This is a genomic window from Streptomyces sp. NPDC002133, assembly GCF_040296405.1.
GTDB lineage: Bacteria > Actinomycetota > Actinomycetes > Streptomycetales > Streptomycetaceae > Streptomyces.
In genome coordinates this window covers 1-57548 of the sequence record NZ_JBEOXF010000015.1, presented here as the reverse complement: position 1 = coordinate 57548, position 57548 = coordinate 1, and the positions used below count along the sequence as shown (strand labels likewise).

50 protein-coding genes and 10 pseudogenes (1 of these 60 running past the window's edge) are annotated in these 57548 nt (G+C 68.5%); 39 read left to right on the top strand and 21 right to left on the bottom strand.

The features are described 5' to 3' along the window. The 5 genes from ABT078_RS17625 to ABT078_RS17605 form a co-directional block, all read right to left on the bottom strand. A protein-coding gene (locus ABT078_RS17625; protein ID WP_351228590.1) for a hypothetical protein crosses the window boundary here: on the bottom strand, window positions 1-13 show its 5' portion. 584 nt of this gene lie to the left of the window's left edge; only the first 13 of its 597 coding nucleotides appear in the window; the start codon lies at window positions 11-13; its stop codon lies beyond the left edge, outside the window. Between the two features lie 645 nt (window positions 14-658). Then, window positions 659-1036: a toxin Doc gene (locus ABT078_RS17620; RefSeq protein WP_351228588.1), complete on the bottom strand. Its 378-nt coding sequence runs from the start codon at window positions 1034-1036 to the stop codon at window positions 659-661. Between the two features lie 2 nt (window positions 1037-1038). Beyond that, window positions 1039-1287: a YlcI/YnfO family protein gene (locus tag ABT078_RS17615; RefSeq protein WP_351228586.1), complete on the bottom strand. Its 249-nt coding sequence runs from the start codon at window positions 1285-1287 to the stop codon at window positions 1039-1041. A 265-nt stretch (window positions 1288-1552) separates the two neighbouring features. Continuing rightward, window positions 1553-3337: a S8 family serine peptidase gene (locus ABT078_RS17610; RefSeq protein WP_351228584.1), complete on the bottom strand. Its 1785-nt coding sequence runs from the start codon at window positions 3335-3337 to the stop codon at window positions 1553-1555. Between the two features lie 194 nt (window positions 3338-3531). Continuing rightward, window positions 3532-4080, bottom strand: coding sequence for a hypothetical protein (locus ABT078_RS17605; RefSeq protein WP_351228582.1), 549 nt, complete (start codon window positions 4078-4080; stop codon window positions 3532-3534). A 579-nt stretch (window positions 4081-4659) separates the two neighbouring features. Here ABT078_RS17605 and ABT078_RS17600 point away from each other — a divergent pair. The 3 genes from ABT078_RS17600 to ABT078_RS17590 all read left to right on the top strand — a co-directional run bounded on the left by ABT078_RS17600 (window position 4660) and on the right by ABT078_RS17590 (window position 5854). Then, window positions 4660-4953, top strand: a complete 294-nt coding sequence (locus ABT078_RS17600) for a winged helix DNA-binding protein (RefSeq protein ID WP_351228580.1) — start codon at window positions 4660-4662, stop codon at window positions 4951-4953. Window positions 4954-5217: 264 nt separating this feature from the next. Further along, window positions 5218-5643 carry a hypothetical protein gene (locus tag ABT078_RS17595; protein ID WP_351228578.1) on the top strand — a complete coding sequence of 142 codons (426 nt, stop codon included), beginning with the start codon at window positions 5218-5220 and terminating at the stop codon, window positions 5641-5643. Between the two features lie 37 nt (window positions 5644-5680). Beyond that, window positions 5681-5854: a hypothetical protein gene (locus ABT078_RS17590; protein WP_351228576.1), complete on the top strand. Its 174-nt coding sequence runs from the start codon at window positions 5681-5683 to the stop codon at window positions 5852-5854. A 331-nt stretch (window positions 5855-6185) separates the two neighbouring features. On the opposite strand, the pseudogene ABT078_RS17585 reads toward ABT078_RS17590, so the two are convergent. Then, window positions 6186-6589: pseudogene (locus tag ABT078_RS17585) on the bottom strand (MFS transporter); the annotation flags it as partial. A 188-nt stretch (window positions 6590-6777) separates the two neighbouring features. Between ABT078_RS17585 and ABT078_RS17575 the strand changes: the two are divergent. Then, window positions 6778-7008: pseudogene (locus ABT078_RS17575) on the top strand (ATP-binding protein); the annotation flags it as partial. A gap of 28 nt (window positions 7009-7036) precedes the next feature. Here the strand turns inward: ABT078_RS17575 and ABT078_RS17570 are convergent. After that, window positions 7037-7675 carry a dihydrofolate reductase family protein gene (locus ABT078_RS17570; protein WP_351228574.1) on the bottom strand — a complete coding sequence of 213 codons (639 nt, stop codon included), beginning with the start codon at window positions 7673-7675 and terminating at the stop codon, window positions 7037-7039. A 942-nt stretch (window positions 7676-8617) separates the two neighbouring features. On the opposite strand from ABT078_RS17570, the gene ltrA reads away from it, so the two are divergent. Further along, a complete protein-coding gene (gene ltrA, locus ABT078_RS17565) occupies window positions 8618-9985 on the top strand; it encodes a group II intron reverse transcriptase/maturase (protein ID WP_502981240.1) in 1368 nt (455 codons plus the stop codon). A 364-nt stretch (window positions 9986-10349) separates the two neighbouring features. Here ltrA and ABT078_RS17560 read toward each other — a convergent pair whose 3' ends face one another. The 6 genes and pseudogenes from ABT078_RS17560 to ABT078_RS42705 form a co-directional block, all read right to left on the bottom strand. Further along, the gene (locus tag ABT078_RS17560; RefSeq protein WP_351228570.1) at window positions 10350-10748 is read right to left on the bottom strand and encodes a 3-oxoacyl-[acyl-carrier-protein] synthase III C-terminal domain-containing protein; all 399 of its coding nucleotides are present in this window, start codon (window positions 10746-10748) and stop codon (window positions 10350-10352) included. Window positions 10749-10777: 29 nt separating this feature from the next. Further along, window positions 10778-10954 (bottom strand): annotated as a pseudogene (locus ABT078_RS17555) (ABC transporter permease); the annotation flags it as partial. Between the two features lie 38 nt (window positions 10955-10992). Continuing rightward, window positions 10993-12084, bottom strand: a complete 1092-nt coding sequence (locus ABT078_RS17550) for a pyridoxal-phosphate dependent enzyme (protein WP_351228568.1) — start codon at window positions 12082-12084, stop codon at window positions 10993-10995. Between the two features lie 64 nt (window positions 12085-12148). Beyond that, complete coding sequence (locus ABT078_RS17545; protein ID WP_351228566.1) at window positions 12149-14665, bottom strand: non-ribosomal peptide synthetase; 2517 nt, start codon at window positions 14663-14665, stop codon at window positions 12149-12151. A 22-nt stretch (window positions 14666-14687) separates the two neighbouring features. Continuing rightward, on the bottom strand, window positions 14688-17273 hold the full coding sequence (locus ABT078_RS17540) for a Pls/PosA family non-ribosomal peptide synthetase (protein WP_351228564.1): 2586 nt from the start codon (window positions 17271-17273) through the stop codon (window positions 14688-14690). 403 nt (window positions 17274-17676) lie between these two features. Beyond that, window positions 17677-18017: pseudogene (locus ABT078_RS42705) on the bottom strand (ISAzo13 family transposase); the annotation flags it as partial. Window positions 18018-18117: 100 nt separating this feature from the next. Here ABT078_RS42705 and ABT078_RS17535 point away from each other — a divergent pair. From ABT078_RS17535 to ABT078_RS17500, 7 genes and pseudogenes are all read left to right on the top strand, one after another. Continuing rightward, window positions 18118-18243 carry a hypothetical protein gene (locus tag ABT078_RS17535; RefSeq protein ID WP_351228733.1) on the top strand — a complete coding sequence of 42 codons (126 nt, stop codon included), beginning with the start codon at window positions 18118-18120 and terminating at the stop codon, window positions 18241-18243. After that, a pseudogene (locus tag ABT078_RS17530) lies at window positions 18243-18568 on the top strand (toxin Doc). Before ABT078_RS17535 ends, ABT078_RS17530 begins: the two are co-directional and overlap by 1 nt. 690 nt (window positions 18569-19258) lie before the next feature. After that, window positions 19259-19766, top strand: a pseudogene (locus tag ABT078_RS17520) (HAD hydrolase-like protein); the annotation flags it as partial. Window positions 19767-19830: 64 nt separating this feature from the next. Further along, complete coding sequence (locus ABT078_RS17515; RefSeq protein WP_351228562.1) at window positions 19831-21000, top strand: radical SAM protein; 1170 nt, start codon at window positions 19831-19833, stop codon at window positions 20998-21000. Then, entirely contained in the window at window positions 20937-21614 is a 678-nt protein-coding gene (locus tag ABT078_RS17510) for a class I SAM-dependent methyltransferase (RefSeq protein WP_351228560.1), read from the top strand. Before ABT078_RS17515 ends, ABT078_RS17510 begins: the two co-directional genes overlap by 64 nt. Next, window positions 21611-22198 (top strand): class IV adenylate cyclase, encoded by a 588-nt coding sequence (locus ABT078_RS17505; RefSeq protein WP_351228558.1) that lies wholly within the window; start codon window positions 21611-21613, stop codon window positions 22196-22198. Before ABT078_RS17510 ends, ABT078_RS17505 begins: the two co-directional genes overlap by 4 nt. Before the next feature lie 588 nt (window positions 22199-22786). Then, window positions 22787-23053, top strand: coding sequence for a hypothetical protein (locus tag ABT078_RS17500; RefSeq protein WP_351228556.1), 267 nt, complete (start codon window positions 22787-22789; stop codon window positions 23051-23053). A gap of 72 nt (window positions 23054-23125) precedes the next feature. On the opposite strand, the gene ABT078_RS17495 is transcribed toward ABT078_RS17500, so the two are convergent. Further along, window positions 23126-24958 (bottom strand): PhoX family protein, encoded by a 1833-nt coding sequence (locus ABT078_RS17495; RefSeq protein ID WP_351228554.1) that lies wholly within the window; start codon window positions 24956-24958, stop codon window positions 23126-23128. A gap of 366 nt (window positions 24959-25324) precedes the next feature. On the opposite strand from ABT078_RS17495, the gene ABT078_RS17490 reads away from it, so the two are divergent. Together ABT078_RS17490 and ABT078_RS17485 are read left to right on the top strand one after the other, a co-directional pair. After that, on the top strand, window positions 25325-25555 hold the full coding sequence (locus ABT078_RS17490; protein WP_351228552.1) for a hypothetical protein: 231 nt from the start codon (window positions 25325-25327) through the stop codon (window positions 25553-25555). A 101-nt stretch (window positions 25556-25656) separates the two neighbouring features. After that, window positions 25657-26187: pseudogene (locus tag ABT078_RS17485) on the top strand (IS701 family transposase); the annotation flags it as partial. A 3-nt stretch (window positions 26188-26190) separates the two neighbouring features. Here ABT078_RS17485 and ABT078_RS17480 read toward each other — a convergent pair. Further along, window positions 26191-26619, bottom strand: coding sequence for a hypothetical protein (locus ABT078_RS17480; protein WP_351228550.1), 429 nt, complete (start codon window positions 26617-26619; stop codon window positions 26191-26193). A gap of 340 nt (window positions 26620-26959) precedes the next feature. Between ABT078_RS17480 and ABT078_RS17475 the strand changes: the two genes are divergently transcribed. Next, window positions 26960-29419 (top strand): SpoIIE family protein phosphatase, encoded by a 2460-nt coding sequence (locus tag ABT078_RS17475; protein WP_351228548.1) that lies wholly within the window; start codon window positions 26960-26962, stop codon window positions 29417-29419. A 234-nt stretch (window positions 29420-29653) separates the two neighbouring features. Here ABT078_RS17475 and ABT078_RS17470 read toward each other — a convergent pair whose 3' ends face one another. Continuing rightward, complete coding sequence (locus ABT078_RS17470; protein WP_351228546.1) at window positions 29654-29995, bottom strand: hypothetical protein; 342 nt, start codon at window positions 29993-29995, stop codon at window positions 29654-29656. Between the two features lie 113 nt (window positions 29996-30108). Between ABT078_RS17470 and ABT078_RS17465 the strand changes: the two are divergent. From ABT078_RS17465 to ABT078_RS17450, 5 genes and pseudogenes are all read left to right on the top strand, one after another. After that, window positions 30109-30688: pseudogene (locus ABT078_RS17465) on the top strand (transposase). A 211-nt stretch (window positions 30689-30899) separates the two neighbouring features. After that, a complete protein-coding gene (locus ABT078_RS17460) occupies window positions 30900-31448 on the top strand; it encodes a DUF1062 domain-containing protein (protein ID WP_351228545.1) in 549 nt (182 codons plus the stop codon). A gap of 151 nt (window positions 31449-31599) precedes the next feature. Continuing rightward, window positions 31600-31865, top strand: a pseudogene (locus ABT078_RS42700) (hypothetical protein); the annotation flags it as partial. A gap of 264 nt (window positions 31866-32129) precedes the next feature. Next, window positions 32130-32330 (top strand): hypothetical protein, encoded by a 201-nt coding sequence (locus ABT078_RS17455; RefSeq protein ID WP_351228543.1) that lies wholly within the window; start codon window positions 32130-32132, stop codon window positions 32328-32330. Between the two features lie 283 nt (window positions 32331-32613). Continuing rightward, window positions 32614-33555 (top strand): CbrC family protein, encoded by a 942-nt coding sequence (locus tag ABT078_RS17450; RefSeq protein WP_351228541.1) that lies wholly within the window; start codon window positions 32614-32616, stop codon window positions 33553-33555. 436 nt (window positions 33556-33991) lie between these two features. Here the strand turns inward: ABT078_RS17450 and ABT078_RS17445 are convergent, their stop codons facing one another. The 3 genes from ABT078_RS17445 to ABT078_RS17435 form a co-directional block, all read right to left on the bottom strand. Then, window positions 33992-34963, bottom strand: a complete 972-nt coding sequence (locus tag ABT078_RS17445) for an arsenic resistance protein (protein WP_502981241.1) — start codon at window positions 34961-34963, stop codon at window positions 33992-33994. Window positions 34964-35099: 136 nt separating this feature from the next. Beyond that, window positions 35100-35408 (bottom strand): mercuric ion transporter MerT, encoded by a 309-nt coding sequence (gene merT, locus ABT078_RS17440; protein WP_351228539.1) that lies wholly within the window; start codon window positions 35406-35408, stop codon window positions 35100-35102. Continuing rightward, window positions 35405-36184, bottom strand: coding sequence for a heavy metal-responsive transcriptional regulator (locus ABT078_RS17435; RefSeq protein WP_351228537.1), 780 nt, complete (start codon window positions 36182-36184; stop codon window positions 35405-35407). Before ABT078_RS17435 ends, merT begins: the two co-directional genes overlap by 4 nt. 283 nt (window positions 36185-36467) lie before the next feature. Between ABT078_RS17435 and ABT078_RS17430 the strand changes: the two genes are divergently transcribed. Then, window positions 36468-37211, top strand: a complete 744-nt coding sequence (locus ABT078_RS17430) for a cation:proton antiporter domain-containing protein (RefSeq protein WP_502981239.1) — start codon at window positions 36468-36470, stop codon at window positions 37209-37211. Between the two features lie 815 nt (window positions 37212-38026). Here the strand turns inward: ABT078_RS17430 and ABT078_RS17425 are convergent. Beyond that, window positions 38027-38383 carry a transposase gene (locus ABT078_RS17425; protein WP_351228535.1) on the bottom strand — a complete coding sequence of 119 codons (357 nt, stop codon included), beginning with the start codon at window positions 38381-38383 and terminating at the stop codon, window positions 38027-38029. A 609-nt stretch (window positions 38384-38992) separates the two neighbouring features. On the opposite strand from ABT078_RS17425, the gene ABT078_RS17420 reads away from it, so the two are divergent. From ABT078_RS17420 to ABT078_RS17355, 14 genes are all read left to right on the top strand, one after another. Continuing rightward, window positions 38993-39601, top strand: a complete 609-nt coding sequence (locus ABT078_RS17420; protein WP_351228533.1) for a YybH family protein — start codon at window positions 38993-38995, stop codon at window positions 39599-39601. Between the two features lie 202 nt (window positions 39602-39803). After that, entirely contained in the window at window positions 39804-41027 is a 1224-nt protein-coding gene (locus ABT078_RS17415) for a 3-deoxy-7-phosphoheptulonate synthase (protein WP_502981238.1), read from the top strand. Beyond that, window positions 41015-41638 carry an isochorismatase family protein gene (locus ABT078_RS17410; RefSeq protein ID WP_351228529.1) on the top strand — a complete coding sequence of 208 codons (624 nt, stop codon included), beginning with the start codon at window positions 41015-41017 and terminating at the stop codon, window positions 41636-41638. The genes ABT078_RS17415 and ABT078_RS17410 overlap by 13 nt, the downstream gene beginning before the upstream one ends. Beyond that, window positions 41635-43539, top strand: coding sequence for an anthranilate synthase family protein (locus ABT078_RS17405; protein ID WP_351228527.1), 1905 nt, complete (start codon window positions 41635-41637; stop codon window positions 43537-43539). Before ABT078_RS17410 ends, ABT078_RS17405 begins: the two co-directional genes overlap by 4 nt. Further along, window positions 43536-43883 carry a hypothetical protein gene (locus tag ABT078_RS17400; protein WP_351228525.1) on the top strand — a complete coding sequence of 116 codons (348 nt, stop codon included), beginning with the start codon at window positions 43536-43538 and terminating at the stop codon, window positions 43881-43883. The genes ABT078_RS17405 and ABT078_RS17400 overlap by 4 nt, the downstream gene beginning before the upstream one ends. Next, window positions 43880-44500 carry a phenazine biosynthesis FMN-dependent oxidase PhzG gene (gene phzG / locus ABT078_RS17395; protein WP_351228523.1) on the top strand — a complete coding sequence of 207 codons (621 nt, stop codon included), beginning with the start codon at window positions 43880-43882 and terminating at the stop codon, window positions 44498-44500. Before ABT078_RS17400 ends, phzG begins: the two co-directional genes overlap by 4 nt. 43 nt (window positions 44501-44543) lie before the next feature. Beyond that, window positions 44544-46400: an asparagine synthase (glutamine-hydrolyzing) gene (gene asnB, locus ABT078_RS17390; RefSeq protein ID WP_351228521.1), complete on the top strand. Its 1857-nt coding sequence runs from the start codon at window positions 44544-44546 to the stop codon at window positions 46398-46400. A gap of 143 nt (window positions 46401-46543) precedes the next feature. Further along, on the top strand, window positions 46544-47035 hold the full coding sequence (locus tag ABT078_RS17385; protein ID WP_351228519.1) for a PhzA/PhzB family protein: 492 nt from the start codon (window positions 46544-46546) through the stop codon (window positions 47033-47035). A gap of 157 nt (window positions 47036-47192) precedes the next feature. Continuing rightward, window positions 47193-47603: a VOC family protein gene (locus ABT078_RS17380; protein ID WP_351228518.1), complete on the top strand. Its 411-nt coding sequence runs from the start codon at window positions 47193-47195 to the stop codon at window positions 47601-47603. Window positions 47604-48090: 487 nt separating this feature from the next. Beyond that, window positions 48091-49113, top strand: a complete 1023-nt coding sequence (locus tag ABT078_RS17375; RefSeq protein ID WP_351228516.1) for a methyltransferase — start codon at window positions 48091-48093, stop codon at window positions 49111-49113. Window positions 49114-49215: 102 nt separating this feature from the next. Then, window positions 49216-49692, top strand: a complete 477-nt coding sequence (locus tag ABT078_RS17370; protein WP_351228723.1) for a DUF488 family protein, N3 subclade — start codon at window positions 49216-49218, stop codon at window positions 49690-49692. Further along, window positions 49692-51365, top strand: a complete 1674-nt coding sequence (locus tag ABT078_RS17365) for an asparaginase domain-containing protein (protein WP_351228514.1) — start codon at window positions 49692-49694, stop codon at window positions 51363-51365. Before ABT078_RS17370 ends, ABT078_RS17365 begins: the two co-directional genes overlap by 1 nt. Before the next feature lie 95 nt (window positions 51366-51460). Continuing rightward, window positions 51461-52312: a PhzF family phenazine biosynthesis protein gene (locus ABT078_RS17360; RefSeq protein WP_351228512.1), complete on the top strand. Its 852-nt coding sequence runs from the start codon at window positions 51461-51463 to the stop codon at window positions 52310-52312. A 190-nt stretch (window positions 52313-52502) separates the two neighbouring features. After that, on the top strand, window positions 52503-53855 hold the full coding sequence (locus ABT078_RS17355; RefSeq protein ID WP_351228510.1) for a replication-associated recombination protein A: 1353 nt from the start codon (window positions 52503-52505) through the stop codon (window positions 53853-53855). A 402-nt stretch (window positions 53856-54257) separates the two neighbouring features. Here ABT078_RS17355 and ABT078_RS17350 read toward each other — a convergent pair whose 3' ends face one another. Continuing rightward, the gene (locus tag ABT078_RS17350; protein ID WP_351228508.1) at window positions 54258-54653 is read right to left on the bottom strand and encodes a RidA family protein; all 396 of its coding nucleotides are present in this window, start codon (window positions 54651-54653) and stop codon (window positions 54258-54260) included. Window positions 54654-54791: 138 nt separating this feature from the next. On the opposite strand from ABT078_RS17350, the gene ABT078_RS17345 reads away from it, so the two are divergent. From ABT078_RS17345 to ABT078_RS17325, 4 genes and pseudogenes are all read left to right on the top strand, one after another. Next, window positions 54792-55766, top strand: coding sequence for a helix-turn-helix transcriptional regulator (locus ABT078_RS17345; protein ID WP_351228506.1), 975 nt, complete (start codon window positions 54792-54794; stop codon window positions 55764-55766). A 32-nt stretch (window positions 55767-55798) separates the two neighbouring features. Then, a pseudogene (locus ABT078_RS17340) lies at window positions 55799-55957 on the top strand (IS5/IS1182 family transposase); the annotation flags it as partial. Between the two features lie 226 nt (window positions 55958-56183). After that, complete coding sequence (locus ABT078_RS17335; RefSeq protein ID WP_351228504.1) at window positions 56184-56588, top strand: RidA family protein; 405 nt, start codon at window positions 56184-56186, stop codon at window positions 56586-56588. 323 nt (window positions 56589-56911) lie between these two features. Then, the coding region (locus ABT078_RS17325; protein ID WP_351228502.1) for an FAD-dependent oxidoreductase at window positions 56912-57548 on the top strand (637 nt) is incomplete at its 3' end.

The following is a 57548-nucleotide window of genomic DNA, read 5'->3' as shown; positions in this document are numbered from 1 at the left end:
TCCAGACGGCCACACCGGCGACCACAGCCAAAAGGCACCACAATCCCGTGCCGGCCCGACATGCCCACCGCGCCCCCCTGCTCGTCATGAGCCGCATGATAGCCACCGAAGCTCGCTGTTTGGGACGGGCAGACCTCCCGGGCACGGCAAGCGGACCCCCACAGTCCCCGAAACTTGGAAGCGGCACAGGCAGACGTTCACCTCGCCGCCGCCCACGTTCAGTGGTTCGCCTCCGGGGCCGTGGTCCGTACCCCCGTACCGGTAGCCGGGCGGCAGTCACGGCACCTGCGCAGCGCCTGTAGCCACATCAGCTGTGGAGATCGTGCCGACGGCCCGCCCCGCCGAGGGCGGCACGGTCCGCGGCGAAGGTGGTCTGCTGCAGCTGGCCACCAATGCCATTCGGCTACCGTGTGGCGAAGCAACGACGGGCATCTCAGCAGCGCTGTGGAAGCTCAATTCGCCGCCCGGAGCGGCCGAGCGAGGACTTCGTGTCCCTGGTCACCACCTTCGCCGGGCGGCTGTACGGCCTGCGCTCGGCGGAAGCCTGCAGGCGGCTGCTTGCCGAGACCGGCCAGTACCCGCAGGATGATGCCGCGTGAGCCGGAAGCTGCCGCTTTCTGCCGGGCGGGCCGCCGCGCCACCGCCGATTTTTTCTGGCCTACAGGGTCCGCCAGGACCGCAGCCGGTCGGCGATGTCGTAGGAGGTCAGGCGCAGCGCCTTGATGTCGTCGATCAACTGCATCCACTGCTGCTGGGTCGCGACGACGGTCTCGCCGCAGGCCTTGATGTACGCCACGGCGACCGCGTACCCGTACGCCTCGTTGCGGGCAGGAAGGGGCCGCTGCAGCACGATCGTGTCGAGCAGTGCGGCCGCCCGCCAGTAGGCGTCGGGGTCGGACACGTCCAGGTGCGGCGTGTTCACCCGGTGCCGGGCGACGGCCGCGACCAGTCCCGAGTAGTCGTGGACCTGTAGGTCTTTGCCGAGCACTTGCTCTTGCCGGTCCAGGAGCCACCGGATGTCGATGAACAGGTTCAAGATCAGGCCGCCCGGCTGCTACGAGCCGGTGCCTCGGGCAGGCCGCCGTACTTCTCGTCGAAGGCCTCGAGGAAGCCGGGGCGCTCGAGCGCTTCGTTGAATGCGGCGGTCGCTCGCCCGAGCAGCGCCTGGTGTTCTTCCTGCTGCGAGAGCTCTTCGAGGTAGGCGGCCAGGCTCAGGCCCCGCGCCTTGGCGAGGGCCGCAAGGCGGTCCCTCGTCTCCGTGTTGATCCGTACGCTCGTGTCAGCCATAGAGGGAGTATGCACCCTCGCATGCGCCCGCGTATACGCATCGCGGAGAATACGACCGCCGGCCCAGCCCTACGTCGGCGCGGCGCTGGGCTGGGCTGGGCTGGGCTGGGTATTGATCTCCGGAAAACCGCGCAGCCGCGCCAGCTCGTCACCAGCTAACAGACGACCTGTTCGGCTGACGCGGGCCCGGCCGCCGTCTCCGCCCCCCACCGCCCGATGGCGGCAGGGCGGCAAGGGGGCGGAGGTCTGTGAATGTGTCGTGCCGTCAGCCCCGCTGGTGCGCCGCCGCGTACCCGTCGGCCCGGTAGTCCTGCTGCCAGCTGGCGGGGATGCCGAGCGCGGTGGGGGCGTCCGCGATCCCCGCGCCCAGGCGGGGGTCGGCGCCGGGCAGGGGCTGGCAGGCGGTGCGCAGCAGCAGGTACAGCGGGTCGGTGCGGGCCGCAGTCCGCGGCACCGCCTGGGTGCGCAGATGGTCGTGGTGGGCGAGCAGCAGCGCCGCCAGCCCGGTGACGTGGGCGGCGGCGATCGCCGTGCCGTCCACCGCGGCATAGCCGTCACCGAGGCTGGTGGTGATGACCGCCGCGCCGGGCGCGACAAGGTCCACTCCCGGACCGGTGGGGGTGAACGGGGCCGGGTAGGGGCCGGGCCACGGCGGCTGCACCCAGGTGAGCGGGCTGCTCACGGGATAGCTGCCGGTGTGCCCGATCGCGCCCACCGCCAGCACCCCCGGCAGGGTAGCCAGCTGAGTGAGGGGGCCGGCGGTGTCTCCCGCCGGGGCGATGACCGTGGTGCCGGCGGCGTGCGCATCGGCGAGTTTCCAGGCGGCCAGCTGGGACTGTACGGGATAGGCGAGGCTGATCTGGGCGATGTCGATGTCGTGGGTGATGCAGTAGTCGACCGCCTCGAGCAGGTCGCTGAGGTGCCCGCCGGGGAACAGCTTCAGCGCATGTACCTCGGCCTCCGCCGCGATCCCGGCGATGCCGGCGTTGTTGTCCGCCGCGGCGATGATGCCGGCGCACCACGTGCCGTGCCCGGTCACATCGAGGCCCCAGGTGCCGTTGCCGGCGCCGGTGAAGTCGTGCCCGTGCTGGACGGTGTCCTTCAGATCGGGGTGGGCGGTGTTCACCCCCGAATCGAGCAGCGCGATCTTGATGCCGTGGCCGCGGTAGGTCGGCGGGATCTGGTTGAGCCGCATTGCCTGTGCACCCCAGCCGGTGAGCGCCTTGCCGGGGAAGCCCTCGAAGGTGTCCGACAGGGCCTGCACCGTAACTACCGCCTCGCCGCTGTCGGCGGGTTGGGGGGTGCCGGTGCGGGCCGGCCAGTAGTCGGCCACCGGGCGGACGTAGAGCGCCTGGAGCGTCTCGGGGGTGTCTGCGGCCAGGGTCATGGTGAGGCGTCCGTCCGGGCCGGTGACTCCGTGGACCGGGCCACCGGTGCCGATGGCCCACACGTGCGCGCCGGCCACCGCGTCCCCGTCACTGCCCACCACCCGCAGGGCGAGATGTTCGGGCTCCTCCAGGGTGACCGCCAGCATCGGGTCCAGTACCGGCACCGGGCCGACACCCACCGGCGGGGTGGGTGTGTAGGAAAGCGGCTGGTCGATCTCCACGACCACCTGCGGGTTCCCGGCCAGGGCGCGAGCCCGCTCCTGGGGCATCTTCACGACCGCGACCGGGGGGCAGGCCGGATGCGGCTCCGCGATCGCCCCCAACCCGCGGGAACGGGACGGCCGCACCTGCGCCACGGGTTCCACATCGGGGTCCTCCTCCAGCAGCTTGAACAGCGCCGAGGCCTCAATCGGCGGCACCCCACCGGCAAGCAGCCCCAACGGCCGGGGCGCCACCAGATAGCGGCCCCACCCCGCCCGCACACCCCGGCCCTGGTACCCCAGCGCCTGCGCCTCCCCGCCCATCCGTCCGGCCGGATCACCTGCCTCGCCCGCAGCCGCCGCCGGCTGCTGCGGAGGCTCGCCCGCCGCGCCCTGCGCACGCGGGGTCTTCCCGCCCTTGCCGTTGCCCGGCTTCACACCGTTGCCGCCCTGCTCACTCATTCAGCCAACCGCCATCTCAACGTAAAGCGTCGTCGTACGCCCCGGATCTTCAGTGGCTGGCCGGGAAGCGGGCGTCCATGAGCTCCCCGGCCAGCGAACCCGCCGCGCCATTGCCTCGCCCCGCCGCGGCATGCGGCCAGGCAGGCCCGCCTTCCCACACGGGAGGGAAGGCGAGCGCTACCCGGGCGGGTGTCTCACATGCCCAGAGGCGACAGCTGCCCGTACTGCGGCTGCTGCCCGAACATCCCCTGGCCAGGGAACTGGCCGAACTGGCCCTGCGGCTGCATGCCCGGGAACTGGCCGAACTGCTGCTGGCCCTGCTGGCCCTGCTGGCCCTGCTGGCCCTGCTGGCCCTGCTGGCTCTGCTGGCTCTGCTGCACCAGCGTCAGGATCGCCATAGGCAGCGCCTGCTGCACGGACTGCTCCACAGCGCTCCGCACGCCCTGGATCAGGGTGTGGTGCAACGCGACAGCCAGGTACGGGTGCGCCTGGTGGGCCAAGCCCTGCTGCTGCAGCTGCTGCTGGACCTGCTGCAGCTGCTGCAGCGTCTGCTGCAGGCGCTGCGCCACCTGCTGGCTCGCCTGCTGGCAAGCCTGCTGAATCGACTGCTGGACCACCTGCGCGATCTGCTGCTGCGGCTGGCCGATCTGGCCCCAGGGCTGCTGCTGGCCGAACAGCTGCTGCTGGTTGTACGGCTGCTGGGTCTGCGGCTGGCTGATCTGCTGGGGGGTGTAGACGGACATGCGGAACTCCTCCTTGAGCCTGGCGGATGCACACGATGAACGGCGCGCCGAGAAGCCCGGGCGCCGCCACCGAGCAGCAAACCACCAACCGACCAAGAACACATTCCGGGACATACCGCCAAGCGGGGATCCACATTTCGGACACGTTGACGATCGCCGCAGTCACGGCATCCGTTCTGCTCACAGACGTGTCGACCAGACAGGAGGAGTGGGCGGCCGCAGCAGGCCGCCGGGCGCAGGCTGGAACCATGAGCGTGGCCCCCTCCCGAGGCGCTCATGGTGCACTGCTGCTGCTCGCGCCGATGCTCGCGGTGATCGGCCCGCCGCCCAGGCCGGAGACCGAGGCTGAGTACACCTACGAAACGCGCCTCAACGGTGCCCGGGTCATCACCCATCTGCCCGGGGACGCAAGCCTGCGGCTTCTGTCCCAGGCCGGGATGGACGTCACCGCCCAGTACCCCGAACTCAAGGCGCTGCCCGGCCTGCCGCCCGGACCACAGGCGGTCAACGACGGAGAGACCATCACCCTCGACGGCGTGGGGCGGCACGACGCTGATACTGCTGGGCAAGTCGGGACACATGAGCCAGAAGGGCGTGGCAGGGGCCCTGGAGGTGGACCCCAGCATCCTGTGCGGGATCCTGACCGACCCGGAGGCCACGCACTTCATCGAGCGCCGGCGCGATCCGGCCGACCGGCGCCGTCACATCGTGGCGCTCACCGAAGAAGGCAGCCGCGTCCTGGCGAAGGCCCAGGAAGACATGACCGCCATGGAGCAGGAGCTCTTCGCCGACTTCACCCCCGAGGAGCTGCCGACACTCCGGAAGCTCCTCGTCCGGGTGAGGACATCCAAGAGCGACGTCGCCTGCACCTGACCGACCCGCCACCAGGCAACTTGGGGCCATGGGCATTCCCGTGGCCCCTCGTCGCGCTGCCCCCTTCTGGGAATTCACGACATTTCGGGCAGCTTCGTCCCGATGAGTCGACAGTCACATCCGCTCATTTATTGACCTGCCTCAATGATCTGATAGCGTCAACGCATGACGTTGCTCAGCCGTATCGGCCACGAGCCCCACGGCACAACGCGTCGATCGTTCGTCGCCCCCTCGACAAGTCGGGCGAAGCAAGGAGACAGAACCATGAAGAAGCTGATGACCCGCGTCGCCCTCGCAGCCGCCACCGTGACGATGACCGGCAGCGCACTCGTCGCCGTCGCCGGCCCCGCTTCGGCGTCCGCCCTGCCCGCGGCTCAGCACAGCGGTCACCCCGGCACCGCCGTCGTTACCGTGGCGGAGCGCGCCGACCTCTTCCGCATCGGCGAGGGGTGGTCCATCTCGGACGGGCACCGTGAATGGCACGGCGAGCGGGACCGGTCGGGCCACTCGTACTGGCGCTCCGGCGGCAACGGTCACCAGCTCCGCTACGACGGCCACCGCGTCTACCACTGGAACGAGGGACGCTGGGCCGCCGTCACCCAGGCGGACGAGCACGCCTACGCCTTCGACCGCTGGCACTTCGACCAGCTCTGGACCATCCGCGCCGTCGAGGACCCCCGCGGAATCTGAGCCGGACCCGCTCGGAACACCCCACCTGGAGAACACCATGAAGCAGTCGATCCGCACCATCAGGACCCTCCGCCGCCTTCGTCCGGTCACGGACTTCGGTACCGGCCGGCACCGTGGGCAGCCTGCCGTCGAGCGCCCGACCGCCCTGGACGCGCCCGGGAACGGCCGCCACCGCCGCGCCGAGGCCCTCGCCCTTCCCGCGTCCGCGTGACCCGCCCTCGTACGACCCGCCCCCGCGAGGCCGACGACCCGATGAGCCCCTGCTGCGCACGCACGGTGCCGCGAAGCACCGATGCCCCCGACGCGCCGCGGCGGCGGCCGACCGTGTGAACAACACCGTCAACCGCCGCCTGCGAGCCGAGTGATACGGGCACACCATCGCCTGGCCGGCCGGCGCCCCGCCGAGCGTCACGCCCCCCGAAGGGCACGCGCCTCCGCCTCCGTCTCCACAGCGGGAGCGGACCCGGGCAGCGGCCGCCCCGCCGACCCCGCCATGAACCAGCCCGCGGCGCCGCCGATGATCGCGGCCGCCATCATGTAGTCAGCACCATGACACCGAGCCCGACCAGCAGGCCGTGGGTCTCGTCGTAGTGGAGCTCACTCGTCAGATAGCTCGGCATGTAGGACAGCAGCATGTAGTCCGTGACGTTGAAGATCAGGACGAGGCCCATGCACAGCAGCAGCGCCTTCCACTGCCCCGTGACCATGTCCCGCAGCGGCACCTTCGGCCGCTCGCGCTCCTGACGCGCCGCCTTTCCAGCTCGGCAGCGAACGCCGGGGTCTCCTCCAGCTTCGTCCGCAGATAGAGGCCGATGACGCCCATCGGGCCCGCGATCAGGAACGGAAGGCGCCAGCCCCAGGACAGCAGATCGTCGGACGACAGCAGCGCGGTCATCAGCGTGACGAGACCCGCACCGGCGATGTAGCCGGCGAGCGGGCCGAGTTCGGTCGTGAGCCTGGTGCTGCCGCGGGGGCGGATGGGGGCCTGGGCGAGGACGCTACCTCCCGGCCCCGCCCACCGTGGTGCTCGACGTCGGCCGAGGCCCGGGCGCACACGCCCGCTGGCTTGTGAAGGACGGCTACACCGTCCGCGTTGTCGGCGTACGCATGATGGTCTCAAGTACGCCGACAGGGGGCGCTGAACTGCTGTTCCAGGTGCTGACGGAACGGGAGGAGAAGAACAGCGTCGCCATCGCCTCCAACGAATCGTTCGGCGGGTGGACCAGGACGCTCACCGATCCGCGGCTCTGCGCGGCCATCGTCGACCGCCTCACCTTCGGCGGGAACATCATCGAGACCGGCCCCGAGTCCTACCGGCTCGCGATCACCAAGGCCCGACCCACCGAGCGGAACGCCGCCGGCTGACCTCTCCCGGCCCTTCCTTTGGATGCCCTCAGTTCTGTCGGCTGTTGGCCTCAAGGCCATGGTCCAGCGCTGCCCCGTCCGACATGTTCTGGGCATGAGGGACCTGGAAACGCAGATGCGTGACGAGCGGCGAGGCAAGGATTCTGGTCCGTTCCAGCTCGAGGTGTTCCGTTCCCAGATGCTCGAACAGCCGGCGTCCGTCGCCCATGAGCACCGGTGCGAGCTGGAGATTGATCTCATCGAGGAGTCCCGCGCTAAGCGCCTGCTGAGCGATGTCCGCCCCCATCAGTGTGACGTCTTTCCCGTCCGCCACTGCTTCCGCCTGCTGAAGCGCGCTTTTCAGGCCGTTGGTGATGAAGGTGAAGGTCCCGCTCTTCATGGCGCGCCGGCTTCGAGCGTAGTGTGTGAGCACGAAGCACGGCACCGGGAAGGGAGTGTCCTGCCAGACCTCGACACCCACGTCGAATGTCCTTCTGCCCAGTACGACGGCACCTGTCGAGGCCGAAATCTCCTGTGTCACTGTGGCGTCGACGTCGCTGGTCGGTGTGTTCAAAATCCAGTCATGCAGGCGCAGACCACCCCGGCCCATGGGGTGTTCGATGCTGATGTCCGGACCTGCCATGAAGCCGTCGAGTGACATGGTGACGTGCAAAACCACCTTGCTCATATGACGAGCACCTTTCCGTGCGGTTGTCGTCGGGAGTTCAAGGAGTCAGACCGTGCGGCGACGACAAACTCATCGGCCTACCGGACGTGGGTCTTCGCTTCGGTGGGGTTCGAGCAGAAAACTCGGATCTCTGCTGCCGGAGCTGCGGAGAAGTTCGGGCACCGACGCGGCCCCAAGGCCGGCCACCATCACGGCACGGGGGGAAGGACCCACACGCTCCGGCAGCGTTGCCAGTTCTCGGTTCTGGCACAGATCTTGGTTGCGCCGTGAGGCGCTGTTGGTTCGAGTGGAGGTGGAAGACCTGCGCCAATCCGCTGTCGCAGCAGTGGGGTTGAAGCTGAGGGCAGCCTGATCCGGGTGATGCCGGGGAGGGCGAGAGCGGCCCTGACAAAGCCGGGACGTAACCAGAACTGCCAGATGGGGCGGGTCCGGCAAGCGTGATGGAGAGGAGTACGCGAGGAACCGGCGTTTTACGTCTCTTAAAGTGACACTGGCTCGAACCTGGCGGATCTGGGCCGGAAGCGGTGCGTATGCAGGTCATCCTTTCGGGTGGTCTGCCAACTCCTGGATCGGTATTCAAAAGCTGGCCGGGAGGCCACGAGGAATGTCTGCGGCGTACTCGTGGCGATGCCGCAGGGACACAGTCGGGCTCCTCCTTCATCGAGCGAACCACAGTGAACACGGGAACCGTCTAGAACCTCGCCTTGTCGTCTGCTGCCAGCAGGCTGCCGGGGCTGGGCGCATCGACCGCCGATCGGTCCGGGACGGGGCGGAGCCGCCGTAGTACTCCGAGGCCGGGAGAGCCGGCCGCATGGGGAAGGGCGGCAGCGGTATCGAGAAGGGAAGGATGCTGCAATGCCGGAAGACGCCCCGCCGAATGGCGGAGCTCTGGGCCCTCGGGCCCGGGTACTGGAGATGCAGACCAAGCTTCACCGTTGGACGGTGGCCGACCTCGGCCGCCGGTTCGATGACCTGTTCAACTTCGTGCACGACCCGGCGACGCTGTTGGTGGCGTTCGACCGGGTCGCGGGCAACCGGGGAGCCCGGACTCCAGGCGTTGATGGCCTGACGGCCATGGACGTCGAGGAATCGGTTGGTGTCCCCGGGTTCCTGAACGACCTGCGAACTGCCCTCAAGGACGGCTCGTTCCGTCCTCTGCCGGTGCGGGAACGCACAATCCCCAAGCCGGGAGGCTCGGGAAGGGTCCGCAAGCTCGGGATTCCGACGATCGCGGACCGGGTCGTTCAGGCGGCGCTGAAGCTGGTGTTGGAACCGATCTTCGAGGCCGACTTCAAGCCGGTCTCCTATGGGTTCCGGCCCCGACGGCGGGCCCAGGACGCGATCGCCGAGATCCACTATTTCGGCACCCGGGGATACCGCTGGGTGCTGGATGCGGACATCGAGGCGTGCTTCGACTCGATCGACCACGTGGCCCTGATGGACCGGGTGCGTCACCGGGTGAAGGACAGGCGCGTCTTGTCGCTGGTCAGAGCCTTCCTCAAGGCCGGAGTTCTCACGGAACTCGGCGAGAGCAAGGAGACGTTGACCGGCACTCCGCAAGGCGGCATTCTCTCCCCGCTGTTGGCGAACATCGCCCTGTCGGCGCTCGACGAGCACCTGCACAGGCCATGGGAGCCGGGCGGGACGATGGCCACCGAAGGCAAACGCGCCTACCGGCGCCGCAAAGGTTGTCCGACGTGGCGGGTCGTCCGCTACGCGGACGACTTCGTCGTGCTGGTGCACGGCACCGAGGCCGACACCGCGGCACTGCGCGAGGAAATCGCCGGTGTGCTTGAGCCGATAGGTCTGCGGTTGTCGCAGGCCAAGACGCGGATCGTGCACATGAGCGACGGGTTCGACTTCCTGGGATTCCGCATCCAGTGGAAACGCAAAGGAGGCACGACCAAATGGCACGTCTACACCTTCATCGCCGACCGGCCAATCCGGTCGCTGAAGGCGAAGATTCGTGCCCTGACAGGCAGGACATCGCAGCAGGATCTCGCCACCGTGCTGATCAGACTCACTCAGATCATGCGCGGTTGGGCCAACTACTTCAAGCACGCGGTCGCCAAGCATGTCTTCTCCAAGCTTGACACCTTCGTGTGGTGGCGTCTTATCCGCATGCTGCGGGCACGTCACCGATGGAGTTGGGGCGACGTCCGCCGCCGGTTCACCACCCCCAACGGGCGGTGGCTCCCGATCGCGGCTGACGGGGTCGAGCTGTTCCGCATCGCATCGGTCACGGTCAGCCGTTACCGATACCGGGCCAGCACGATCTCCAACCCATGGCAGCCTGCGAACCCCGTCTGACGGCAGAACCGTGGAGAGCCCGTTGCGTTGAGAGGCGCACGGCGGGTTCGGCGAGAGGTCCGGAGAAACGGACCGGGAGCAATCCCGGCACCGCGCTCCGGGCCTACTCAGCGTCCCGGTCGCGGACGGGAAGTCACCGCGCCGCTGCCGCGCTTCATGTTCTCCACATCGACCGAGGAGAACCGTCGCTCACGCCCCTACCCAGGAGAACGGGATCTTGCCGTCGACAGCCCACTGGCGAAGCGTCATCGGGTGAACACCCAGACGCTTCGTGGCCTTGGACATACGCAGCAACTCCACGCACCCAACGATACAGGCACAACACCACGGAAAACTAATGAAGTTGATGAGCCTGTTCGACGGGTCAGGTCGGGAGGAAATCAATGCGAACGACGGCGCAGGTGATCGAGACACCACCCCCGTGTGCCACGATCAGCACATGGTCGCCTGCGCCGACTTCCCGCGTTTCGACGAGATGGTTGAGGCCTACGATCTGGTCGTTGACCGTCATGTGCCCCAACCCTCGTCCGAATTCGAGCAGCCCCTGCTCGGGGTGGAGGCCCATGGGGTCGAGGATCCCCTTGAGGTAGCTCTCCCGGCCGGTGAAGATGTGCGCCACACGGGTGATGTCGCCGATGTCGAGGTCGGCCTCGGCTATCGTCCGCAGAGCGAGCTCCGTCCGTAGTTCCCCTTGGCGCCCCACGGCTTCTGAGATCGCCTCGTCCAGGGGTGCGTCCGCCGCCGGCCGGTCCTTGGCGTCCACGCCGGTCACGGGAGGGAGACCGGTCCGGGGGGGGCGAGATCGCCCTCGGGGTACTGGTGGATCACCAACTGCCCGGCCCGTTCGGGAAGATACTGGGCCGCACCCCCGGCTGCGTCCCCGACGACGAAGGACACGATCAGGACCAGGGGGATGAGGATGCTGAGTACGGCCACGCCGCTGTGCGGCAGGGCGGCGAGACCGGCGGCGCCTCGACCGGCGCTGACGGGGCGCGGTCCTGGACCCCTCAGCAGCCGCCCGCCAGAGCCCGCTCGATCTCGTCGAGCTTTTCGACGACCGCCACCCGGCCCCGGTCGGCCGGCTCTCCGCTCGCCTTCATCTCCCGGCCGGTGACCAGCAGAACCACACTTTCCGTCCGATCCGCCAGGCCTCGTTCGACGGCGCTCTCCAGCCCGGCCAGGGCCGCCGCCCCGGCGGGTTCGGCACCCACGCCCGCCCTGTCGGCAAGCGTCGACACCGCGCTCAGCAGCGCGTCGTCGGTGACCGCCACCATTCCTCCGCCACTTTGGCGCATCACGGCCAGCGCGGCATCACCGATGGCGGGGCGCACCACCGCGATGCCGTCGGCGACGGTGGCGGTGGGATCCAGCTCCGCCGGCCCGGCGGGCGCACCCTGCCAGGCCCGCACAAGCGGCTGGCAGCGCTCTGCCTGTACGCCGATCAGGCGCGGTTTCCGGGCGGCGAGGCCACAGCTGACGAGTTCTGCGAAGCCCTTGTCGAGCGCCACCAACGTGGGACCATCGCCGACCGGGACCATCACCAGGTCCGGGAGTCGGCGGCCGAGCTGTTCCCACACCTCGAACGCCACTGTCTTCTTCGCCTCGATGGTGAGCGGGTTGGCACCGGTGTTGCGGTCGAGCCATCCGAACGTGCGGGCGGCGGCCCGGGACAGGTCGACCGCGGCCGCGTAGCCTTCGCGCACCTGGAAGACCCATGCACCGCCTTGCGTCATGAGCGCGAGCTTCTCCGGCTGGCAGTCGGCGGACACGAAGATGACGGCCCGCAATCCGGCTGCCGCGGCACCGAAAGCGGTGGCCACAGCCGCGTTTCCGGTGGAGGCTGTCGTGATCGTGTCCATCCCGCGTCGCAGCCCGTCTTCGATCACGAGTGCGGTGGCGCGGTCCTTGTTGGACGCGGTCGGGTTGCGCGTCTCGTCTTTGATCCACAGGCGCGGCGTGCCCAACGTCTCTCTGAGCGCCGGGGCCGGCAGCAGCGGCGTGCCGCCGATCGGCACCGGATACCGCACCGGACCATCGGCAACCGGCAGCAGCTTCCGGTATCGCCACATGCTGAACGAACCCAGCCGGTCCGGTGCCATCAGCGCGGATCCGTAGTTGTACTGCAGCCACTCACAACCCGACAGGTCGACCGACCTGGTCACGCTACCCATGTCGCACCTCGCCTCCGTACCTGCCGTCGACCAGAGCGGCCAGATCGGCGAGGACCGGGTGGCGGGTGACGTCCTTGAGGGACACCGCACGGCCCAGGGCGATCGCCAGCTTCACCGCAGACAGCGATGTGCCGCCCCTGTCGAAGAAGTGGTCGCGCGGGCCGATCCGGTCCTGCGGGACCCCGAGCACCGTCGCCCAGGCGGCGGCCAGCCGCTGCTCGGTCGGCGTACTCGGCGTGTGGTGGTCGTCCTCCACGGTGTCGAGTTCCCCGGCGAGCGCCGTCAGCGTACGCCTGTCGATCTTTCCGTTGGGGGTCAGCGGCAGGCTCTCCCGCCAGTGGAAGGCCGATGGGACCATGTACTCGGGCAGCGACTCGCCCAGCCGGTCCCGCAGGATACCGGCCTCAAGCGGACGCGGGCCTGAGCAGAAGGCCACCAGGTGCTTGCTCCCACCGGCCCGCTCGGCGACCACCGCGGCGCCGTCGCGGACACCGTCCACCCGCAGCAGCGCGTTCTCTATCTCGCCGATCTCGATCCGGAAGCCGCGTATCTTGACCTGGTTGTCCCGGCGGCCGAGGAAGTCCAGCTTGCCCTCCGGCTGCCAGCGGCCGTAGTCGCCGCTGCGGCAGATTTTCCCTCCTTGCCCACCATCGGGCAGGTGGGGCCCACCCTTGCGGTGCGGATCGGCCATGAAGACCCGGCGGGTGCGCTCGGGGTCGTTGACGTACCCGCGGCCGACGCAGACGCCGGAGAAGACGATCACACCGGGGGCGCCCAGCGGCACCGGTGCCAGGTGCTCGTCGACGACGTAGACGTGCGCGTTGCTGATGGGGCGACCGAGCGGGACCCGGTCCCGGTCCGGTACCTGGTCCATGATCTCGTGGACGGCGTCGTCCGAAGTCTCGGTCAGCCCGTACGTGTTGACCATCTTGATCTTGGGCTGGGCGTCGAACCAGCGCTGCACCAGCTCCTTCTTCAGGAAGTCGCCGGTGGGCGACACGGTGTGCAGGTCCGGCAGGTCTCGGGGGTGCTGCTCCAGCCAGGACAGAAAGACGTCGAGGTAGGACGGCACGACCTGGAGCACGGCGGCCCGGCCGTCGACGATCGTGTCGACGAACCGCTCGACGTCCAGGATCACTTCCTGGTCGACCAGCAGGGTCCGACCGCCGACCAGGAGCGCGCTGAGCAGTTGCCACACCGAGATGTCGAAGCACTGGGGTCCGGTCTGGGGGATCACCTCGCCCTCGGCGACCTCCAGGTCGTCGAGCTTGGCGTAGATGTGGTTGAGCATGCCCGCGTGCTCGCACATCGCGCCCTTGGGCTCCCCGGTGGAGCCGGAGGTGAACAGGATGTAGGCGAGCTGGTCCGGCGCGACCTGGATGCCGAGATCACCGTCGGCGTGGTCCTCCTCCCAGGCTGTGTCGACGAAGAGCGTCCGGACTCCGGGCAGCGCGTCCAGGGCCTGGTCGAGCGTGGCGGTGCTGCCGCGTTCGGTCAGCACAAGCCCGCACTCGGCGCGGGAGAGGACGGCCGCGATGCGGTCGGCCGGAAAGTGCGGCTCGATGGGCAGGTACACGCCGCCTGCCTTGAAGATCGCGAGGACGGCGGCCATCCAGTCCAGGTTCCGCTCCGTCACCACCGCGACGACGTCTTCGCGGCGCAGCCCTCGCGCCAGCAGGGCCCGACCCAGCCGGTTGGCGCGGGCGTTGAGCTCCCGGTAGGTCCACTGCCGGGCGTCGTGCACGGCCGCGACGGCGTCCGGGTGCTCCCGCACCCGCTGTTCGAACAGCTCGTGGACCCGGCGGTCCGGCAGCTCCCGGCGCGGCCCGGAGAGCCCTTCGAGCTGGAACCGGAGCTCCTCGGCGGAGAGCAGGCTGCACCGCCCGTGCTCGGCGTCCGGATCGGCGGCGATCAGCGCGAGCGCGGTGAGGTGGTAGCCCGCGATCCTTGCGGCGCAGGCCGAGTCGATCACGTCGGTCCGGTACCGCAGCCGCAAGCCGAGCCGGCCGCCGTGCTGGAGGACCCCCACCCGCAGCACGGTGTCCTCGGCGAGCTCGCCGTCGCCGCCAGTGGGGTCGAAGACGGTCTCGAAGGACGGCTCGGTCAGGCCCAGTTCGCGCTTGAGGTCGTCGACCGGGAAGTCCCGGTGCGACAGCAGTTCCGACGCGGCCCGACGCGTGTCCAGCAGCAGTGCCCGCCACGAGTCGGATGCGGTTGTCAGCCGGCAGGGCAGCGGCGAGCCGCCCTCGGCGACGTAACCGGTCACGACCTCGCGCTCGCCGGACAGCGCGGCGAGCACCTTGGCGTGCGCGGCGAGCAGCACCGAACCGAACGGCACCGTCAGCTCGCCGGTCAGTCGGCGCAGCGCCGCCACGTCGCGGTCGGGGATCCGCGCCTCGTGCTCGGCGATGCCCGGCACCGGATCGACGGTCCATCGCGGGATCGGCGTGAGCCCGCCGGCGGCGAGCACACCGCGCCAGAACTCTTGCCCGGTCTTGGTCTGTTCCATGTTCATCAATTCCTTTCCCTACTTACTGATGCCACTTGGCGCCGAAGTGGGCGACGTCGCGGTTGTCGATTCCGTGGCCGGTCCGCATCTCCCTGGCCGGGTTTCCGCCCCATCGGGCGTGCGGTGGGACTTCCTCGCCCTTCATGAGGAAGGAGTCGGGGGCGAGCACTGCGCCGTCGCCCATCGCCGTGCCGTAGAGGACGAAGGCACCGACTCCGAGGGTGCAGTCGGCACCGATCGTGATGTGGTCGCACTTGAAGACGTAGTCCTCCTGCGAGTGGCACTGAATCCACGCACCGGCGTTGAGGGTGACGTTGTCTCCGATCGTCACGAGATTCTTCTCGGCCAACTGGCAGCCGTCGTCGAAGAGCCTCCTGCCGAGCCGGACACCCTGCAGCCGCCAGATCGCGCTCTTGAACGGGGTGCCGTTGAAAACCGCGCCGACCCCCGATTCCAATTTGAAGAAGCGTTCCGTCCGCCAGAAGTCGATGTCGTATATCGAGCAGTACTTCGGCGGCAGGGGCCGGAATCCCGTGGAGGCACGTTCGACGAGTACGCCGTAAACGACGCTGAACAGAAGGAGGAAGACCATGGACAGCGCGATCGCCGACACACCGAGGGAGGGGTACAGGGCCGCGGCACAAAGACCGATCACGATGGCCACGAAGGTATAGAACCACCGCGCCAGCAGGAACAACCCTATGGTGAGGGCATTGTGCCTGTTCTTGGCGCCGAGGCGGCGGCGCAGCTCGTCTCCGTTCGTCAGGTGGTTGAACCTGTTGTCTCGCTCGACCGTGCGCGGGATCTCGAAGCTGGGCGAGCCCAGGAGCCCGACTCCCTCCCGGACCTTTCCGTCGATCGGGACCATGACCTTCGTCGCCAGCAGGCAGTTGTCACCGACCTTGCTCTGCGACGGATAGGCAATCATGTTCCCGAGGAAGCTGTGGGCTCCGATCGATGCCCGGGATACACGGAAGGACGTGCTGGAATAGTCGGCATTGATGATCGAAAGCTCGCTGGCGCACACCGTTCCGGGGCCGACGGAGACCAAGTACGGGGTGTCGTGCTTGACCTGGTCACCGAAGTTCGACCCGGTCTGCAAAACCGGGGAAGAAAGGTCGTACCCAAGGCCGCGCAGAAAGGGGACGATGTAGGAGCTGTCCCCGAAGAGACCTATCAGGAACTTCGAGTTCGTCATGCGCGTGATCGCCCGGTGGAGCAAGTAATGCAGGCCGTACAAGGGATAGACCTTGTCCGGCTTGATGGCCGTGTTGAGCACGCGAGGGGCAGTGAACACGAAGAGAAGGCTGAGGAGCAGGGAGCCGAAGAAGACGACGAAGGAAATGGCCAGCGCTTCGAAGTAGAACACCCCACTGGTGAAGTCCGGAGAGGCTGCACCCAGAAGCGCTTCTACCCGGGACCCCACGAAAATGTCGAGAATGCAGATCGCCAACGGCAGGTACAGGGCCAGCATCGCGAGCACCTGCACGGCGGAGTAGACGGCACTTCGCAGGGTGCCGCAAGTGGCAGGCGGGACCATCCGGTAGTCCACCTCGGTGGGTTGGGCCGGAGACCCGTGCCAGCCTTGGCCGGCGGGCACAGCCTGCCCGGCGTGCAAAGAGGAGACGTGGCCCAGTTGAGCCCCATCCCCCATCGAGGTCTCGATGTCGAGCACCGTCTGCTCACCGATGTACACATCCCGGCCCAGGGTGACCGCGCCGGTCTGGATCCGTCCGGCGTGGGCGCGGTAGCAGTTGAAGAACGAGTCCTTACGGATGACCGTGCCATCGCCGATGGTGAGCAGGTCGGTGCACACCGGCACGTGCTGGGAGAAGATCACCACGCCTCGCCCGACTTTCGCGCCCAGCGCCCTCAGATACAGCACGTACAGGGGCGAACCGCCGAACAGCGCCAGCGGGTTGGACCGGACGAGCGTCTTGACGACCCAGAATCGGACGTAGGCCGGGCTCCAGATGCGGATCTGCTGGGGCTTCCACCGACCGATGAGCAGCCACTTCGCCAGGATCGGCAGCGTGCACGCACCGAGGAAGGCCGCGCCACCGAACAGGACCGACCTCAGGTAGATGTCGAGTACCCCTGAGCCGGCGGAGATCCACTCGAAGCCTCTCATGGCGACGAGCGCGACGGCGTAGACGTACCCGAGGAAGATCAGGAACTGCAGCGTTCCGCAGAGGACGTACTCCAGTGTGCTGGCCCTGGCCGGTTCAGCCGGCTCGGCCGGTGCCGGGACCGAGGGCTCGGCCACGGCCGGCTCGGCATCCTCGAGCGCAGCCGTCAGGCTCCTGATCGTCGGGGTCCGGTAGATGTCCTTCATCGACACCGACGGCAGGTCCGCACGCTTCCTGACCCTGGCGCAGAATCGCGCCATCACCATCGAGTCGGCACCCAGGTCATGGAAGAAGTGGCTGTCGGCCTGGACCTGCTCCACTCCGACGACGCCGGCCAGCACCTCGGCCAGCAGCTCGGCGGTACCGGCCACCGGGCCTGCACACGCCCCGTCCTGGATGGTGGAGGTTTCCGCCGAGTCGGCCGTGATGACCCCGGCAGACTTCCCTGTTGTGCGAACTCCCCCAGACTTCCCTGTCATGCGAACTCCCTGAGAACGTTTCGGTCGGCGTCGGCCCCCTACGGCCGGCACCCGGTGGTCCCGGGCTACGCCTCCTCCAGTACGCCGGGTGCAAGAAGCCCCGTCACGACACTGAAACTCGGAACTTGACACGGCAGGCCGTCTGTGACATGGCTCCGCCGCTCCCGGTCCTCGCCCGGGATCCGCTGCGCTTCCGAACCGCCCGGCCTTCCCTGCCTCACGGTCCACTCCCCGGGTGCGGCCCGTACGCACCGCGCTACCCAGCGCTATCCAGCGCTGCCGTGCGCCTCATGCGCGTCGGCCCGCCACACAGCCGCGCATCACAAGCAGTCGCCAGACTGTCGCTGCCGTTCGTCAAGCCCCGAGATTCGGTGACAGGGTGCACACCTCCTCGGCGTCCGCGACTTGTTGGCGTGTCGGGGTTGTCGGGACAGGCGAAGCCAAGGAGGTCGGCGGCGGTGCGATAGCGGGTGGTGGATGGGGCCGGGAGGTGCCCGTCTGCTTCGATCAAGGGACGGGTGTCGCGGACGATGTTGCCGATCAAGGACCTGCTCACATCGCCCAGCGCATCGGCCAGGGTGTCCAGGGTGCACAGTTTCCGCAGGTAGAGGACAGTAATACGACACGTTCACAGTTTTTGATCTTCAAGGGGAAGACACCGCCGCGGCTGCCTGACTGGCGTCCCGCACCCCGTCCCCTGCGAGGACGTGGACGCCGCCCAGTGCGATTCGGTGTTCTTCGCCGACGTGCACGGCTCCATGCCGGATCTGGTGCAGGCCGTGGGCCGGGCCCTGCGCATGCATCCCGGCGAGGACAAAACCTCCATGACCCCGGCGTTCGCGAGATGCACCGCAAGCGGTTCGTCGCCGACACTGCCGAGTGGGCCGACAAGCTGCGCACCGAATTCGACGACGCCTTCCCCGAGGAGATCCCGCCCTCCGAGCGCCGCGACGGGGCCTCGGCTGCCTGATGCCCATCCTTCACATCGATGTCGCCTGGCTTCTGGACGTGCAGGAACTCGCTCTCGGCGACGAGGCCGTGACAGTTTCCGACTATTCCGGGTTGGTGGCGGCTGTCGCGCGCCACAAGACGCGGATGCCGACGCTGGAGGCCTCCGATCCGGATGCGCATGGCGTGCGGCCACGTTCTGGCACACCATCGTCCGCCTGGAGCCACTACCGCGTCGCAACAGCCTGTTCGCGGCCGGGGCACTGCCTGACCTCGTCCGGAAGATCCGCGACACCCGCCTGAGCGTCTACGCCGTCGCTGACCAGCTGCGCGCCTGGAGAGGCTGACCCGTCGGGCCCACGACACGGATGGAACCCGAGGGCGCCGCGGGAAGCTGTGCACGCGGGGCCGCACGTGGGCCTCGATGTCCGGGTGGGCGGCGCACTGCTACGCATGGCAGCGGGAGGAGGCGCTGGAGCGAGCGTGGCCGCCTTGGCGCACGCGCGCATGGCCACGACGTTGCTGCAGCGGGCGGATGGGCCGCACGCGTAGTGCTGCACGTGACGGATGTCGGCGTACCCGGGAGACACCTGCACGCCGGGTATTGCCCCGCCCAGGGAGCGATCACGCTCTGACCTGCATGTTTACGGACATCCGGCGGGTGGTTTCGCCTTCTGGGACTACTCTGGGACTTTCAGTCGCGATCCGTGAACCACGCCTCGATGGCGGACAGCCCACGAGCGCCGGCCTGCGGCATGAAGTGCGTGTACGTCCGGAGGGTGAATGCCGGGTCGGGGTGGCCCAGCCATTGCGCGAGCGAGACGATCGACTCACCACGGCTTCGAGCATCACCGAGGCGTACGTATGGCGCAGGACGTGGAAGCCGTGCTCGCGGCTGGGCTCCCAGACGCGCGACGGCTTCTCGCCCGGCTGCTGCTTGGGCAGTGGCGGGATGACCACGGTCGGAGACCAGGCCGCCCTGCTCCCGGGCGGTCCCAGTCAGGGCCGAGCGGGAACAGGGAAACCGCCGGACCATCGACGCGCGCCTCGGCGATCTCCGGCTACGGGGGAACCGCTCTGCCAGGCGTACGCGAGGCACTCAAGGCGGCCTCGGCACATGACGACTGGGTGTCCTCGGTCCTGACCGGCAACATCGCCGTCAACGCCCGTGTGAAACTGTCCGCCTTCGACCTCGATCCCCTCCTGGACCTGTCCGCGGGCGCGTACGGTGCGGACGCTGAGTTCCGTCCCGATCTTGTAGCGGTCGCTCGCGAGCGGGCCCGGCGGCTCCACGACGTGGCGGCCGACGTGCCAGTCGTGCTGGTGGGAGACACACCGCGAGACGTCGAGGCTGCCCTCGCCACAGACTCCGGGATCATCGCGGTCGCCTCGGGCATCCACAGCGCCGAGGAGCTGGCCGCCGCCGGCGCGTCCGTCGTCCTGCCAGACCTGTCGGACACCGCGCAGCTTCTCGGGATCCTGGAGACCTTCGCAGCGCACGGAAAACGTCCCAGGACGTCCTTGGGCTGTCCCTGGACGCGGTGACGCGGTCCCCAGACGTTCGGCCACTATCAGGGCTCCCAGCAGGCGACCAGCCCAAGGAGTCCACGTGATCGGGGAAGTCACCGGGATCCGGAAGATCCGGATGCTGTACCTCCAGCTGCTGTACCGCTGCAACCTCGAGTGCGACCACTGCTTCCACGGCAAGAGGCTCCAGCACGCCGACGCCTTCACCACCGAACAAGCCATCAACCCCATCACGCTGATGCGCGAGCAATATGGCACCGAGGCTGTCACCCTGCTCGGCGGGGAGCCGTTCGTCTACAAGGACCTCGCCCAGGTCGTCCGACACGCCAAGGAGGAACTGGGCCAGCAGGTCGAGATCTGCACCAACGGGTACCTGATCGAGCGCCGCCTGACCGAGATCGCTCCCCACCTGGACCTGCTGCGCGTCTCCTTGGAAGGGATCAGCTCGACCAACGACCGCATCCGCAAGGTCGGCAGCTACCAGAGCGCGCTCGAGGCCCTCTCCCTCGCCCGACGGCTCGGTGTCCCCACCGGAGTGACCACGACGGTCACCTCCCAGAACATCAACGAAGTGCTGCCCCTGGCACATGCCCTCTCGCGCTTCGGGGTGCGTCAGCTGAAGCTGCACCACCTGCGGGCGGTCGGCAACGCCGCGGAGCGCCCGGAACTGCTGGTCACCGACCCGACCGCCTGCAGCAGGCTCCGCGAGGAACTCCGGACGGCCGAACTGTCCATCGAGGTCATCGTCGACGAGGACCTGTCCGAGCACGGCGCCCCTAAGATCTGCGTGCCGGCCGACGGCCCGGGTGAGATCGAACGGATCGAGGCCGACCCGCGCGGCGCGCTCACCATGTCCTGCAAGGCCGTCGGCAAGGACTCGCACGCGTTCTGGTACGAGAAGTCCACCAACCACCGCGCCCTCGTGGGCCGGCCTCGGCATCACATTGCCGCCCGCCCTGCCCCAGCCCGTCACCTACCACCTCGTCTGCGCCGAGGACGAGCGCCATCGCCGCCTCGCCGCGAGGGACAAGCCGGTCTCCCATTGGGACGCCCTCGTCGAGACCGTCACGGACCGGGTGACCGACGCCTACGCCCCCTTCCCGATGCACCGCGTGGACACCACGGACCTCAGCCCCGACGAGGTCCTCCAGGCGATCCTCGCCACCGACACGCAAGGGGCACACTCCCGTGCAGACACAGAGCCTGTGGGAGCACGCCCTCACCTTCTTCCCCCAGTTCCGCGCCACGCTGAGGGAGCGGGTTGCCCCTGACGCCACCGTCGCAGTCGTCGGCGCGAGCGACGGCAAGTTCGTCCTGCCACTCGCCGCCGCCGGATACCGCGTCATCGCCATCGAACGCGACGCACTCGCCCTGCACGGTGGCGAGGTCCACCTCCCGGGTGACAATCACGCCCCCGCGAGGGGCCTGATCGACCGACTCAAACTCGAAGAACTCCACGGCCGCGTACGGGTCGTAGAGGACGACTTCCTTCAAGGCGAGCCCCTGAACATCCCGTGCGACGCAATCTGGACGAGCTGTTCATGGCACTACAGTGCCAACCACCACCGCCCGCTCGCCGAGTTCGTCGATCGCATGCAGCGTCTGGTCCGTCCAGGCGGGCTGTTCGGCGCGGAGTTCATGATGCCCGTCGAGAAACGCCACGACCTGGTCGAGCACTACACCTCCCCCGAACGCCTGCGGCACCACTTCATCGGCGACTGGGACGTGCTGCTCACACTGCGCACGAACGAGTTCACAGAGCGGGCTCACATCGGCCGGCTCCAGGACCACACCCACCGCATGGGCCTGTTCCTCGCGGCCCGTACGTCCCCCCTCCCCCACTCACACGGAAAGAAGGACTCATGAAGCACGAGTACGAGGCGAAGTTCCTGACCGTCGACGTCGCTGACCTTCAGTCCAAGCTCACCGCCCTCGGCGCCGTCCAGGCGTTCCCGCGCACCCTCCTCACCCGCAAGATCTTCGAGAACGACACCCTCGACGGCGGCGCGTGGCTCCGCCTGCGGGACGAGGGCACCCGCTCGACGCTCACGCTCAAGCAGGTCACCGACGCCACGACGATCGACGGCACGACCGAGATCGAGACCGAGGTCACCGACCTGCACGCCATGGCCGACATCCTCCTCCGCGTCGGCCTCACCGAGGTCCGCTACCAGGAGAACTACCGCGAGGAGTGGCGCCTGGGCGAGGTCGCCTTCGACTTCGACACCTGGCCCGACCTTCCCACCTTCGTCGAGATCGAGGGCCCCGACGAGGCGTCCGTCCGGCAGGCGGCGGCCCTGCTCGAACTCGACTACTCCGAAGCCCGCTTCGGCAGCGTCGACGAGATCTACAAGAGCGAGGCGGGACGCGACATCCTCGCCGAGCCCACCCTCCTCTTCGCCGACGCCGAGGAGCAGGAGACCCCCTCCGCGACGGTCCGGAGCCGTTGATTCCGAAGGCGGACAAGCGATGCTTACGGAACTCGCGTTACCGCACAGGGTGATCCCCGGGATCGCCGAATTCGCCCGCGGAGGTCTGCCCGCGCCGGCAGCCACGGACGACGCCAACAAGTGGGTCGACGGCTTCTGCTGGCTCTACTGCGGACAGCAATGGACGAGCGTCCTGTGGATCGGCCCCGCAAGCGTCGCCGGCGCCCAGGCACCCATGTACGCGTGTGGCGACTGCATCCGTGTGCTCCAGGAGCGGGTCTGGCAGTTCATCCTCAGCAAGGATGATCCGCCTCGCCCTGACCGGCCGAGCGAGGCCTCCGCGTTGGATCCACCCTCCGCAGGGCGTACCGGCCGACACCGGGGCCGAAGCAGGTTCCTCCGCCGAGGTCAGACCCCCGCCCTGGCAACGGAAGTGCCTGCCGTCCCCCGCGGCATGAGCCCCGTGACCAGGGCGGGCCTCACTCTGTACAAGTACCTGGCAGGCGCTTTCAATATCGACGTCATGCGGGTGTCCCGACATTCGGTGCCCCGTCCCTCCCCGTCGATACGGTTCTTGCCACCCATCCTGGCCGTCCTGGAGGAGTGGACGTGACGCAGCAGAACGCAGGGCAGCAGCCGGGCATCGCCGCGGCCATCGTCGTCCACGAGGGGCACTGCCACATACACGAAGTGCTGATCAGCGCAGTTCACAAGGAAACAGCATCGTGGGGCGAAGTCCGCGACCGGGCTCCGCCCCACGTCCCATGCTCTCGTGTTCTCTCCTGTCGCATCTCGCAGCCGGTCCTGTTCTTGCTCCGGCGACACTCCGTTCATGAGACGCCGGAGGGCCGAGAGCTGGTCGAGAACAAGACGTAGGCCGGTCCGGCAGGCCCCTGAGTCACAGCGACTACGGACCGGTGCTACCGCGAGACGGTATGCAGGGCCTGGTCAGCCGCCGACCACGCCACCGTCTTCCCTGGTGATGACGATCGTGGCCGACCGGGGACGACCGGTGGGGCTGAAGTCGGGCCAGTTCGAACTCGCCCGAGGGTTGTCGGGCGTGCCGGAGTCACCGGGGTGCTGGATGTTCACGAACAGCGACCGGCCGTCGGGCGTGGAGGTGATGCCGGTGATCTCGGAGCGCGGCGGACCGACCAGGAACCGCCGGATGTCGCCGGTGTCGGGGTCGGCCGCCAGCATCTGGTTGTTCTGACGGGCGCCGTCGACCGTTGGCTGGGTGCCGTCGGTCTGGATCCACAGTCGGCCCTGGGCGTCGAACCAGAGGCCGTCGGGCGAGCCGAATGCCTGGTCCGGGGGAACGGTGGCGCCGCTGGCCTCATCCCCGGCGAGCAGGAAGATGTCCCAGACGAACGTCTCCGCGCTGGGGTTGCGGTTCTCGTCGATCTTCATGATGTGCCCGAAACGGTTGTTGAGCCGGGGGTTGGGCGCGTTCACGGAATCGGTTCGGGCCGTGTTGTTCGTGCAGGTGAAGAACACCGCGCCGGTGCCGGGCTGTACCGTGCACCACTCCGGGCGGTCCATCGGGGTCGCTCCCACCGCGTCCGCGGCAAGACGCGCATGGATCAGCACCTCGGCCTGGTCGGCGAACCCGTCGGCCGCGGCCAGGCCCGGCTCGCCGTGCACCAGAGGCAGCCACCTGCCGGAGCCGTCCTCCTCGAACCTGGCGACGTACAGGGTGCCTTCGTCGAGAGGACTGCGCCCGCGCTTGAGCGCCTTCTTGATCGGTTCTGCGCCCACGAACTTGTAGAAGTAGTCAAACTGCGTGTCGTCGCCCATGTAGACGACGGCCTCACCGTGCCTGCCGCGCACGACGACGGCGTTCTCATGCTCCATGCGCCCCAGAGCGGTCCGCTTCTTCGGCGTCGACGAAGGGTCGAAGGGGTCGATCTCCACCACCCATCCGAACCGGTTGTACTCGTTCGGCTCCGCCCTCATGTCGAACCGGGCATCCGTGGTGTACCACGGGTACGGATTCTCCGATCCGATGCCGTAGCGTTCCTCGACCGAACCGGCCGGCGGCGGCTCCTCACCAAAGTAGAAGTACTTGTTGACCGTCTCCTCACACGTCAGATACGTGTCCCAGAGGGTCGGCCCACTGGCGCAGTTGTTCAGGGTGCCCAGCACCCTGACGCCGTCCGGGTCCGCGCCGGTGCGCAGCAGTGGATGTCCCGCCGCGGGACCGGTGATCTCGGCAGGCGTGGTCATGGTCACCCGGCGGGCGAACTCCGACTCCGCAAGGTGCCACCGGCCGTTGCGGTTTCGCTCGATCTCGATGACCGAAACGCCGTGCGCGGCCAGCGACTTGGCGGTCTTCTCCGGCGACCAGGCGGCCCGGCCGTCGGCGTGCAGCAACTGCTCGGCCGTGGACTCGTGGTTCACGCACAGCAGACCCGAACGCCCGCCCTTGAACGGGAAGAACCACATGCCGTCGTGCTGATCACCGGCCTGTTCGGCCTGCTCCGCCGCGCTGTTACTGGCGTCTTCGGCGAACGCGGGCCCGGACGGCACGATCGGGTGGCCCCATGGATAGAGCACCTGGTACCGGTACCCGGGCGGCAGCACGACCTCGTCGGCGACGCTCGGCGGGACCGCCGGGAACCCGAGCAGGGGCCGCCTGCCGGCTCCCCCAGCCGTGGATCCCGTGTCAGCAGCCGCCGCCTCGGGCAGGGTCGCGGCGCCGAAGAACGACGCGGCGGCCGTGACGAGTCCCCCGGCCAGCACCGTCCTGCGGGACAGCCGGCGCTGGGCCAACTCGGACATCGAAGGTGAAGCGGCATTGTCGGGACGCACAGATGGCCTCCAGCCAAGATGGACCACGAGGATTGGGGGGCGCGCCCACAATAGGAAGCCGAAGTGGCCCGAGCTTCACTCGAAAGTGAACGGGAGCGTAAGCCAGGGAGCTGCCGACCAATGTCCCCTCGACCTCACCGCATTGGCGCCCGTTTCGAGGCATGCGCGCCTCCTAGCTGACCGCAAACGTTCACGGTGTCGGATGACGTTCGACCGAACGGCGTGAGCGGTCGTGAGGCTTTGGCACTGGTGGTGTCCTGGACACCTGCGCGGGTGACAGCATCGTCTCGTCATCACTCGTGTTGAGAGGGCGAAGCTGTGGTTCAGGGAGACGAAGTGGTCAGGGCCCTTCTGACGGCGATGGCGACCTTGGAGGATCTCGTCGAGCTGGGGCATGATTCGCATTCGGCGTTGAGCACCCTGGAAGACATCGCCCATGAGCTCGGCAGGATGGATTCGGGTGAGCGCCGGCGGTTCATCGAGGTCCTGGAGCGCGTCGCCGCGGAAGAGCCGGGCCGGGCTGCCTGGATCCGGGGCATTCCCAATGCACTGGGCCTTGATCGTTGAGGCCTGGGGCCGAAGGTCACGCGGCTTCAGGGACGGGGTGTCCGCCCCAGCGGATGCCCTTCTCACTGCGGATGCGGGCCCGCTCGCGGCGTTGAGCGGCCAGGCTCTCAGCCGGACGCGGTGCGAAGGGGGAGCGATTCTACGACTGGGCCGTCATCGATCTCGCCGAGCCGACGCCGGGCAGGCGCCAGCTTCTGATCCGCCGCAACCGCACCACCGGCGAACTCGCCCACTACCGTTGTTATTCCACCGAACCGGCGCCCCTGACCGTCCTGGTCAAGGTTGCAGGCTCCAGATGGCGTGTGGAAGAGACCTTCCAGGCCGAAAAGGGGCTGGCGGGGCTCGATGAGCACCAGGTCCGCCGCTACTGCTCCTGGATCCGCTGGGTCACCCTGGCGATGCTCGCCCACGCCTTCCTCGCGGTGGTCCGTGCCGACGAACACACCCGCAACCCCACCCCGGACGGGCTGATCCCACTGTCCTGCAACGAGATTCATCGCCTCTTCACCACCGTCGCCGTCCAGCCTCTCCACGACATCGCCCACCGACTCGGCTGGTCCGACTGGCGACGCCGCCATCAGGAACGATCACGCACCAGTCATTACCGGCGACAAGCCGCAACTCGGAAATGAAGATCATGACGTTGGGGCGGCCGGGTTGCCGGCCTGGCCCCTCAGGATGCGTTCGAACCAGTCTGCAGTCAGTTCCGCGCATCGACCCGGTGAACCGGCCACGTGGACTGTCCCCACCACAGACCCCTGGAGGGGAATGTACATCTGGACGTGGAGTTCGGTGCCGAGCACGCCCTGCCCGTCGAAGAACGCACCGAAGACATGGGAAATGACATTGGTTCCCGGCGTCACCGCATAAAGCAGGGCCAGCAGATGCGCGAATCCTGTTTCCTCGGGGCGGAGGATGAGGGTGTCGTCAGGGTCGCACGACCAGGTGACGGCTCGCTCGCGTAGTACGGACACGAACCTTCGCCATGCGCCATCCAGCGTCTCGAATGCATCCTCGTCAGCTTCCCCGACTGAGAACCAGGGCACGTACACGCGGCCGTCCATGGCCCGCACCGTAGCTGACAGGTGACTGATCAAGCCAACGCCACCCAAACCACGATGGAGATCACGATCTACAGCTGGAGTATTGGGCAAAGCCGCAGGTGGCGGCAGACGAGTCGGGCTGTACGCCGACAACGGATGGCGCGATCGGGGGCGCTCGGATGCTCCGGCGCCCGTCCACACCGGGCCTTGTGCGAGCTCCCCGGCTACCGCCGCCTCCATGCACGTGCTGTCGGCGACGCGTTTAAGTGGTCACCCTATGTGATCAGCGTGGAGATCGCGCGTGCGGTTGTCGTCTGTCCTGCGGCACGGGATGCTGGGGAGCACGAAGGGAAGCGGTGTCATGGATCGTTTTCCGAGTACGGCCAACGTCGATTTCCACAGTCCCTTGGACCTCTCCAAGGCCGCCACCGCCGTACTGGACGACAAGGGCCGCATTGTCGGGTGGGGATCCTCGGCCCAGCGCCTCCTCGGACATTCTCCCGAGGATGTACTCGGCCAGTCGGCCGCCCGGCTGCTGGCGACGAGTTCTGGGCTGCGGCCGTCTGCCCTCTGCAGGGCGCACACGACCCGCAGCACCGTCCTGGACCTCTGCCATCGGGACGGACGTACGGTGCGCGCGGCCGTGACGTTCAGCCCGCTCTCGCACGGGAGCGGCGCTGCGACCGTCGTGGTGGCCGCCGAACTGGAGGCGCTCCGCAGCTGGGAGGCGCAGCTGGCGATGCTGCAGGGCCTGGCGACCGAGTCTCCCGTGGGCCTGACGATCTTCGACACCGACAAGCGCGTCGTCTGGGGGAACGTCTCCACCGATCTGGAGCTCGGGGGGATCGCCCAGTACACCGGCCGGCCGGCCGCGGATCTCTTTCCGGAAGGCGAATTCATCTCCCGCCACCACCCTCCGGACGAGGACCAGGTCATGCATCACGTGCTGACGACGGGGGAACCGATCGTCGGCATGCATTACCGCGGGCGCGCCCCCGCCGACCCGGTGCGCGAGCACGTCTGGTCCTGCTCCTACCACCGGCTGCTGGACGCCCGAGGCGAACCGCTGGGGCTGTTCGAGGAGTCCCTGGACATCACCGACCGCTACCGCGCCCAGGAACGACTGTCGCTTCTGGTGCGGGCGGGAAAACGCGTCGGTGCCTCGCTGGACGTGCGCCGTACGGCTGCGGAACTGGCCGACGTGGCGGTACCGCAGCTGGCCGACGAGGTGCTGGTGGATCTGCCCCCGGCGGTCATCGAGGGACGGCAGCCGCCGACGCGCTCGGCGCCGGGACACGGTCTGCTGCGGATGCACGGCCGGACTCCGGAAGAGTTCCGGACCAGCCCGGTCTCCTACCCACCCTCGTCACCGCAGGCGCTGAGCCTTGCCACCGGCCGCTGCGTCGTCGACACCTCCCCGCGCGAGGCACCGGGCGACGCGGGGGCGGCCGCCTCGCACACCTGCCTTTTCGTCCCACTGCTCACCCGCGAGGCCGTCCTGGGCCTGGCCACCTTCCGGCGCAACAGCAACCCCGACCCCTTCGGCCCCGAGGAGCAGACACTCGCCGTGGAGCTGGCCGAGCGGGCCGCCGTCGGCATCGACAACGCCCGCCGGTACACCAGTCAGCACGCGGCAGCCCTGGTACTGCAGCGAAGCCTGCTGCCACGGCACCTGCCTCAGCAGAGCGCGGTCGACGTTGCGTATCGCTACCTGCCAGCCGACAGCCGCGTGGGCGTGGGCGGCGACTGGTTCGACGTGATCCCGCTGTCCGGGGCCAGAGTGGGACTGACTGTAGGTGACGTGGTGGGCCACGGGATGCACGCTGCCGCGACCATGGGCCGGCTGCGCGCCACCGTACGGACCCTTGCTCTGCTGGACTTGGACCCGGCCGAGCTGCTCACACGGCTGGACGACCTCGTCGCGCAGGAATCGGAACCCGACGCGGATGACGGGCTGAGCGGCGGGGCAATGGTAGTGACCTGCCTGTATGCGATCTACGACCCGGTCAGCGGCCGCTGCGTCTGGGCCAGCGCGGGCCATCCCCCGCCGATGGTGGCCGATGCGAGCGGTTCGGTGGCCATGTCCGCTCTGGCGCCGGGACCACCCTTGGGGCTGGGCGGCCTGCCGTACGAGAACGTCGAGCTGGACCTGTCCAACGGCAGCGTGCTGGCGTTCTTCACCGACGGCGTCGTGGAGGACCGGTGCCAGGACATCGACAGCGGCATCGACCGCCTGGCCGAGGTGCTCACCTGGCAGCGATGCCCGCTGGAGGAACTGTGTGACCGGGCGCTGTCGGCCCTGCCGCCCGGACCACAGGTGGACGACGCCACGCTGCTGCTCGTCCGCACCCGGCAGCTCGACGCCGACCAGGTGACGGACCTGGAGCTGCCGTCCGACCCAGCCATGGTGGCCCAGGCCCGTACGCTCACTGAGCGCCAACTGGGGACCTGGGGCCTGTCCGAGCTGTCGTTCACTGCCGCACTCGTGGTGAGCGAGCTGGTCACCAACGGCATCCGGTACGCCACCGGACCGGTCATGCTGAGGCTGATCAGGGATCGCTGCCTGCTGTGCGAGGTCTCCGACAGCGCACACACCGCACCACACCTGCGGCGAGCGCGCCGCGACGACGAGGGAGGCCGCGGCCTGTTCCTCGTCGCCCAGATGTGCCAGCGCTGGGGCACCCGGTACACCTCCTCCGGAAAGACGATCTGGGCCGAGCTGGCCATCCCCAAGGACCTCTGCCCGAGTCAGGGGCCGGATGCCCCATTGAGCGCAGCCCGCGCCAATCAGAAACTCGCCGGTCGCACATGGTCCCGCTGACCGAGGGCGGCATCGTGCCCCCTCGGTTGCCATGTCCACCGAGCCCGAGCACCAGATCATGTACCACTTCTCCCAGGCCAACCCATACGGCCCGGGCTGCGACAGCGCCCCCGCGCTTCTTCGCCAGGTCGCAGACACGATCGAGTCGCTGGGGTTTGTCGAAATCCTGGACATCGTCATCCACTCGGAGATCGCCGCGCACGGCCACTGCCTCGACGCAACCGTTACTACCACCTACGGGGAGAGTGATCCGCACGGGCTCTCGTGCCGCGCCGGGATGAGCTCCGAGTCGATGATGCGCTCCATGCACGCGTCGTCCATCTTCGCGGCGACCGCGCGGGCGACAGCACCCTGCCCTACCAAGGCGTCGTACATCCCGGCCGCCCCCGCCATGTTGATGCCCGGGACGAGCTCGACGTCGAAGGTCGGGAAGGTGGACGCGTCGTCCCTCTTCGCGCGGATCGCCGGAACGAACTTCGCATCGACGTCGTAGTCGGCGGCGTATCCCATCTCACTGTGCCCGCCGGAGTCCTTCCGGACGTTGTCGAACTTGCCGTCGCATGCTTCGGTGGGCATCGCGCTCATCGTCGGCCATCCGCCCACGGCTCGCCACCGGGGGCCAACTCCTCAAGGGTGCCTGCGAACAGGTGCGTCAGTTGTTCCGCGACAACCGCCGGCGCCGCCACCGGATGGATCGGGAGCCATGTGGTCTCTGCCAGAAGGGGATCGCCGTTGGCGGCGGCGGCCGTTGGGCCAGCCACCGCGGGGTCATCAACGGCATCGTGAACGACTGCGCACCGGGGCGCCGTGGCGGGATCTACCTGCGCGTTTCGGTCCGTGGAAGACCGTGCACGAACGCCATAGACGCTTGTCGGCGGACGGCACGTGGGTCAAGATCTTCGCGGCCGTCCTGGCCGACGCCGCCGCGGAAGGCCGCATCGACTGGTCCATGGTGAGCCTCGATTCGACCTCCTGCCGGGCCCACCAGCACGCCGCCAGGGCCCGTAAGACGGCGACCGCCGCTACTTGCGACGGCGCCAGATCAAGCACACCGTCCCCGAACCGAAGAACCAGCGGGCCAACCGCCGGCGAAGGGGCGGCCGGTCCGCCGGCTTCGACAAGACGATCCACAAGCGGAGGAACGAAGTTGAGCGGACGATCAACGCCCTCAAGAACTTCCGGGCCGTCGCGACGAGGTTCGACGAGCGTGCCTACGTCTTCCACGGCACCGTCACCATTGCCTCGATCCGGCTCTGGCTCCGCTCATGATCCGCCGGACAGAACACGGCGGTGAGGCGCTCGAAAACCAGTGGAACAGCGCCGCTGTGCGCCATTACCGTGCTGCCGAGCCAAGTCGTCTAGTCAAGGACGTGCCGTTGTACACCGTGTGAGACCTCCCGAGCGCTGATTCGTTGCGCGTCGCGCATGTGCGCCGCGCTCCTTTTTGCTGCGGACTTCTCACTGAAACCGGTGTACTTCTGTGCTCGAAAACTGGGTGGTCGCGCCCACCTGCCTTCCGCTCGTTCTCCGCCGTTGCCACGCGTGCGCGTCCGAGCGCTTCCGGGCAAGCGGTAAATTTCGCGTCAACGCAAACCACAAGCTCATCGACGCCTGGCTCCTCGCGCTCTGTACCGCTTGCGGGGAAACTTCAAAGATCACGGTCCTGGAGCGGATGAATGTGCGCTCCGTACGACCTGAGCTGCTGGACCGGCTGCAGGACAACGACCCTGGCCTGACAGCTGAGCTGCTCCAAGATCCGGTCATGCGGCGCCGTAATCGCATCGCCCTCGACTGGGACAACGCCTGGCGCCTCGACACCGGCGGATCGGATCACCTGGACCGCGAGGTGATCGACGTCTCGGTCCGCTTTACGGTGCGGATCCCTGTCCGGCCGGTGCGACTGATCGCTGAAGGTTGCGGTCTTTCGCGGGCCGAGGTCGAGAGACTGATCACGGAGGGGAAACTCGTGTCGGCAGTCCGGCTGAGCGGCAAGCTCTCCGGCGACTTCACCTTCACGCTCAAGCGCTGAGCCCTCCTCGGGACCAGGGGCCTGTCCGGCAAGATCCGCCGGACAGGCCCTAATCCGCACACTGCATTTGCCATCACTGCTGGGATAAATCGACGACCGGGCCCCACAGCCCGGTCGGCATCGACCACACTGTCCCTGCTGGATATTCGGGCGCGGCGGACGGCTGTGGCGGCTCGCGGACACCTGCACGGCTTGCGCCGCGGCCACGTCACATGCTGCCGTCATTCCCGACACGATCGTGACCACTACAGAATCGCTATCCACACACGCGCACTTCCATCGAAAGCGCCGACGCCCAGAAGTCCCGACGGGCAGACCCGGGTGCGGGAGATGCTCGGCTATCTCGCCACCGCGCTGCCGGCCGATACAGGAGCCGCCGCCCGGCTGATCGCCCTGCAGTGCGCCTTGCGTATGAACGACTCGCACGATGGTTGCACCCCACCGCGCCCATGCCGCCACTCTCCGACCGCCTCTGCCCGAGCGGCCCGGTGCTCGTACTGGCGGCTGGTGTCGCCGCGGTCGCCGCCGCCAATGCCCTGTTCGCCACCACCGGCGCGGTCATGGCCGTCCTCGCAGTGCCGTTCATGCTGGCCGGAGGGGGGATCGGCGCGATGGAGACCGCTCAGCACTCCGCGGTGGCGGCGCTCGCCCCAAGGACCCGCGGGGGTCGGCGTTCGGGGCATGCTCGCCGCCGTCCAGTCGCTGGGCAACCTCGCCACCTCCGCCGGCCCCGGCGCGCTGTGGACGGCCGTCTCCCCAACCGCCGCCGTCGCCTATCTGGATGCCTGGATGCTCGTGGCCCTGGCCGGTCCGCTGATGACCGCCGCCCGCCGGACCGACTACCGTTCACACGTCGCGTCGTCCGCGCCGGCATCCACGTAGGTCGGCACGGGCGCCGGTTTGCAGCGCGGCCTCGCCGATCCGCAACCGCTCGACCGCCGACTCCAGCCTGCTCAAAGGCATTGAACTGCTCCGCAACGGTTCACCCCCACAAGGTCCTTACGCTGCCCTGGACGCCTTCCTCAATCGCGCTACGTTCGAATGCGGGTGTGGGTAAGGTGCAAGGCCGCAACCGCACGCGCACAGGGGGAAAGTTGCGGCGGGGATACAGCGGCCACCGGGCGCCGGGGCTTGTCTGCCCCCACTGTCATGATGGGGTGACTTGATGGGTTTCGGTCTCTACGTGTACAAGTTCCGCCACGGCGACGTCGTCCCGATGGACGAGGCACTGGTCCGGGAGTTGCTGGAACCGTACGCCCCGTACGACGTTCCCGACGGCGAACGGGTCGAATGGGTACGGGCCGCCGACGGAAGCGAAGCCGACGTATGCATCGACCACGGGGTTTCGTTCGACCGGCCCGGACGGGGCGTCCTCGACATCATCGCCGAACTCACGCGCCGTACCGGCGCGGCCGTCCTGCTGATGAACAAGCATCAGACGACGATCGTGACGAGGGAATCCGACCGGAAGCACCTGCCAGAGGAGCTTCAGGAGAACGCGGTCGTGGTCCCGCCTCCCGCCATGACCGGCCAGGCCATCGAACTGGTCATCAGGCCGCAGCCAGAACCGCGCAGTCGGCCCGTGCTCCCGCCGTTCCCATACCACCCCGACCCGATCGGAAGCGGCTCGGTCATCGCCGCCGATGAGAGATGCGCGTGCTGCGGGCACGACCAAGGCTGGATCTACACGGGCCCCGTCTACGGACAGGACCTACCAGACGGACGTGTCTGCCCGTATTGCATCGCGTTCGGCACCGCCGCCAAACGCCACGGCATGTTCTTCAACGAGGTCTGCGCGGACCAGGTACCAGACGAGGCCGCCACAAAGATCTCTGAGCGCACACCCGGCTTCTCCACCTGGCAGGACTGGGGCTGGCCGACGCACTGCGACGACGGTACCGCCTTCCTCGGTGCGGTGGGGGCCGAGGAAATGGCGCCCTACCCGGACGCAGTCGACCACCTGCGCCAGCAGTTCACCGAAGGTAACCGGGAACCCGGCTGGATCGACGACTTCCTTCACTCCCTCCACAAGGACGACCAGCCGACCGCCTACCTGTTCCGCTGCCGGACCTGCGGCACCCATCTCGCCCGCGCGGACTTCTCCTGATGTGATGGAGACGATGTCCAACGACATCGAGATCCGGCTGAACCCGCCTGCCGGCCGCGGCTGGCGGCCGCGGTCGGAAGCACCTGGGAACGCCACGATTCTGAGATCCTCTACCGATCATGGTGAGCATGGGCTCGAGCGAGGCTCCTCGGTCGGGTGATCGGACCGGTCAGCCCTACCGGGCCCGCCGTGGGCGGGACCGCGCACCCATGCACTGGGGTGACCCTTTCCGCCGGATGGGGGTCGGGAGCAGCTCGCCGTACTGCCGGTCGAGCCGGTTGTGGTCGCCGGGGTCGCGGTCGACGTGTCTCAGGATGCGGCCGGGCGCTGGCGGCACACCGTGCGGCTGGTGCGTGTCAGGAGCGATCCGGCTCCTGACGATATGCCGCTGTTCGGGAAGGAACCCGACGTCGGTCAGCTGCCTGCCGGCCGCCGTTCAGGGCGCGACGGGTACGTCCTCCGCGGACTGGACAGCAGGAACCAGGCGCGGGATAAGCCGGACATAGGCGACCATGCCGAGGACCTCGACCAGGGTCTGGGTGACCACGACGACGGCGGCTACAGCGAGCGCATCGGGCAAGGCCAGGACCAGCGGCAGCACGACCAGGGAGTTGCGGGTCGCGCCAGTGAAGACGATCGCCCGCCCGGCACCGGTGTCGAGGCAGAACAGCCGGGCCACCGCCTTCCCCGCGAAGGCCATGACCACGAGGAACGCCACGTAGAAGGGGACGGCGGCGGCAACGTCGGTCAGGCTGTCGCCGAGCTTGGGGACCTGGGAGGCAACCACGGTCAGCAAGGTCGCGGCCATGAGCGGCACCATTGTGGTGGTCGCCGCGTCGGAGACCTGCTGACCGGCCGGGCGGCGCGCGGCCCACGCCTGCACGACCCAGGCGAGCGCGAGCGGGATCACGATCAGTACGACGAAGGCTTCCAAGAACGGGCCGACCTCGACGATGTCGGCCAGCTCGGAACCCATGAACAGGTACAGGAACCCCGGCAGCAGCAGCATCTGGGCCACGAGCAGCATCGGGGTGGCGGCCAGCAGGCGGCGGCTGGAGCCACCGGCCAGTCCAGAGAACACGATCACGTAGTCGACGCACGGGCACAGCAGCACCAGCAGCACCCCGACCCGCACGGCCTGGTCCGTGGGCAGGAACGTGAACATCGCGGCGACGACCAGCGGCACGATGACGAAGTTCACCACCAGGGCCGCGGACAGGAAGCGTCCGTCGCGCATCGAGCGGACCAGGTCGGCGGCCGGGACCTGGAGGAAGGTGACGAACAGCAAGGCACCAAGTACCGGGTTGATCGCATGCTCCAGTCCTGGGCCGGCGGCCGGGGCCAGCCAGCCAAGCAGCCCGCCGGCGGCCATCGCCGCGAGGTAGACCGCCACCTGGTGCTGTTCCATCCGCGCGACCAGGCCCTGCGGACCCTGCGACACCCTGACCACTCCCTCGTTCTCGTCCCGGCCACCCGCAGCAGCCGCTCGCTCACCCATCCTCGCAGGTCACGCCATCTGCCCGGACACCGGCAACGGCTGTACCTCAACGCGACGGCGCACGGTCCTTCGGCTCAGGTCCGACGGTGGGCATGCCCAGATCGGCACGGGTCGAGGCGGTGCGGCATGCTGCGGCCCGGCGGCGCCGGCGCACGAAGAGGAACCCCATCGCCGCAGCCACGGCCAGCACCGCGAGGACGGGCATCCACAAGGCCCCGATCGCCGAGGTGATGCCGATACCACCGAGCACAGCCAGCAGCGGGCCCGCACAGCACACGGCGCAGGCGGCAACGGCGGCCGCGCCGGCACCGAGCGTGCCCCAGGGCCCGGACGGACGCGACGAGGAACTGCTCATGCGGGGACTCCGAACAGGTCGGCCAGCATCCCGGCGGCGCTCTCGGGCGCCCGCACGCTCAGCTGGAGGGCATCGGGGGTCATGTGGAGGGTGAAGTCGAAGAACGCGCAGCAGCCCTGCTCGGCCGCGGCGAGCGCCGCAAGATGCCCGGCGAGCTCAGCGTCCGGCGGGAAGCACAGCCGCAGGCCGTCGTCGATCTCCTCGCACTGGTCGGCCTTGGCGACGAGCGCGCGCCACTGCTCGGTGCGCTCACCGAGCTCGGAGCCGCCGAGCGTGCAGGCGACCGGGGCATCCCGCCACACCTCCGCGTCTGATCCGGAGGCGGGACGGTTCGGCGAGAGAGCCACCGGAACCGGTCCGGCCACCGCTGCGCTGGTCATGGTGCAACCGCAGTCCGGCCCGCACGCGCCCGCCGGCGCCGGGCCCGACAGGTCCGCATGGACGCCGGCCAGGCGCGTGGCGAAGGCCCGCAGCTCGGCGATCCGGCCGTCGGTGTCCTGGATCCGGTCGGCGACCAGCGGCAGCATCCGGGCCCGCACGGACGCACACACCCCCTCCTCGCGGGCGTCCAGCAGGTCGCGGATCTCCTCCAGCGTCAGGCCCAGGAGCTTGGCCGAGGAGATGAAGGCCAGGCGCTCCACCGCGTCCTCGCCGTACACGCGATACCCGGACGGCGTGCGGTCAGCGGGCAGCAGCCCGGCGTCCTCGTAGAAACGCAGCGTCGTGGCCGGAACACCGGAGCGCGCGGCCAGCTGCGAGATGCGGTAGGTCCTCACGCCACCGACGGTAAACCTTCAACCCGACTCAAAGGTCAAGCGTTGAGCCACATCGCGGCAGCGCGGAAGCTGGTCCGGCACCCGGGCCGGAGGCGCCGTCCGGTCGGCCTGGGCAGGGTCGGTCGTGACGGGCGTACGGCCCCCTGCTCATGCTCGACGGTGCAGGCCTTCAGGCCGTGGATGACGTCGATGCCGGGCAGATCGGGCAGGGCAATGTCCAAAGCACGACGCCCGGCGGCCTGAAGGCGGCCAACTGCTGGGCTGTTGCACCATCTCCAGGCCGTTGAGCATCTCCTCGGTGCTGATCGGGTTCGCCCTGCCGACGCTGATCCGAAATCTGCCCGAGGGCTACGGCCTGTGGCCGCTGCACGCGCTCGCCGTCGCCGCCACGCTCGTCGCCGTACGGATGCTGTGGGTGTTCCCCCTGTCCGCGGTCGTCCACCGCAACGGCGGTGCGTCCGGGGCGTCCTGGCGGGTACCCGTCGTGCTGACCTGGGCCGGGACCCGCGGTGTCGTCCCGCTCGCCGCCGCGCTCTCCATCCCGGTCGTCGCCACGGACGGAACGGTCCTCGCCCAGCGCCCGCTGGTCCTCGTGCTGGCCACATCGGTCGTGGTGGTCACGCTCATCGCCCAGGGCTTCACCCTCGCTCCGTTGGTGCGCCGTTCCGGAATCGCCCTCGAACCCGCCCACACCGAGCGGGAGGAGGCCGAGGCCAGATGCAGTCTTGCCGGCGCGGGACTGAGCCGGCTGGACGAACTCGCCGAGCTCGAAGCAGTTCCCGACGTGGTGCTGGACCGGCTGCGCCGCGCCCTGCAGGCACGGCTGGAGCACGCCACCGACCAGCTCGCCGACACGGACTCCGCCGAGTCCGCGGACCATGTGTACCGTCAGCTGCGCCGCGAACTGATACGCGTCGAGACGGACGAACTCCAGCGGTTGTACGACGATCACCGCATCAGCGACACGGCGCGCAGACGACTCCAGCGCTCCCTGGACCTGGAGGACGCGCGGCTGGCTGACACCTGAGGCGCCCGGCGATCAGCGGAACTCGGCGAGGCGCGGCCGCAGCCCGGCAACAGTGAACGCCGCGGCGGACAGCAGGGACGCGACGACCCCTGGCAGAAGCCGGGCCACCGTACCCCTGCCTTCCCGTACCGCGTCGGCGAACGCCGCGTGGGCCGTTCCGGTCGCGGACCCCCTCGTGACCGCGGCCGGGGACGGCCCTCTGACGGCCTTCTGTGGCCCGTACACGGCAGCTGTCCGGGCCCCCGCTTCCGGACTGCGCGTACTTCCAGCGGTGACAGTCACTCGCCCTCCACGTCACGCCACGGACGGTGGTCCGCTCCCCCGGTGTCGATCATTCTGCGACTACCGGTGTCACGCGGGGCATCCGCTGACACGCCCCTGACGCCGATGTCACCGCGCTTGATGTGTTGATGATGCGGCTCGCAGAAATGGTGTCAAGGACACGCAAGTTCATCCCGCAACAGGCCGTTGTTGTCCGGTCGGTGGATTAGATTCCATGACCGGCCGCCGGAAACCGTGGACGTCAGTGGCATGACAGGGATCCGGCCGAGTCCATCGGTCAGGTTTCCGCGAACGACGAGCCGCGGCGGTGCCTCGTCCCATGCCGGCGAAACTGCGAACCGCCTTGCCGTCACCGGAGCTCCGGCGACGGCAAGGCCCGGCGGCCCCCTTACCTTCTTCGTGGCCTCGCAATGAGGCTCTCGGCCTCCGGCCCGGCATGACCTGCGCCCCAGTCGACGGTGATCGAAAAGGTGGTGTCACCGGTGCCGGAGGCATTGGCAAACCGCTGATTGCAGGCACGAGCACCGATCCCGTCACGGGTGAGGCAGGCTCTTCGTGACGTGCACCGGCCGAGGTCCGCGCGCGGCGCCGACCGGATGCTGACGCGCGCGGACGATGGTGGAGTCCACCGAGATGTCCCGGTCGACGTCGCCTGCCGCATCCGCTGAGGCGGCCTGGATCCGCTGGAGCGGACGCTGCCATGTCCCGTCCGCCGGCCACAGCCAGTGGCGTTCGCACACGGCCCTCCACGGCCCGGACCGTTCGAGCAGGTCGCCATGCCACTGAATGTCGGTTCGCCCCCGGTGCGAAATCCCGTCGATCACCTGCCGGTCCGCCGCCTGCCGCGACGCCCGTTGCCGACCGGCGGGAAGGGCCGCGGCGGTTCCCACTCGGAATATGCCAGTCGCCCCGCCTCATGTTCACATCAACAACGTGGACATCAATTGGTCACACGATCGGCCGGAAAAGTACTAGGCGACGGATTTCCCGACGTCGAGCCGCAGTTTGCGCCATCCACCCAGCATGGCCGGAATCCCGCTTTCCTCTTTCTTTACTCAGCGGTGACCTGTACTGCGCTTTCTATTCACTGATGGTGATCACGTGTCCTCAGCTTGATGTGGCCGATGTGACTCACGTCGCAGCGGTGGAAATACCGCCGCAAATCGGGCGCAAATGGAGGGTGCTGGTCGCCGGAATGGGAGGTTCGTGGTCGCCGGCTGCCCCGGCCTCGTCGCCTGGATCTCTGCCAGATGGGTTCCGAGAACAGTGATGGCCGCAGGTCATAACGGTGCAGTCGATATTCCGCTTCAACCTCCGGATAGGCGGAATAGCGCACCGACACTCTCTACATTTCTGAAAGCGTTGACAGGGGCCAGTTCCGGACTGTTGTATGACTGTCATCAAGGGGGCGGGATGGCAAATGGGGGCCAGTTCGGAGGGTCCAACGCCGGCAGACGCGTTGTATTAACCTGTTGCCATCTCCAGTTTGGGGAGATGTTATGAGCAAAATTAAGCACACGCTTCCGATCGCTGCCGCAGCCATTGTGTTGACGGCTGGAAGCATCGCCGGCCCCATCTTCATCCAGACCGAGTCGGTGGCGGCGAGCACATCAACCGCCACCGAGACTCCGGCGGACACCGAGGCCCCGTCGGAGATCATCGGTACGCGGCAGGTCGCGAAGACCCCCGCTCAGTTGCTGCAGATCCTGGGCGAGAGGATCAAGGCCAAGGACGTCGACGGAATCATCGCTCTCCATGAGCCCGAAGCGGCGATCGTCAATTACGACGGATCGATCATCAGGGGCCACAAGGAGATCCGGGCGTTCTACATCGATTGGTTCGCGTCGGATCCGGTGCTCACCGTCAACCCTCGCCAGACTGTACTGGCGGGAGGGGTGCGCGGACGCGACGGCAAGGTACGTGGCCGCACGGCGGCCATCATGGGCGATTACAGCCTGGCGCAGAACGCGCCGGATGGTACCCGCGAGACCTTCACCGGGAATTTCTGCGACACCGTGCGGGAGCAGCCGGACGGTACGTGGCTGTACGTTCAGGACAACCCGTACCCGCCCCACGGCGGGCCCGCGCCGGCGGCCGCCCACCACTGATCTGATCACCTCGGCGGTCTCGGCTTCTTTCTGCTCAGCCGGCCGGTCGGCGAACTAGCCGTGCAAACGGGAGTTTTATCCGCCGTGCCGAAAATCAAGCATTCCGAGGAAACTCCTCTCACCCATGGTGATTTCGCCATCGGCCATGGGTGGCCGGCTATCGGTCAATTAATGCGCGGATAGCGACGTGCCGACACGTCGGATGTTTGGAGCAAACTTGAACGTCACCTCGCTCGAAGTCTTACAAGCCCCGATTGCGCAGCAGCAGCCTCAGTGGGGAGATCCGGCGGAGGTCGAGCAGGTCCGGGACGTGCTGGCAGCCCTCCCCCCGCTCGTGGAGACCGAATCGCTGAGCAGGCTCCGCGGTCTGCTCGCCGAAGTCGCCGCCGGGCAGGCCCAGGTGGTGCAGGCGGGTGACTGCGCGGAGGACCCCGCGGAATGCACCGCAGGTGACGTGGAGCGGAAGGCGGGACTCCTCAACGTGCTCGCCGGAGTCATGAACGCGATCACTCATCAGCCGGTGGTGCGGGTCGGCCGCATCGGAGGCCAGTACGCCAAGCCCCGGTCGGCGCACACCGAGTTGGTCGGCGGCGTCGAGATCCCGGTGTACCGAGGGCACATGGTGAACGGTCCGGAGCCGGACCCGGAAGCACGACGGCCCGATCCCCGGCGCCTGCTGGCGGGCTACCGGGCGGCGAGCCAGCTCATGGCCAACCTCTGTCCGACGGCGCAGGAGCGCATCGACCCGGCTGTGTGGACCAGCCATGAGGCTCTGCTGCTCGACTACGAGATCCCGATGCTGCGTCGGGACCGGGAGGGCCGGGTCGCGCTCACTTCCACGCATTGGCCGTGGATCGGCGAGCGAACCCGCCAGCTCGAGGGGGCCCACGTCGCGCTGTTGGCAGGTGTGGTGAACCCGGTCGCGTGCAAGGTCGGGCCGCGTATGACGGTCGCCGAGCTGCTCGGATTGTGCGAGCGGCTCGACCCTGAGAAGGAGCCGGGCCGACTCACCTTGATAGCCCGGATGGGTGCTGACGCGGCCATGGATCTGCTGCCGCCGTTGGTCCGGGCCGTGCGCGCCGCCGGGCACCCGGTGATCTGGCTGGTCGACCCCATGCACGGCAACACCGTGACCACCGCCGAGGGACGCAAGACCCGGGTCGTGGAGACGATCAATCGGGAGGTCACAGCCTTCCAGGCCGCCGTTCGCACAGTCGGCGGAATACCGGGCGGGATCCATCTGGAGACCACCCCCGATGCGGTGACCGAATGCGCCGACGTCCCGAACGGCACCGACCGGATCGGTGAGAAGTACACGACGTTGTGCGACCCGCGACTCAACCCTCGTCAGGCGGTATCGGTGGTCTCGGCCTGGCAGACGCAGATGATGACGAACCGAGCCGAGGGAGAACCGTGCCGGGCATAGCCCCGATCTCAGCCTACCCACTGCCGACGGCGGCTGAACTGCCCATCAGCACGGCCCAGTGGAAACCCGACTCACGCCGTGCGGCACTGCTCGTGCACGACATGCAGCGCTACTTCCTCGCACCGTTTCCCTCGGCGGTGCGCGACCCGCTGGTGCGCCACTGCGCGCTGCTGCGGGAGCGCTGTGCCGCGCTCGGGGTCCCGTTGTTCTACACCGCGCAACCCGGTGGCATGACGGACGAGGAACGCGGCTTGCTCAAGGACTTCTGGGGTCCGGGCATGAGGGTGGACCCCGTCGATCGTCAGATCGTCAAGGAACTCGCACCCCGGCCGGCGGACCAGGTGCTCACCAAGTGGCGCTACAGCGCGTTCTTCCGCTCGGACCTGCTGGCGCAGATGCGCGCCCAGGGCCGCGATCAGCTGATCATCTGCGGGGTGTACGCCCATGTAGGTGTACTGGCGACGGCCCTTGAGGCATTCACCAACGACATCCAGCCGTTCCTGGTTGCCGACGCCGTCGGCGACTTCTCCGCCGAGTACCACCGGCTGGCCCTCGACTACGCGGCCGCTCGCTGCTCGGTGGTCACCACCAGCGAGGAGGTCTTCCGATGAACTCGACGCAGTTGCTCGAGCACGTGCTGGGCCCCAATCCGGGTGCCTTCGCGCTGCTGCACCGCCCCGAGACCCTGGGCCCGGACCACGTGGAGATCCTGCTGGGCCAGGTCAGCACCCCGGCCCGGCTCGCCGACATCCCGCTGGCCGACCAGAGCGGACGGCCCGGCGAGGCCCGGCACGAGACGCTGGTCCTGGTGCCCCACCAGCAGATCACCGAGCGCGGCTTCGCCGCCGCCGCGGACGGCTCACCGCTGCTCGCGATGTCAGTGACCGACCAGGGTCAGATCACCACGTCCGAGGCGCTGAGATCCCTGCCGGACGAGCCGATCGCCCTGACCGGTGGGCGTTTCGACACCGCCGACGAAGCCTACGCCGACACGGTCCGCGCGGTGCTCGACAACGAGATAGGCACCGGAGAGGGCTCGAACTTCGTCATCAAGCGCTCGTTCGTCACCACCATCGCCGGGTACTCGACGCGCAGCGCACTCAGCCTGTTCCGCCGGCTGCTCACCCGGGAGACCGGCGCCTACTGGACCTTCATCGTGCACACCGGCACTCGAACCTTCGTCGGCGCCACACCGGAGCGCCACGTCAGCCTGCGAGCAGGCGTTGCGGCGATGACCCCGATCAGCGGCACCTACCGCTACCCACCCACAGGACCGGTCCTGTCGGAGGTCATGGAGTTCCTCACCGACGGCAAGGAGACCGACGAGCTGTACATGGTCCTGGACGAGGAACTGAAAATGATGGCCCGGGTCTGCCAGGGCGGCGGCCGCGTGATGGGACCGTTCCTGCGGGAGATGGCCTGGCTCGCGCACACCGAGTACATCATCGAGGGGCGCAGCGACCTCGATCCCCGGGACATCCTGCGGGAAACGATGTTCGCCCCCACCGTGACCGGCAGCCCGCTCGAGAACGCCTGCCGGGTGATAGCCCGCTACGAGCCGCGCGGCCGCGGGTACTACGGGGGCGTCGCGGCCCTCGTCGGCCGCGACGCCGGCGGCGCGCGCACCCTGGACTCGGCCATCCTCATCCGTACCGCCGACGTCCGTTCCTCGGACGTCGACGACAGTGGTCACGTCGAGGTCGGGGTGGGCGCAACCCTGGTCCGGCACTCCGACCCCGACACCGAGGTCGCCGAGACCCGCACCAAGGCCGCGGGCCTGCTCTCGGCGCTGGGCGCCAACGAGCGGCTCGACGAGCACCCGCTGGTCCAGGAGGCTCTGGGGAGGCGCAACGAGACGATCGCGCGCTTCTGGCTCAGCGATGCCGAGTCGCGAGCACAGCCGCATCCGGTGCTGGGCGGCCGCCGGGCGCTGATCATCGATGCCGAGGACACCTTCAGCTCGATGCTGGCCCACCAGCTGCGCGCCATCGGGCTGACCGTGGAACTCACCCGCTTCGACGCGTCCCACCGCTTCGACGACCACGATCTCGTCGTCATGGGGCCCGGACCCGGCGACCCGCGGGAGATCGACCACCCCAGGATGGCCCACCTCACCTCGGCGATCGAGCAGTTGCTGTCCCGGCGCATCCCCTTCCTGGCCGTGTGCCTGAGCCATCAGTTGCTGTGCCGGCACCTCGGGCTCGAGCTGAGGCGCCGGGAGGTCCCCAACCAGGGCACCCAGCGAGAGATCGACCTGTTCGGCTCGCGGGAGCGGGTGGGCTTCTACAACTCCTACGTGGCGCGCGCGCGAGCCGAGCAGTTGGAGTGTCCTGGCGTCGGCGAGGTGAAGGTCAGCCTCGACGCCGGCACGAGCGAGGTGCATGCCCTGCGCGGGCCGCACTTCGGCTCGGTGCAGTTCCACCTCGAATCCGTGCTCACCCAGGACGGGGAGCGCGTCCTGGCCGACCTGCTCGTACCGCTGATGGAGACCGCGGAGGTACTGAACGTATGAAAGCCACCATCTCCTGGTGGGACCTCTCCCGGTCCGACCAGACCATCGACTCCTTACGCGTCTACCTGCGTGACGAGGGCGTGGATCCGTGGGCGGAGATTCACGGGCTGCGGTTGAAGTTCTGGATCTCCGACCGGCAGACCAACCGCTGGGGCGCGGTGATGCTGTGGGATTCCACGGCCGACCTGACGGCACCGATGCCGCCGAACCGGGCCACCGAGCTCATCGGATACCCGCCGACCGACCGCATGATGACCGACATCGAGGCCATCGTCGAAGGTGTCCACTCCGGCCAACTGGTCGATCGCGGCCTGGCCTTCGAACCGGTCAGGAAGTCATCGTGAGCGCATCGACCCAACCCAGGACGGCCGAGGAGTTCTCCACCCCGCCCGCCGAACCGATGGACCTGCTCCAGGCCTGGTTCGACAGCGCCGTGGCGAACGCCGTCCGCGAGCCGGGCGCCCTGGCGCTGGCCTCCGCCGACGCCCGCGGCCACGCCTCCAACCGGATCGTGCAGGTGCTCGCGGTTCGCGATACGGGTCTGGTGTTCGCCAGCCATGCCGACAGCCGCAAGGGCCGGGACCTGGCCGAGACCGGCTGGGCATCGGGCGTGTTCTACTGGCGCGAGGCCGGCCGCCAGGTGAGCGTGAGCGGCCCGACCCGTCCGTTGCCCGACGAGGAGTCCGACGCCCTGTGGGCCGCCCGGCCGGTCGGCACGCACCCGATGTCGGTGGCGTCGCATCAGAGCGCGCCGCTGTTGGACGAGGACGCGTTGAGGGAGCAGGCCCGGGAACTGGGTCGGGGCGGCTCGACGCTGCCTCGCCCGGACCGCTGGCTGGCCTATCTGCTGGAACCGGCGTCGGTGGAGTTCTGGCAGGCCGACCCGCAGGACCGGTTGCACCGGAGGCTGCGTTACGAGCGCGACGGTTCCGGCTGGCGTACGGGCCGGCTCCAACCCTGACCGTGCTCTGGATCGTGGACTCGAGAGGAAGAAAGGCAAGTCGATGTGTGGAATTACGGGCTGGGTCTCGTTCGACCGGGATCTGACTCAGCAGCGCGTCCAGCTGGACGCGATGACGGAGACCATGGCTTGCCGGGGACCGGACGCAGGAGGCGCCTGGCTCGACCGGCACGCGGCGTTCGGTCATCGGAGGCTGGCGGTCATCGACCTCGAAGGAGGCACCCAGCCCATGGTGGTGCCCACCGACGACGGCCCGGTGGCGATCACCTACAGCGGTGAGGTCTACAACTACACCGAGCTCAGGAGCGAGCTGCTCCGTCGAGGCCATCGGTTCCAGACCCGCAGTGACACCGAGGTGGTGCTCCACGGCTACCTGGAGTGGGGCGAAGCGGTCGCCGAACAGCTCAACGGTATGTTCGCGTTCGCCGTCTGGGATTCCAGGGCCGAGAAGCTCGTGATGATCCGCGACCGGCTGGGCGTCAAGCCGCTCTACTTCTCCAGCACCGACGACGGGGTGCTGTTCGGCTCCGAGCCGAAAGCGATCCTCGCCAACCCGCTGGCCGACCACGCGGTCGACCTCGCCGGACTGCGGGAGCTGGTCAGCTTCACCCAGACGCCGGGGAGCGCGGTGTGGTGCGGGATGCGCGAGGTGGTCCCGGGCGGCGTGGTCACCGTCGACCGCTCCGGCCTGCGTGAGCGCCGTTACTGGACGCTGCCCACCCGTCCGCACACCGATGACCAGAAGACCACCGTCGCCACCGTGCGCGAACTGCTCGAGGACATCGTGGGCCGTCAGCTGGTCTCCGACGTCCCGCGCTGCACCCTCCTTTCCGGCGGTCTGGACTCCAGTGCAATCACCGCACTGGCTGCCGCCAAGCTCGGCCGGCCCGGGGAGCACGGCGAGCCCGGCGAGAAGGTGCGCAGCTTCGCGGTGGACTTCGTCGGGCGGGAGGACGACTTCGTCGCCGACGAGCTGCGAGCCACGTCGGACGCCCCGTACGCGCGAGCGGTGGCCGCACACGTCGGCTCGCAGCATGAGTCCATCGTGCTCGACCATGCCGCGATCGCCGACCCGGCGGTGCGCCGAGCCGTCATCACCGCACGCGACAGTCCGCTCAGCCTCGGTGACATGGACGCCTCGCTCTACCTGCTGTTCCAGGCCATCCGCGAGCAGTCCACGGTAGCCCTGTCCGGCGAGTCCGCCGACGAGGTCTTCGGCGGGTACAGGTGGTTCCACCAACCGGAGGTCCAGGCCGCCGAGACCTTCCCCTGGATGGCCGTCTTCGTCAGCGGCGCGCGGGCCCAGGTGTCCGATCGGTTCAACGCCGACATCACCGCCGCCCTCGACCTGCCCACCTACATTCGCGACCGCTACTCCGACGCGGTCGCCGAGGTCGAGCGGGCCGAGGGTGAGAGCGACCACGAGATGCGGATGCGGGTGATGTGCCACCTGCACCTGACGCGCTTCGTCCGGATGCTCCTGGAGCGCAAGGACCGGATCAGCATGGCCGTCGGGCTGGAGGTCCGGGTCCCCTTCTGCGACCACCGACTCGTGGAGTACGTCTACAACACCCCGTGGTCGTTGAAGACCTTCGACGGCAGGGAGAAGAGCCTGCTCCGCGCCGCGACCGCCGACCTGCTGCCCAAGTCGGTGCTGTATCGGGCGAAGGCTCCCTACCCTGCCACTCTGGACCCGCACTACACCGGCGCGCTGCTGCAGCAGTCCAAGGAACTGCTCACGACCGACGACCCGGTGTTCAATCTGGTCGACCGCAGCTGGCTGGAAGACATCACGCGGCGGGACTCGGCCACCATGCCGATCGACGTCCGCAACGGCATGGAGCGAGTGCTCGACCTGAGCGCCTGGCTGGACGTCTACCGCCCCGAGCTGCGGCTCTGACGCAGAGTTCCGGTCGATTCCGGACGGCTCTGGAACAGTGCCGCCGCTGCCTGCGAGCGGGGACGGTCGCAGGCAGCGGCGGGCAGCCGGCCGCACGCACCGCGTCAATATCCACGCCCACACCATGGATTGAGGGACCTGAGATGGGAACGGACAGTACTCAGCCCGAGGGGCTCGAAACCGACCTCGACCCGCGGGCCCGGCACCGTGCCGTCGTCGCGGACTACATGAGCCGCAAGGGCGAGAACCGATTGACGCGCTACCTGCTCTTCGCCGAGGATGGCAGCGCGGGCCTGTGGACCAGCGACACCGGCGAACCGATCACCTCCCAGGGGCACGAGAAGCTCAAGGCGCACGGCGAGTGGTCGCTGCGCATGTTCCCCGACTGGGAATGGAAGAACGTAGAGATCTTCGAGACACAAGACCCCAACAGGTTCTGGGTCGAGTGTGACGGAGAGGGGCAGATCCTTTATCCGGACTACCCGCCCGGCTACTACAAGAACCACTTCATACACTCGTTCCTGCTCGAAGACGGCAAGATCAAGCAGAACCGCGAGTTCATGAACCCGTTCCAGCAGCTGCGTGCGTTGGGTATCGAGGTGCCGAAGGTCAATCGCGGCGGGATCCCCACGTAGGGACTTCCCTCCGCTTTCAAAGAACCGGATGCGATCGCGCCGTCGAGCACCGGGTCATGCGTCGTGCCGGGCGACCAGCGCGCCGCCGGGCCCGGACGGTCCGTCGGTGCCCGTCGCCAGGTTCACCGTTGTTCGCACATACACCAAGGAGCATCAGGTGGGATCTCAGCTCAACCCGTACATCGCCTTCGACGGGGACGCACGGCAGGCGATGGAGTTCTACCACGAAGTCTTCGGCGGCACGCTGGAGTTGGGCACGTTCGGCGACTTCGGCTCGCCGGAATCGCCGGACACCGACAGAATCATGCACGCCACTCTCAGCACCTCGGACGGCTTCACGGTGATGGCGTGGGACGTCCCGGAGCGGGTTCCCTTCAACCCGGGCACCAACGTCGCGCTCTACCTCGGCGGCGACGACGCCAAGCTCCGCGAGTACTTCGAGAAGCTGTCCGTCGGCGGCACCGTGGCGATGCCTCTCGAGAAGCAGATCTGGGGCGACGAGGCCGGCACGTTCGTGGACAAGTTCGGGATCACCTGGATGTTCAACATCACCCAGAAGCAGTCCTGATCGACCACCGGGCCACAGCGTTCGAACCGGCCCCGAACCGAGGACGGACATCGTCCAACACGCCACCGCGACGTGCTGTCGCACCTGCCTCCACGCCGGCATGGCATCCCCGTCGGGCACGTACTCGACGACGCCGAGCGGCCCGATGCCAGGGAGGTGGTGTACCGGTGGATTGTGAAGCAGTACGCACCCCGCCACCCGTGGCCGTGATCAGGTCGAGGCCCCACGGCCGGCCGACGGGTGAGGGGTGAGGATCTCCCGGCGTGAGGTGGGACTTTCTGACGGCTCCGTCTCACACCGGGAGGTCCTCGGCCCCCCAGTGCTCGTGCGCATACCGCTCTGACGCCTCGCTCGGCGGTGGCGGGCCGGCTCCTCGCGAGGGAGCAAGGGGGCACGTCGTATCACCAAGTTCTATGTCGTGCCGTGGATGACCGCGGCGAAGTGGGCCGACCGGCATCGGTTGGTAGGTCGGGATGGTGAGGTCTCAATGACAGTCGACGTGCAGGCCACTCGAGACGTGGTCGACATCATCACCGGTGGATGGAGGGCGCAGGCGCTCTACACCGCGGTCAAGCTCGGACTGCCCGACCACATCGAGGCCGGCCGTGACACCGATGCCGAACTCGCCAAGGCAACCGGGGCGAATGAGCAGGGCATTCACCGCCTGATGCGCCTTCTGGTGGCCATGGGCATATTCGAGGGCAACGAGTCCACCGGCTACCGCGGTACCCGGGTCAGCGCGGCCCTGCTCGACGGCCCTCAGTCACTGCGCGACATGTGCCTGCTGTACGGCGAGGAGTTCTACTCCGCGTGGGGTCACGCCCACCACGCCATCAGCACGGAGGCCTCGGGATTCGAAGTCGCCTACGGCCAGTCGTTCTACGAATATCTCGGTCAGGACGCGGCCACCGCCAGGCGCTTCCAGCACACCATGAACGCCGCAAGCATGTTCTTCCACCAGGTGCCCGAGATCTTCGACTTCTCCGGCGGCAAGACGGTCGTGGATGTGGGCGGAGGGGGCGGGCACCTGCTCGCCACGATCCTCGGCGCCACACCGGATGTCAGAGGCACGCTCTTCGACCGCGAGCACATGATGCCGAAGGCGCGTGAGCACCTGTCCGCCACCGTCGGCCTGGACCGCGCCGAGCTGGTCGGGGGCGACATGTTCAAGGACGTCCCGGCGGGCGGGGACGTCTACATCCTCTGCCGCGTGCTGGCCGGCTGGGACGACGAAGCCGTCGTCGGCGTCTTCGAGAACTGCCGCCGCGCCATGGCGGACTCCTCGTCGCGGCTGCTGATCCTCGATCGTTTCGTCGAGGACGAGAACTCCTCCGTGCTGCCCGCACTGTGGGATCTGCACCTCCTGGTGACGACGGGCGGCGAACACCGCACCCTCGACAGGATCACGCGGCTGCTGAACCGGGCCGGCCTGGACATCGCCGGGACCGCGGAGCTGCCCATGGAGACGACCGCTCTGATCGCCGCGCCGCGCACCCCGTCGCAACACTAGGAATACGCACTGAATCCGACCTGGGCGGCGTCATGGCTCAGGGGCGAGACCGTCGGGTGGGGCACGAGTCATAGCTCGAACAGGAGATCTCCGGTGCTCAAGATGGCAACGATCGGCGTCTACGGCTTCGACGGCGATTCTTACCTGCAACGACTACAACAGGCGAACGTGCGCCTGCTGCTCGACGTACGTCAGCGCCGCGGTGTCCGCGGACCGGACTACGCCTGGGCGAACTCACGCCGGCTGCAGGCGGCGCTCGCCGAGGCCGGGATCGCCTACGAGCACCACCGTGAACTCGCCCCGACCACCGAGTTGCGTCACCTCCAGTACGCCGAGGACGACCGCCTAGGAGTCGGCAAGCGCTCACGCCGCGAGCTCGCCGCCGAGTACAGCCGCCGCTACACCACCGAGATCCTCGACCTGGCCGACCTCGAGCCGATCGTGTCGGCGCTGCCGAGCAGCGGGACCGCAGCGCTGTTCTGCGTCGAGCGCGACCCCGAGGCCTGCCACCGGTCGCTGGTCTCCCAGCGGCTGACCGAGCAGCACCACATCACCATCGAACACCTGCGGCCGTTGTGATGGGTCACAATCTTCCGGGCGGCGCGCCGCGACCGCGGATCGCGGTGTTCGCCGGACCGACGGCGACGATTCTGAACACACCGGACCTGGTCACGTCGAACAAGGCACGCGTACGCCACGGTCTGCCGCTGCGCCCCTCTCACTTCGACGTCCTGCGTCCTCAGCGGCTCGCGGCACCCGTGACGTTGTACATCGAGGCCTTCAGCGCGCACCCGCTCGAACAAGACGCAGCCGGCTTGTACGCCCCTCCGGACGGCTGGCTCGACAAGGACGGCACGTTGCACCACGAGCAGCCTCTCGACGACGCCACACCGGTGTACGTCGTCGAACTCGATCCCACCGACGGTCTCTATCCCCTCCCTTACATGGGCAGGCAGGCGGACGGATCCGCCTGGGAGGAGACCTCGACGGCACCGTTCGCACCACCGGGAGCCGCTCGGCAGACGTTCTACCCCGACGCCCGCCGCCTCTACGAGGAGATCGAGCGGTTCGGCCTCGGCGACCACGGCACGCCCGTAGAGCTGGGGTCGATCGCCGACTTCGACTTCTTCCGCGCCGCACCGTCGGGCGGATACACCAAAGGTCCCGATTCCGAACGCCTCGGGCAGGACTTCTTCGTCTACTACCCCTACCACCTCCAGAGCGAACCGGGCCTGGCGAACCTCGCCCAGGCGACCAACCAGGTCCAGGCCGTCCTCGCCACGGGAGACTACGCCGGCGTCCAATGGCTCGAGGGGAGTCCGACCGTCGACGAGACCTTGTACTGGCTCGGACTGTTGGTCGACACGACGGTGCCACTCGTCGGACACGCGGCTCAACGGCGCCACCAGTCCCTGAGTGCGGACGGCGACCGCAACGTGGTGGACGGCGTGAAGTTCATCGCGTCGGGCGTCGCCCTGGACGAGCGGGGCGAGGACCGCGTCGGTGCTTGCGTGATCGTCGACGAACTCGTCTATTCGGCCCGGGACGTGACCAAGGTCGACGCCCGACCGGGGGGTTACGAGGTCACCGGCGGTCATGGAGGAGTCGTTGCCGACCTGGGTGGCTACGGCCCCCCGCAGCTCACCTACCTCCCCGCCCGCAGGCACACCCATCGCTCGGAGCTCCGCGTCACCGTGCTCCCCCAGCGGGTGGCCGGCGTCGCCGGCACGTTGGACACGGGCGTGTCCTTGGTCGACGTTGCGACGAAGGACGCCGACGGACTCGTACCCGCCGCCATGCCGCATGTCTCGATCACCAAGTACAGCCGGTACGCGGCAACGGGGGCCGGCGCCGGCAGTCCGCCCATCGCCGACGTAGAGGTCGAGATCCTCGCACGGATCGACGCCAACCTCGCCAACACGCCACTGGCGGGCTTCGTTTGTGAAGGCATGTCGCCGTTCGGGATGGCCGACCCGACGAGGAACGCGGCACTGAGCGTCGCCCTCTTCGCCGGTATGCCGGTGGTCCGCACGGGCCGCGGCAACACCGGAGGCATGGCGTACCGGACCGACCCGACGTTCATCTCGGGCAACAACCTCACGGCCACCAAGGCGCGCATGCTTCTCATGGCCGCGCTGCTCAAACTCGGTGCCTTGCCCCCGGCCGCGGATCCCTTCAACCCGACCCTTGCCGAGCGTGCGGCCACAGAGCAGGCGGTCGCTCGATACCAGGCCCTCTTCGACACCCACTGACCCGCGGCACGCCGAGTCGGCGGCGAGGTCGGCGCGATCCTCGCCCGGGAGTTCGCCGCATGAGCCCCGATGTCCCCACTTCGAGAACGGAACCCATGGGTACGTACCAGTACGTGGTAGCCGACGTCTTCACCGACGTCCCGCTGGAAGGAAACCCGACCGCGGTCTTCCTGGATTCCTCCGGCCTGTCCCCCGAGCGCATGCAGCAGATCGCGCAGGAGATGCACCTGTCGGAGACTGTTTTCGTCCTCCCCGCAGAAGACGACGGTGATGTGCGGGTCCGCATCTTCACCCCGGTGAACGAGCTGCCGTTCGCCGGACATCCGACCCTGGGTACGGCCGTTGTGCTCGGTGAGTTGAACTCGGCGAAGGAGCTCCGGATGGAGACCGCCATGGGCACCGTGGCGTTCGAACTCGAGCGTGACGGCGACGGCCGGGCCGGCGCGGCGGGCATGTGGCAACCCGTCCCGACGTGGGAACCCTACGACCGTGCGGACGAGTTGCTTGCCGGTCTCGATCTGGTGGCCTCCGGCAGCATCCTGCCGGTCGAGGTCTACCGCAACGGGCCGCGGCACGTGTTCGTCGGCCTGGACAGCGTGGCCGCGCTCTCCGACGTGGAGCCGGACCAGAGGATTCTCGCGAGGCTGCCCGACATGGCCGCCAACTGCTTCGCGGGCTCGGGCACTCGATGGAGGCTGCGGATGTTCTCGCCCGCCTATGGCGTGGTGGAGGACGCGGCCACCGGCTCGGCCGCTGGTTCGCTCGCGGTACACTTGGCCCGGCACGGTCTGGTCCCTTTCGGAGAGTGGATCGAGATCTGCCAGGGGGTCGAGATCGGCCGTCCTTCGACAATGCGCGCTCGGGCCATGGGGACGCCGGATCGGATCGAGTCGGTCCAGGTGGCGGGGTCGGCCGTGGTCATCGCCCGGGGAACGCTGTACGTGTAGTGGCCGAACGTATGAGTGACCGAATCACAGAGGAAGGGCCGCGGCGCGTGTCCAGCAGAGCATCTTCCCTCGATCGTCTCGGGGCGCGGCCGATCATGGGGACTTCGGTAGGCCGAGGCGACCGAGGTCCTCGGACGGACAGCCGGCTCCGACGCCAAGGTGTGCTCTGTGCCGAGGGATGGGTGGCGTGATGGCTGCCGAGGATGAGGGGCTGTTCGCGTTACCGACGTCCGACGGAACCCCGGCCGCCGAGCCCGTGCGGGCCACCGCGCCGCTGGCGGTGCGGATGCGGCCGCGTACGCTCGCCGAGGTCGTCGGCCAGGCGCACTTGCTCCGTCCCGGCGCGCCGCTGCGGCGGCTGGCGGAGGGCGGGGAGGCGGTGTCGGTGTTGCTCTACGGCCCGCCCGGTACCGGGAAGACCACGATCGCGCGCTTGCTCGCCAACGTCGCCACCCGGCACTTCGTCGCCCTCTCGGCGCTGTCCAGCGGAGTCAAGGAACTGCGCGAAGTGATGAACGACGCGCGCCGTCGCCGCGACCGCCAGAACCGGCAGACCGTGCTGTTCATCGACGAGGTGCACCGCTTCTCCAAGACCCAGCAGGACGCCTTGCTCGGGGCTGTCGAGGACCGGCTTGTGCTGCTTGTCGCCGCCACCACGGAGAACCCGTCGTTCTCGGTGGTGTCGCCGTTGCTCTCACGGCTGTTGGTGCTGCAGCTCCAGTCTCTGAACGAGGACGAGGTCCGCGAGCTGCTGCGGCGGGCGGCGAAGGACGAGCGCGGCCTCGACGGTTCGGTCTCGCTGTCCCCCGAGGGCGAGGACGCCCTGGTACGCCTCGCGGCCGGCGACGCCCGTAGCGCGCTGACCGCGCTGGAGGCGAGTGCCGACGGGGTGACCGACACCGGCGGCACGGTGATCGACGTGCCGGCCGTGAAGCGGGCCATCGCCGAGACCACCGTGCGCTACGACCGGCAGGGCGACCAGCACTACGACGTCATCAGCGCGTTCATCAAGTCGATCCGCGGCTCGGACCCCGACGCCGCGCTGCACTACCTGGCCCGCATGCTCGTGGCCGGGGAGGACCCGCGGTTCGTCGCGCGGCGGCTGGTGGTGCACGCCAGTGAGGACGTCGGGCTGGCCGACCCCACAGCGCTGCAGGCCGCCGTCGCGGCGGCGCAGACGGTCCAGCTGATCGGAATGCCCGAGGCCCGCCTCGCCCTGGCGCAGGCCACCGTGCATCTGGCAATGGCGCCGAAGTCGAACACGGTGATCGTCGGGATCGACGAGGCCATGGCCGACGTCCGAGCGGGCGCCGTCGGTGAGATTCCCGCTCACCTGCGGTACGGCCGCTACGCAGGCGCCAGGGAGCTGGGCAACGCGATCGGCTACCAGTACCCCCACGCCGCCTCCGACGGAGTCCTGGAGCAGCAGTACCCGCCGGACGAACTCGTGGGGAAGGACTACTACCGCCCCACACAGCACGGCGGGGAACGCATCCTGCACGAGCGCCTCACGAAGCTCCGCCGTGCCGTCCGCGGCGAGTAGAGGCAGTGTCGCGATCGCGTGGCCCACGGCCTGCATGCCGAAGCGCCGACATCATCGGCGTGAGGTCGGCGGGGTCGGCGATCTCGGTGGCGTAGCTGTAGCGGCAGGGGAACTCGGCAGTGAGCCTATGGCGTGTTCGGAGTACTCGTAGGCGATCCGGGCACGGGCGAGGCCTTGTGCAGCGGGCTCGAACTCGCCCAGGCGTAGTCGGGTCCGCGGACACCGCAGAGCTGACATACGTCGAGCGGCAGGCGGGCGTCCGCGTGCCGCAGCCGTTGCAGGCAGGAATCGTTGCCGAAGCCAGAGACGCGAACGGCACGACCATGAGCACCAGAAATCACCGACCTGTCCGCTGCTCGTGCCGGTTCGACGGGCACGAGCAGCGGAAGAGACGAGATCACATCACGCGACGGCGGTGCCCTCGAGCTCGACCATCTGGCCAGGGATCGCCAGACGCGTCACCCCGAGCATCGTGGTGGTCGGCGCGACCCCGGCGGCGCCCAGCCGTCCCGCCAGCACGCCGTAGTGCTGGAAGAGCAGGTCGACGTCGGTCGTGTAGACGTTGAGCCGGACGAGACTCGAGAGGGACATGCCGGCCTCGGCGAGCACGGCCTCGATGTTGTCAATGCTCAGCGCCAGCTGCGCCGCCATGTCACCGTCGTGCTCGGGCTTGCCTTCCCTGCTCATCGCGGTCTGCCCCGAGATGAACAGGGTGCGCGAGTGCCCGGAGACGACCTCACCCTGGTTGAAGCCCATCTCCACCGACCACGACACCGGGTTGACCGCATTTCGTTCCATTGCCGCACCAGCTCCATTCGATTCACTGACAGAACGTACGTCCATCGGCTCGGCAGCCACCAAGCTTTGACGTCGCGTGAAGGAGCCTTCCAATAAAACGTGACATCCTTGGTCATGTATTTTTGCTAACGTTTTCATATGCGCGCCGACCGGTTGGTTACATTGGTCCTCCTCCTGCGCCAGCGCGGTCGGATGACCGCGGACACGCTGGCCCGTGAGCTGGAGGTATCCACCCGCACGGTGCTGCGCGACATAGAGGCGCTGTCCGCGGCCGGTGTGCCGGTCTACGCCGAACGCGGCCGGCACGGCGGTTTCGCGTTGTTGCCCGGTTTCCAGACAGCGCTCACCGGACTGAACCACGACGAGGCGCTCGCCCTGCTGGTCGCCGGATCACGGCGCGGCGCGCAGCTGTTCGGCCTCGGCTCGGCGCTCGCCTCGGCCATGCTCAAAGTGGTCGACGCACTGCCCGAAGGTCTTCGAGACACTGCGGCCGGCGCGGCGCAGCGATTACTCATCAACCCGGAGACCGACCTCCTCTCGCGCCGCGTGGCCGCAGATGAGGTGTCCGACACCATAGCGGCCGAGGTCCGGCGCGCGGTGTTCGCCGGACACAAGCTCCGCATCCAATACGCGGCTGTGGACCAGACCCCGAAGTGGCGCACGGTGGACCCGATCGGCCTGGTCACCGTACGCGAGCAGGGCTACCTGCTGGCCACGAGGGGCGGCGCGGACCGCACCTACCGGCTGTCCCGGGTGCTGGCCGCCGAGGCACTCGACGAACCTGCGCAGCGACCGGACACGGTCGATCTGGACCGGGCCTGGCAGGAACGCAACGCGCAGTTCCGGACCGGAGGCGACCAAGTCGCCGTGCTGGTACGGGTGGACCCGGCGCGGCGGGAGCACCTGGTGGGCACCGTGCTGGCCGTCTGCGCCGAAGAATCCGACGCGGATGGCTGGCTGCGGCTGAACGTGATCTTCCAAGATTCGCGACACGCCGAATGGGCCCTGTGGCAGCACGCCACGCACGCGGAAGTCCTGGCCCCGCAGGGGCTGCGTACCTCCCTGCACAACCGGGCCGCCACGATCGCCGCCCGCTATGGAGCGTCATCCTGAGAAGCCGTCCTGGGAGTTGACGCCGTCTTCCGACCGCGCACAGGCGCTTCACCGAGGGGAGTACCGTCCGAGTGCGGGCCAGGTTGCACCGCGTCACCCTCGACGAACCGGGCTCGCGCGGAGACCTGGACTGGTCGCGCTGCGCGATCGACTCGGTGAACATGCGGGTCTTGAAAGGGGGGTGGACCGGGGCAACACTCCCCCATTTTCATTTGACGCGGAGATCTCCCCAGCCCCACGCCAAGCCAAGCCATCAACCGCTATGGCGGCGTGTCAACGGCCGTTGAGTTCTCCCGCAGGCGGCCGGCAGAACTTCCCCAACCGCGCGGGGGGTGTGTCACACCATCGGGGCGATGCTGGTCTTAGTTGTCGTCCCGCCGCCGCGGGAATGGCTCGGTCGACTACGAGGAGAGAACCGTGACTGTTGAGTCCAAGGAATACGGCTTCGGTATGCCGTGGGAAACTCTCTACGGATACAGCCAGGCCGTGCAGGCAGGCGACACGCTCTACATCTCCGGGCAGTTGTCGCACGACAGCGCCGGGGCCTTCGTCGGGGCGGGCGACTTCGAACTCCAGGTCAGGACGACGCTCGACAACCTCGACCGAGTGCTGGAGCACTTCGGCGCCACCCGCGGCCAGATCGTCGAGACCACCGTCCTCGTCAAGGACCTGCGGGAGCACTTCGACACCGTCGCCCGGCTGCACGCCGCGTACTGCGGCGACCACCGGCCCACCAGCACCGTCATGGGCGTGTCCGACCTCGCGCTGCCCGACCAGCTCGTCGAGATCGGCGCGGTCGTCCGCCTCGACCTGGAGGCGTAGTCTCCAACGCCGGCGTGAATGCGCGGCCGCGGTCACCTGGGGCGCCACGGAGTGGATTCCGTCCGGTGTCTTCCATTCGCGCCCGGGAAAAGGGACGCGTAGCCCCGAGCCAGCCCCGAGCCCGAGCGCAGAGCTACGGCTCGTTCACCTCGTGCAGCGACCCGGACGGCAGCGGCTGGGTGCTCCAGGAAGTGACGACCCGGCTCCCCGGACGGTGACCTGACGGACGTCAGCCCGTCGAACGCCCGCCGCCGTCGCCGAGTGATCCAGTAGCGCCCGCCCCCGTGACACAGACCCGCAGAAGCGGAAAGACAGGAGCATCAGTGAACGACACCTCCCGCACTTACGACGTCGTCGTCATCGGCGCGGGCCCCGTGGGCGAGAACGTGGCCGACCGGACCCGTGCTGCGGGGCTCAGTACCGTCATCGTGGAGAGCGAGCTGCTCGGCGGCGAGTGTTCGTTCTGGGCGTGCGAGCCCAGCAAGGCGCTGCTGCGGCCGGTGCTGGCACGCGCCGACGCGCTCGGCGTACCGGGACTGAAAAGTGCGGTGGACAGGCCCCTGGACGTGGCAGCCGTCCTCGCGCACCGCGACGACATCGTCCACCACTGGCAGGACGAGGACCAGGTCGCCTGGCTGAACTCGATCTCTGTCGACCTCGTACGCGGCCACGGCCGCCTCGACGGCCCCCGCCAGGTCGTGGTGAGCACCCCCGACGGCGAGACGGTGCGGCTCAGTGCCCGGCACGCGGTCGCCGTCTGCACCGGCAGCGGCCCGGCAATGCCGGACCTCCCCCATCTGGACGACATTCGTCCCTGGACCAACCGTGAGGCGACCAGCGCCGACCGGGTACCCGGTCGTCTCGCCGTGGTCGGCGGCGGAGTGGTGGCCGTCGAAATGGCCACCGCCTGGCGCGCCCTCGGGGCAGAAGTGACCATGCTCGTCCGCGGCAGCGGGCTGC

Bases quoted from the DNA above. Each gene is read 5' to 3' on its own strand.
- ABT078_RS17505 (WP_351228558.1), top strand. From the start codon at position 21,611: ATGAAGCACGAGTACGAGGCGAAGTTCCTGACCGTCGACGTCGCTGAC.
- ABT078_RS17405 (WP_351228527.1), top strand. From the start codon at position 41,635: ATGAACTCGACGCAGTTGCTCGAGCACGTGCTGGGCCCCAATCCGGGT.
- ABT078_RS17495 (WP_351228554.1), bottom strand. From the start codon at position 24,958: ATGTCCGAGTTGGCCCAGCGCCGGCTGTCCCGCAGGACGGTGCTGGCC.
- ABT078_RS17365 (WP_351228514.1), top strand. From the start codon at position 49,692: ATGGGTCACAATCTTCCGGGCGGCGCGCCGCGACCGCGGATCGCGGTG.
- ABT078_RS17455 (WP_351228543.1), top strand. From the start codon at position 32,130: ATGCTCGCCGCCGTCCAGTCGCTGGGCAACCTCGCCACCTCCGCCGGC.
- ABT078_RS17355 (WP_351228510.1), top strand. From the start codon at position 52,503: ATGGCTGCCGAGGATGAGGGGCTGTTCGCGTTACCGACGTCCGACGGA.
- ABT078_RS17595 (WP_351228578.1), top strand. From the start codon at position 5,218: ATGAAGAAGCTGATGACCCGCGTCGCCCTCGCAGCCGCCACCGTGACG.
- merT (WP_351228539.1), bottom strand. From the start codon at position 35,408: ATGAGCAGTTCCTCGTCGCGTCCGTCCGGGCCCTGGGGCACGCTCGGT.
- ABT078_RS17550 (WP_351228568.1), bottom strand. From the start codon at position 12,084: ATGGCACCGGACCGGCTGGGTTCGTTCAGCATGTGGCGATACCGGAAG.
- asnB (WP_351228521.1), top strand. From the start codon at position 44,544: ATGTGTGGAATTACGGGCTGGGTCTCGTTCGACCGGGATCTGACTCAG.
- ABT078_RS17400 (WP_351228525.1), top strand. From the start codon at position 43,536: ATGAAAGCCACCATCTCCTGGTGGGACCTCTCCCGGTCCGACCAGACC.
- ABT078_RS17605 (WP_351228582.1), bottom strand. From the start codon at position 4,080: ATGTCCGTCTACACCCCCCAGCAGATCAGCCAGCCGCAGACCCAGCAG.
- ABT078_RS17445 (WP_502981241.1), bottom strand. From the start codon at position 34,963: ATGGAACAGCACCAGGTGGCGGTCTACCTCGCGGCGATGGCCGCCGGC.
- ABT078_RS17570 (WP_351228574.1), bottom strand. From the start codon at position 7,675: ATGAGCAAGGTGGTTTTGCACGTCACCATGTCACTCGACGGCTTCATG.
- ABT078_RS17480 (WP_351228550.1), bottom strand. From the start codon at position 26,619: ATGGACGGCCGCGTGTACGTGCCCTGGTTCTCAGTCGGGGAAGCTGAC.
- ABT078_RS17345 (WP_351228506.1), top strand. From the start codon at position 54,792: ATGCGCGCCGACCGGTTGGTTACATTGGTCCTCCTCCTGCGCCAGCGC.
- ABT078_RS17420 (WP_351228533.1), top strand. From the start codon at position 38,993: ATGAGCAAAATTAAGCACACGCTTCCGATCGCTGCCGCAGCCATTGTG.
- ABT078_RS17370 (WP_351228723.1), top strand. From the start codon at position 49,216: ATGGCAACGATCGGCGTCTACGGCTTCGACGGCGATTCTTACCTGCAA.
- ABT078_RS17600 (WP_351228580.1), top strand. From the start codon at position 4,660: ATGAGCCAGAAGGGCGTGGCAGGGGCCCTGGAGGTGGACCCCAGCATC.
- ABT078_RS17540 (WP_351228564.1), bottom strand. From the start codon at position 17,273: ATGACAGGGAAGTCTGGGGGAGTTCGCACAACAGGGAAGTCTGCCGGG.
- ABT078_RS17375 (WP_351228516.1), top strand. From the start codon at position 48,091: ATGACAGTCGACGTGCAGGCCACTCGAGACGTGGTCGACATCATCACC.
- ABT078_RS17415 (WP_502981238.1), top strand. From the start codon at position 39,804: ATGTTTGGAGCAAACTTGAACGTCACCTCGCTCGAAGTCTTACAAGCC.
- ABT078_RS17545 (WP_351228566.1), bottom strand. From the start codon at position 14,665: ATGGAACAGACCAAGACCGGGCAAGAGTTCTGGCGCGGTGTGCTCGCC.
- ABT078_RS17475 (WP_351228548.1), top strand. From the start codon at position 26,960: ATGGATCGTTTTCCGAGTACGGCCAACGTCGATTTCCACAGTCCCTTG.
- ABT078_RS17535 (WP_351228733.1), top strand. From the start codon at position 18,118: ATGCACCGCAAGCGGTTCGTCGCCGACACTGCCGAGTGGGCCGACAAG.
- ABT078_RS17360 (WP_351228512.1), top strand. From the start codon at position 51,461: ATGGGTACGTACCAGTACGTGGTAGCCGACGTCTTCACCGACGTCCCG.
- ABT078_RS17590 (WP_351228576.1), top strand. From the start codon at position 5,681: ATGAAGCAGTCGATCCGCACCATCAGGACCCTCCGCCGCCTTCGTCCG.
- ABT078_RS17450 (WP_351228541.1), top strand. From the start codon at position 32,614: ATGGGTTTCGGTCTCTACGTGTACAAGTTCCGCCACGGCGACGTCGTC.
- ABT078_RS17385 (WP_351228519.1), top strand. From the start codon at position 46,544: ATGGGAACGGACAGTACTCAGCCCGAGGGGCTCGAAACCGACCTCGAC.
- ABT078_RS17350 (WP_351228508.1), bottom strand. From the start codon at position 54,653: ATGGAACGAAATGCGGTCAACCCGGTGTCGTGGTCGGTGGAGATGGGC.
- ABT078_RS17610 (WP_351228584.1), bottom strand. From the start codon at position 3,337: ATGAGTGAGCAGGGCGGCAACGGTGTGAAGCCGGGCAACGGCAAGGGC.
- ABT078_RS17615 (WP_351228586.1), bottom strand. From the start codon at position 1,287: ATGGCTGACACGAGCGTACGGATCAACACGGAGACGAGGGACCGCCTT.
- ABT078_RS17470 (WP_351228546.1), bottom strand. From the start codon at position 29,995: ATGCCCACCGAAGCATGCGACGGCAAGTTCGACAACGTCCGGAAGGAC.